Origin of the sequence: Streptomyces griseicoloratus (genome assembly GCF_014534645.1) — a bacterium.
In the GTDB taxonomy this organism is placed as follows: domain Bacteria; phylum Actinomycetota; class Actinomycetes; order Streptomycetales; family Streptomycetaceae; genus Streptomyces; species Streptomyces griseicoloratus.
This window is the reverse complement of record NZ_JACVQF010000241.1, coordinates 57,672-114,348: the sequence shown is the minus strand read 5'-3', so window position 1 is coordinate 114,348 and position 56,677 is coordinate 57,672. Positions and strand designations below refer to the sequence as shown.

51 protein-coding genes (2 of these 51 only partly in view) are annotated in these 56,677 nt (G+C 72.8%); 14 read left to right on the top strand and 37 right to left on the bottom strand.

What is annotated here, in order from left to right; all coding sequences use genetic code 11:
- Positions 1-652, bottom strand: partial view of a right-handed parallel beta-helix repeat-containing protein gene (locus H0H10_RS39295; protein WP_188186027.1) — the 5' portion only. 110 nt of this gene lie to the left of the window's left edge; only the first 652 of its 762 coding nucleotides appear in the window; its start codon is at positions 650-652; the stop codon falls past the left edge of the window.
- Positions 653-899: 247 nt separating this feature from the next.
- On the opposite strand from H0H10_RS39295, the gene H0H10_RS39290 reads away from it, so the two are divergent.
- Entirely contained in the window at positions 900-2,120 is a 1,221-nt protein-coding gene (locus tag H0H10_RS39290; protein WP_188186026.1) for a helix-turn-helix domain-containing protein, read from the top strand.
- Between the two features lie 488 nt (positions 2,121-2,608).
- Here H0H10_RS39290 and H0H10_RS39285 read toward each other — a convergent pair whose 3' ends face one another.
- The 4 genes from H0H10_RS39285 to H0H10_RS39270 all read right to left on the bottom strand — a co-directional run bounded on the left by H0H10_RS39285 (position 2,609) and on the right by H0H10_RS39270 (position 9,411).
- Entirely contained in the window at positions 2,609-6,952 is a 4,344-nt protein-coding gene (locus tag H0H10_RS39285) for a cation-translocating P-type ATPase (protein ID WP_188186025.1), read from the bottom strand.
- 9 nt (positions 6,953-6,961) lie between these two features.
- Positions 6,962-7,669, bottom strand: a complete 708-nt coding sequence (locus H0H10_RS40415) for a hypothetical protein (RefSeq protein ID WP_223181096.1) — start codon at positions 7,667-7,669, stop codon at positions 6,962-6,964.
- A 122-nt stretch (positions 7,670-7,791) separates the two neighbouring features.
- On the bottom strand, positions 7,792-8,382 hold the full coding sequence (locus H0H10_RS39275; protein WP_188186024.1) for a TetR/AcrR family transcriptional regulator: 591 nt from the start codon (positions 8,380-8,382) through the stop codon (positions 7,792-7,794).
- A gap of 24 nt (positions 8,383-8,406) precedes the next feature.
- Entirely contained in the window at positions 8,407-9,411 is a 1,005-nt protein-coding gene (locus H0H10_RS39270; protein ID WP_188186023.1) for an aldo/keto reductase, read from the bottom strand.
- Positions 9,412-9,574: 163 nt separating this feature from the next.
- Between H0H10_RS39270 and H0H10_RS39265 the strand changes: the two genes are divergently transcribed.
- Positions 9,575-10,627 carry a chitinase gene (locus H0H10_RS39265; RefSeq protein WP_188186022.1) on the top strand — a complete coding sequence of 351 codons (1,053 nt, stop codon included), beginning with the start codon at positions 9,575-9,577 and terminating at the stop codon, positions 10,625-10,627.
- Between the two features lie 70 nt (positions 10,628-10,697).
- On the opposite strand, the gene H0H10_RS39260 is transcribed toward H0H10_RS39265, so the two are convergent.
- A complete protein-coding gene (locus tag H0H10_RS39260; RefSeq protein WP_188186021.1) occupies positions 10,698-12,080 on the bottom strand; it encodes a glycine--tRNA ligase in 1,383 nt (460 codons plus the stop codon).
- A gap of 138 nt (positions 12,081-12,218) precedes the next feature.
- On the opposite strand from H0H10_RS39260, the gene H0H10_RS39255 reads away from it, so the two are divergent.
- From H0H10_RS39255 to H0H10_RS39240, 4 genes are all read left to right on the top strand, one after another.
- On the top strand, positions 12,219-13,202 hold the full coding sequence (locus tag H0H10_RS39255) for a zinc ABC transporter substrate-binding protein (protein ID WP_188186020.1): 984 nt from the start codon (positions 12,219-12,221) through the stop codon (positions 13,200-13,202).
- Between the two features lie 22 nt (positions 13,203-13,224).
- The gene (locus tag H0H10_RS39250) at positions 13,225-13,995 is read left to right on the top strand and encodes a metal ABC transporter ATP-binding protein (protein ID WP_188186069.1); all 771 of its coding nucleotides are present in this window, start codon (positions 13,225-13,227) and stop codon (positions 13,993-13,995) included.
- Positions 13,996-14,008: 13 nt separating this feature from the next.
- Positions 14,009-14,911 (top strand): metal ABC transporter permease, encoded by a 903-nt coding sequence (locus tag H0H10_RS39245; protein ID WP_188186019.1) that lies wholly within the window; start codon positions 14,009-14,011, stop codon positions 14,909-14,911.
- Positions 14,912-14,974: 63 nt separating this feature from the next.
- Positions 14,975-15,394, top strand: coding sequence for a Fur family transcriptional regulator (locus H0H10_RS39240; protein ID WP_188186018.1), 420 nt, complete (start codon positions 14,975-14,977; stop codon positions 15,392-15,394).
- Positions 15,395-15,442: 48 nt separating this feature from the next.
- On the opposite strand, the gene H0H10_RS39235 is transcribed toward H0H10_RS39240, so the two are convergent.
- The 4 genes from H0H10_RS39235 to H0H10_RS39220 are packed head-to-tail and all read right to left on the bottom strand — an operon-like array spanning position 15,443 to position 17,494.
- On the bottom strand, positions 15,443-16,276 hold the full coding sequence (locus H0H10_RS39235) for an isoprenyl transferase (protein ID WP_188186017.1): 834 nt from the start codon (positions 16,274-16,276) through the stop codon (positions 15,443-15,445).
- Positions 16,277-16,307: 31 nt separating this feature from the next.
- Positions 16,308-17,054, bottom strand: coding sequence for a DNA repair protein RecO (recO, locus tag H0H10_RS39230; protein WP_188186016.1), 747 nt, complete (start codon positions 17,052-17,054; stop codon positions 16,308-16,310).
- Between the two features lie 21 nt (positions 17,055-17,075).
- Positions 17,076-17,291: a hypothetical protein gene (locus H0H10_RS39225; protein WP_188186015.1), complete on the bottom strand. Its 216-nt coding sequence runs from the start codon at positions 17,289-17,291 to the stop codon at positions 17,076-17,078.
- Positions 17,288-17,494 carry a hypothetical protein gene (locus H0H10_RS39220; protein ID WP_188186014.1) on the bottom strand — a complete coding sequence of 69 codons (207 nt, stop codon included), beginning with the start codon at positions 17,492-17,494 and terminating at the stop codon, positions 17,288-17,290. Before H0H10_RS39220 ends, H0H10_RS39225 begins: the two co-directional genes overlap by 4 nt.
- A 382-nt stretch (positions 17,495-17,876) precedes the next feature.
- Between H0H10_RS39220 and H0H10_RS39215 the strand changes: the two genes are divergently transcribed.
- Positions 17,877-18,356 (top strand): cupin domain-containing protein, encoded by a 480-nt coding sequence (locus H0H10_RS39215; RefSeq protein ID WP_188186013.1) that lies wholly within the window; start codon positions 17,877-17,879, stop codon positions 18,354-18,356.
- Between the two features lie 103 nt (positions 18,357-18,459).
- The gene (locus H0H10_RS39210; protein WP_188186012.1) at positions 18,460-19,953 is read left to right on the top strand and encodes an alpha/beta hydrolase; all 1,494 of its coding nucleotides are present in this window, start codon (positions 18,460-18,462) and stop codon (positions 19,951-19,953) included.
- A 42-nt stretch (positions 19,954-19,995) separates the two neighbouring features.
- Here H0H10_RS39210 and H0H10_RS39205 read toward each other — a convergent pair whose 3' ends face one another.
- From H0H10_RS39205 to H0H10_RS39165, 9 genes are all read right to left on the bottom strand, one after another.
- Positions 19,996-20,658, bottom strand: coding sequence for a response regulator (locus H0H10_RS39205; RefSeq protein WP_188186011.1), 663 nt, complete (start codon positions 20,656-20,658; stop codon positions 19,996-19,998).
- Positions 20,655-21,923, bottom strand: a complete 1,269-nt coding sequence (locus tag H0H10_RS39200) for a sensor histidine kinase (protein ID WP_188186010.1) — start codon at positions 21,921-21,923, stop codon at positions 20,655-20,657. Before H0H10_RS39200 ends, H0H10_RS39205 begins: the two co-directional genes overlap by 4 nt.
- A 55-nt stretch (positions 21,924-21,978) precedes the next feature.
- The gene (locus H0H10_RS39195; RefSeq protein ID WP_188186009.1) at positions 21,979-24,066 is read right to left on the bottom strand and encodes an MMPL family transporter; all 2,088 of its coding nucleotides are present in this window, start codon (positions 24,064-24,066) and stop codon (positions 21,979-21,981) included.
- Positions 24,067-24,224: 158 nt separating this feature from the next.
- Complete coding sequence (locus H0H10_RS39190) at positions 24,225-25,409, bottom strand: hypothetical protein (RefSeq protein WP_188186008.1); 1,185 nt, start codon at positions 25,407-25,409, stop codon at positions 24,225-24,227.
- A gap of 180 nt (positions 25,410-25,589) precedes the next feature.
- Complete coding sequence (locus tag H0H10_RS39185; RefSeq protein WP_188186007.1) at positions 25,590-26,594, bottom strand: SCO2521 family protein; 1,005 nt, start codon at positions 26,592-26,594, stop codon at positions 25,590-25,592.
- Between the two features lies 1 nt (position 26,595).
- Positions 26,596-27,561: an SCO2522 family protein gene (locus H0H10_RS39180; protein WP_188186006.1), complete on the bottom strand. Its 966-nt coding sequence runs from the start codon at positions 27,559-27,561 to the stop codon at positions 26,596-26,598.
- Positions 27,558-28,475, bottom strand: coding sequence for an SCO2523 family variant P-loop protein (locus H0H10_RS39175; RefSeq protein WP_188186005.1), 918 nt, complete (start codon positions 28,473-28,475; stop codon positions 27,558-27,560). Before H0H10_RS39175 ends, H0H10_RS39180 begins: the two co-directional genes overlap by 4 nt.
- Positions 28,476-28,478: 3 nt before the next feature.
- Entirely contained in the window at positions 28,479-30,326 is a 1,848-nt protein-coding gene (locus H0H10_RS39170; protein WP_188186004.1) for an SCO2524 family protein, read from the bottom strand.
- A gap of 55 nt (positions 30,327-30,381) precedes the next feature.
- Positions 30,382-31,152 (bottom strand): SCO2525 family SAM-dependent methyltransferase, encoded by a 771-nt coding sequence (locus H0H10_RS39165; protein ID WP_188186068.1) that lies wholly within the window; start codon positions 31,150-31,152, stop codon positions 30,382-30,384.
- Between the two features lie 313 nt (positions 31,153-31,465).
- Between H0H10_RS39165 and H0H10_RS39160 the strand changes: the two genes are divergently transcribed.
- A complete protein-coding gene (locus H0H10_RS39160) occupies positions 31,466-32,017 on the top strand; it encodes a GNAT family N-acetyltransferase (protein ID WP_188186003.1) in 552 nt (183 codons plus the stop codon).
- A gap of 16 nt (positions 32,018-32,033) precedes the next feature.
- Here the strand turns inward: H0H10_RS39160 and H0H10_RS39155 are convergent, their stop codons facing one another.
- Together H0H10_RS39155 and leuA are read right to left on the bottom strand one after the other, a co-directional pair.
- Positions 32,034-32,729: a TerB family tellurite resistance protein gene (locus tag H0H10_RS39155; protein WP_188186002.1), complete on the bottom strand. Its 696-nt coding sequence runs from the start codon at positions 32,727-32,729 to the stop codon at positions 32,034-32,036.
- Between the two features lie 183 nt (positions 32,730-32,912).
- Positions 32,913-34,634, bottom strand: coding sequence for a 2-isopropylmalate synthase (gene leuA, locus H0H10_RS39150; protein ID WP_188186001.1), 1,722 nt, complete (start codon positions 34,632-34,634; stop codon positions 32,913-32,915).
- A gap of 337 nt (positions 34,635-34,971) precedes the next feature.
- Between leuA and H0H10_RS39145 the strand changes: the two genes are divergently transcribed.
- Genes H0H10_RS39145 through H0H10_RS39135 form a run of 3 tightly spaced genes read left to right on the top strand, consistent with a single transcriptional unit; the run spans position 34,972 to position 37,692 of the window.
- The gene (locus H0H10_RS39145; RefSeq protein ID WP_188186000.1) at positions 34,972-36,042 is read left to right on the top strand and encodes a M4 family metallopeptidase; all 1,071 of its coding nucleotides are present in this window, start codon (positions 34,972-34,974) and stop codon (positions 36,040-36,042) included.
- A gap of 21 nt (positions 36,043-36,063) precedes the next feature.
- A complete protein-coding gene (locus H0H10_RS39140) occupies positions 36,064-36,330 on the top strand; it encodes a protealysin inhibitor emfourin (protein ID WP_188185999.1) in 267 nt (88 codons plus the stop codon).
- Between the two features lie 57 nt (positions 36,331-36,387).
- On the top strand, positions 36,388-37,692 hold the full coding sequence (locus tag H0H10_RS39135) for a GH1 family beta-glucosidase (protein ID WP_188185998.1): 1,305 nt from the start codon (positions 36,388-36,390) through the stop codon (positions 37,690-37,692).
- A gap of 32 nt (positions 37,693-37,724) precedes the next feature.
- On the opposite strand, the gene era is transcribed toward H0H10_RS39135, so the two are convergent.
- The 10 genes from era to H0H10_RS39085 form a co-directional block, all read right to left on the bottom strand.
- Positions 37,725-38,678, bottom strand: a complete 954-nt coding sequence (era, locus tag H0H10_RS39130) for a GTPase Era (RefSeq protein ID WP_188185997.1) — start codon at positions 38,676-38,678, stop codon at positions 37,725-37,727.
- Between the two features lie 94 nt (positions 38,679-38,772).
- On the bottom strand, positions 38,773-39,126 hold the full coding sequence (locus H0H10_RS39125) for a cytidine deaminase-like protein (protein WP_188185996.1): 354 nt from the start codon (positions 39,124-39,126) through the stop codon (positions 38,773-38,775).
- 68 nt (positions 39,127-39,194) lie between these two features.
- Positions 39,195-39,554 (bottom strand): MmcQ/YjbR family DNA-binding protein, encoded by a 360-nt coding sequence (locus H0H10_RS39120; protein WP_188185995.1) that lies wholly within the window; start codon positions 39,552-39,554, stop codon positions 39,195-39,197.
- Positions 39,551-40,861 carry a hemolysin family protein gene (locus H0H10_RS39115; protein WP_188185994.1) on the bottom strand — a complete coding sequence of 437 codons (1,311 nt, stop codon included), beginning with the start codon at positions 40,859-40,861 and terminating at the stop codon, positions 39,551-39,553. Before H0H10_RS39115 ends, H0H10_RS39120 begins: the two co-directional genes overlap by 4 nt.
- A complete protein-coding gene (gene ybeY / locus H0H10_RS39110; protein WP_188185993.1) occupies positions 40,858-41,355 on the bottom strand; it encodes an rRNA maturation RNase YbeY in 498 nt (165 codons plus the stop codon). Before ybeY ends, H0H10_RS39115 begins: the two co-directional genes overlap by 4 nt.
- Positions 41,356-41,367: 12 nt before the next feature.
- A complete protein-coding gene (locus tag H0H10_RS39105; protein ID WP_188185992.1) occupies positions 41,368-42,447 on the bottom strand; it encodes a PhoH family protein in 1,080 nt (359 codons plus the stop codon).
- Between the two features lie 147 nt (positions 42,448-42,594).
- Positions 42,595-43,791, bottom strand: a complete 1,197-nt coding sequence (locus tag H0H10_RS39100) for a carbohydrate kinase family protein (RefSeq protein WP_373566969.1) — start codon at positions 43,789-43,791, stop codon at positions 42,595-42,597.
- Positions 43,792-43,885: 94 nt separating this feature from the next.
- On the bottom strand, positions 43,886-45,217 hold the full coding sequence (locus tag H0H10_RS39095; protein ID WP_373566970.1) for an MFS transporter: 1,332 nt from the start codon (positions 45,215-45,217) through the stop codon (positions 43,886-43,888).
- A gap of 120 nt (positions 45,218-45,337) precedes the next feature.
- The gene (locus H0H10_RS39090) at positions 45,338-46,633 is read right to left on the bottom strand and encodes a glucarate dehydratase family protein (RefSeq protein WP_188185990.1); all 1,296 of its coding nucleotides are present in this window, start codon (positions 46,631-46,633) and stop codon (positions 45,338-45,340) included.
- A complete protein-coding gene (locus H0H10_RS39085; protein ID WP_188186066.1) occupies positions 46,630-47,526 on the bottom strand; it encodes a 5-dehydro-4-deoxyglucarate dehydratase in 897 nt (298 codons plus the stop codon). Before H0H10_RS39085 ends, H0H10_RS39090 begins: the two co-directional genes overlap by 4 nt.
- Positions 47,527-47,698: 172 nt before the next feature.
- Here H0H10_RS39085 and H0H10_RS39080 point away from each other — a divergent pair, with 172 nt between their 5' ends.
- Both H0H10_RS39080 and H0H10_RS39075 read left to right on the top strand, forming a co-directional pair.
- Positions 47,699-48,493: an IclR family transcriptional regulator gene (locus H0H10_RS39080; protein WP_188185989.1), complete on the top strand. Its 795-nt coding sequence runs from the start codon at positions 47,699-47,701 to the stop codon at positions 48,491-48,493.
- A 175-nt stretch (positions 48,494-48,668) separates the two neighbouring features.
- Positions 48,669-50,048: an MFS transporter gene (locus H0H10_RS39075; RefSeq protein ID WP_188185988.1), complete on the top strand. Its 1,380-nt coding sequence runs from the start codon at positions 48,669-48,671 to the stop codon at positions 50,046-50,048.
- A 3-nt stretch (positions 50,049-50,051) separates the two neighbouring features.
- Here H0H10_RS39075 and H0H10_RS39070 read toward each other — a convergent pair whose 3' ends face one another.
- From H0H10_RS39070 to H0H10_RS39045, 6 genes are all read right to left on the bottom strand, one after another.
- Positions 50,052-51,053, bottom strand: a complete 1,002-nt coding sequence (locus H0H10_RS39070) for an adenosine deaminase (protein WP_188185987.1) — start codon at positions 51,051-51,053, stop codon at positions 50,052-50,054.
- A gap of 20 nt (positions 51,054-51,073) precedes the next feature.
- Positions 51,074-51,979: a ribonuclease Z gene (locus H0H10_RS39065; RefSeq protein ID WP_188185986.1), complete on the bottom strand. Its 906-nt coding sequence runs from the start codon at positions 51,977-51,979 to the stop codon at positions 51,074-51,076.
- Between the two features lie 6 nt (positions 51,980-51,985).
- Positions 51,986-52,339 (bottom strand): histidine triad nucleotide-binding protein, encoded by a 354-nt coding sequence (locus tag H0H10_RS39060; RefSeq protein WP_188185985.1) that lies wholly within the window; start codon positions 52,337-52,339, stop codon positions 51,986-51,988.
- Between the two features lie 54 nt (positions 52,340-52,393).
- Positions 52,394-55,600 carry a S41 family peptidase gene (locus tag H0H10_RS39055; protein ID WP_188185984.1) on the bottom strand — a complete coding sequence of 1,069 codons (3,207 nt, stop codon included), beginning with the start codon at positions 55,598-55,600 and terminating at the stop codon, positions 52,394-52,396.
- Positions 55,601-55,673: 73 nt separating this feature from the next.
- Positions 55,674-56,213, bottom strand: a complete 540-nt coding sequence (locus tag H0H10_RS39050; protein WP_188185983.1) for a hypothetical protein — start codon at positions 56,211-56,213, stop codon at positions 55,674-55,676.
- Positions 56,214-56,572: 359 nt separating this feature from the next.
- A protein-coding gene (locus H0H10_RS39045; protein WP_188185982.1) for a 16S rRNA (uracil(1498)-N(3))-methyltransferase crosses the window boundary here: on the bottom strand, positions 56,573-56,677 show its 3' end. Its footprint extends 639 nt past the window's final position; only the last 105 of its 744 coding nucleotides appear in the window; its start codon lies beyond the right edge, outside the window; it ends in the stop codon at positions 56,573-56,575.

The following is a 56,677-nucleotide window of genomic DNA, read 5'->3' as shown; positions in this document are numbered from 1 at the left end:
TGATCTTCTTTCCGCCGTAGCCGCCGGGGGCGTACTTGTTGTTCTTGAAGACGTTGTCGCGGCCGCAGGTCTCGCCCTTCTCCAGCCGGCCCCACTCGCTGAAGAGGGCGTAGGTGCCGGACTTGGTGAAGGTGTTGTCGCTCACGGTGTTGCGGCTGCTGGCGTTGCGGATGCGGACGGGGTCGCCGCTGATGGACGAGAACGTGTTGCCGGTGATGGTGCTGCCCGAGGTCCTGACCATGTAGACCCCGTGCATCTTGCCGCCGTTGCGGAGCCCGGAGAAGGTGTTGTTCCGGATCTTGATGCCGGAGGAGTTCTGCACGTGGACCCCGGCGAAGCCGGTGCTGCCGCTGAGGTTCTTGAAGGTGTTGCCCGAGACGGTGACGTTCGAGACGTTGCGCAGCAGGATGGCGTTGGCGTGGCCGGAGAACGTCCTGCCCTTGATGGTGAAGCCGCCGGGGCCGCCGTCGATGCAGAGCTGGTAGTCGCCCTTGGGGCACTTCACCTGGCCCGGGTACTTCGCGGCGGATGTGGCGGCCCAGCTCGGTTCCGCCAGGCCGGCCAGCACCAGCGCTCCCCCGAGGGCGCCGGTGAGCAACGCGTTCTGGGCGAGGCGGGTGCGGGTGCGGATGTGCGGGGCGTGCGTACGCATGTGGTGGCTCCTCTTCGGGGCGTCGGCGGTGTGCGGGGCGCGCGGCCGGTCCACCCCCGTGGGTCCGGCCGTCGCGCCGCCAACGAGACTGGGCCGCGGGGTCCTGTCCGGCAACGGTTTCGGCTGTCCGGGACAGGGGCGTTGATGTCCTGGCTGGTCAGCACTTGTCCGGGCGGTACGGCGGGGGCCTCGCGACGTGGCCGGGACGGGGGTTGTCGGCCGTGACGACCGGGATCACAATGACCGCATGACGATCAAGCGGGGCACCGGGGAGTTAGATCCAGGGGCCGCGCGCACCCCGGCCGAGTTCGTCGCTCTGCTGCGGCGGCTCAAGGAGCGCAGTGGGCTGACCTACCGTCAGCTGGAGCAGAAGGCCGCCGAGCGGGGTGACGTCCTCGCCCGCAGCACCGTCGCGGACGTCCTGCGGCGGGAGGCGCTGCCGCGCGCCGAACTCGTCACCGCGCTCGTCCGGGCCTGCGGGGCGGAGGGCGACGCGTCCCTGTGGCTGGCGGCCCGGGAACGGCTGGCCTCGGCATCGGACTCGGAACGCGAGGGCGCGGCGTCCGTGGGGCCTGCGGGGTCAGACGGCTCCGAGGGGCCTGACGGCTTCGAGGGGGCCGAGGGGTCCGCAGGGCCCGCGGGCTCCACCGGCCCTGCGGAAGCCACGGGGGCCGCGCACGCCGCGGAGTCCATGACTTCCGCCGGGTCGCCCGACGCCCGCAAGCCGTCCGGTCGGCACACCGACGACGCCGGCAGTCGCACCCGTACCGCCTCCCTCGCCGCCGTGGCCTCGCTCAGCACGGTTGCCCTGCTGGTCATCGGTGCCTTGGTGCTGTTCCCGGAGGACGGGAATCCCCCGGCCACCGGGGACACGGGCGACCGGGGGCCGACGGTGACGGCCGGCCGGTCGGGGGCGTCCGAGGCGGCGGGGGCATGGCAGACGCCGGAGGCCGCAACGAGCCCGGACGCCGGTCCCGCACGGCCGGGCCCCGCGCCCGGACTGTCGCGGATCCGGCCGGTCCGGGCGTCCGGCTTGTGCCTGACCGATGGTCAGGTGCGCGCCGAGAGCGGCGAGTCCAAGGTGGTCGCGGTGCAACGGCCGTGCGGCGAGGCCGTACCGCCGGAGACACACCTGCTGAAGGCGGACGACGGGACGTACCGCATCCAGTGGGACCACCCGGTGGAGGACACCGGCTGCCTCACCGTCCTGGACGACGGCGCCTTCCGGAACATGCTCGAACCCTGGAACAACTGCGCCGCTCCAGGCCGCTCCCAGCTCTTCCGCATCGAGCGGGCCGAGGGCGGGGACGGCTGGCGGCTGCGGCCGGAACAGCGGGACGGCATGTGCGTGGGCATCCGCGGGGACGCGGACGAGCTCGGGGCGGTGGCCGTCGTGGAGCCCTGCGCGAACACCAGGGCCTCCTCGGCCGTCTCGTCCCGGCAGGTGTTCCTGATCGGCCCGGGCTGACCGACCACCCGACGGGGTCGGCACCCCGGACACCGGCGCGGGCCACGGGAGACGGCCTCACCACCCCAGGGCCCGGGACGCGCGAGGCGTTCGCACACCGGGCAGGTGCCCGCCACGCGAGCCCGACGGCCGGGAGCAGACGGGCCACCGCCACCCATCGGCACGGGTGACCGGCCGCCCGTGGGGACGGGCGCCCCGGACACCGGCGGGCCGCAGGCGGTCTCAACGCGTCGAGGCACGCCTCCGTGCGCCTCCGGCGCGGTGGGTGTCAGGCGTCGCACGCCGGGCCGGGAGCCCGTCACCCGGGCCCCAGGATCACGGACCGGTCGGCCACCGCCGGTGAACGGCCCGAGTGAGCGGCGCCGGCGAGAACCGGCACCCGGGACACCGGCGCGGGCCGGGGGAGGCATTCTCGGGGCGTCGGGGCGCGCGTCCGGGCGGCCTCCGGCACGGTGCGCGCGAGGCGTTCGCGCGTTGGGTGGGAGCCGTCAGGAGGGGCCCAGGGTCGGGAGGCGGTCGGAGAGCGTGGGCCAGTGTTTGGTGATCGTTTCCTCCAGGCGGGGCAGGGCCCGCTGGCCCAGCAGGGCGAGGACGATCGCCACGGCGACGCCGGCCCAGGCGAGCGGGCCGAGCGGGGTGCAGCCGAAGAGCTGGCTGGCGCCCGGGGTCTGGACCAGGGCGACCAGCGCGGCCGCGGAGCCGAGCGACGTGACCTGCACCAGGGAGCTGCCCCGCCGGTCGGCCAGAGTCTGGGCGAGCTGGGTGCCGACCACCGCGCACAGGCCCATCGTCGTCGAGCGGCGGGCCCTGCCCGGGGTGAACCGGCCGAACAGCCAGGCCGCGGTGGCGCCCAGGCACGTGGTCAGCGCCCGGTGCCGGATCTGGCGGATCAGCGGCTCGCCGAGGACCGCAGTACCGAGCGGCGCGCCCGCGTCGGGGTCCTCCTCCTCGCCGTCCGTCTTCGGGGTCGACGTCACCGCCACCGCCATCGCGGGGAACAGGTCGGTGAAGAGGTTGACCAGCAGCATCTGACGGGTGGACAGCGGTGCGGCGCCGCCGAGGACGGTGCCGAGGAGGCCGAAGCCGACCTCGCCCGCGTTGCCGCCGATCAGGATGGCGATGGCGTCGGCGACGCTGTGCCACAGGGCCCGGCCCTCGCGCACCGCCTCGACGAGGACCAGCAGGTCGTCCCCGGTGACGACCAGGTCCGCGGCGTTGCGGGCGGCGGCCGAACCGCGGGCGTTGATGCCGACGCCGATGTCGGCCGCGCGGATGGCGGCGGCGTCGTTGGCGCCGTCGCCGACCATGCCGACGACCCGCCCGGCGTCCCGCAGCGACTCGACGACCTGGAGCTTCTGCTCGGGCGCCACCCGGGCCACGACATCGGCGTCGCGCAGCAGGCCGGAGCGGGCCGACCGGTCGGCGGCGGCGAGTTCGTCGCCGGTGACCACGGTCGCGTCCTCGGGCCAGCCCAGGTCCATGGCGATGGCACGGGCGGTTTGCGGATGGTCGCCGGTCAGCACCACCGGCCGTACGCCCGCCTCGCGCAGCCCGCGCACCAGCGCGGGGGACGTCTCGCGGGCCACGTCCGCGAGCGCCAGCAGACCGGTGAACTCCAGCTTGGCGGGCGGCTGTTCCAGGGCCTGCGCCGGATCCTCACCGTCCGTCAGGGGCCGCTGCGCCACCGCGATGATGCGCAGCCCGTCACGGGCGAGGGCGTGCGCCGCGTCGGCGGCGACGTCCGGCAGTCCGGCGCAGGCCGGCAGCACGGTCTCCGGCGCGCCCTTGACCACCAGCACGGGCGTGCCGTCCCCGTCCCTGCCGACGGCGGCGGCGTAGCCGCGGGACGTCTCGAAGGGCAGGCCCTCCTCCTGCCGCCACCCCGGGTCGTCCCCGGCGGCGTCCAGGACGGCCTCGTCGGTGGCGTGCGTGGGCCGGCCGGTGGCCTCGCCGTTCAGCCGGGGGCAGGCGCGGGCCGCGACCCGTACCGCCTCGGCCGCCTGAGGCGCGCCGAGCTTGTGGACCGTGCCGTCGGCGGCGGAGACCTTCACCAGCCGCAGCTTGTTCTCGGTGAGCGTGCCGGTCTTGTCGAAGCACATGGTGTCCATGCGGCCCAGCGCCTCCAGCGTGCGCGGGGTGCGCACGAGGACGCCGCGCCGGCCGAGCCGCCGGGCCGCCGCCAGCTGTGCCACCGTCGCCACCAGCGGCAGCCCTTCGGGCACCGCGGCCACCGCCACCGACACACCGCCGCTGACGGCCTGCCGGACGGGCGTCCCGCGCAGCAGCGACAGACCGGTCACCGCGGCGCCGCCCGCCAGGGTCAGCGGCAGCGCCTTGCGGGTCAGCTCCTGCAGCCGGGCCTGGACCCCGGCGGCGGCCGGGGTGCGGGCGGCGAGCGAGACGGCGCGGGCGGCCTCGGTGTGGTCGCCGATGTCCACGACGACCGCCTGGGCCCGCCCGGCGACGACGGTCGTGCCCTCGAAGACCATGCAGTGCCGCTCGGCCACGGGGGCGCGCGGCGCCGGGTCCACGGACTTGTCCACCGGCAGGGACTCGCCGGTCAGCGCGGACTCGTCGACCTCCAGGCCGTCCTCCCACAGCAGCCGGGCGTCGGCGGGCACGACGTCGTCCGCGTCGAGTTCGATGATGTCGCCGGGATGCAGCTTGGCGGCGTCCACGACGCGCAGCCCGGCCGCCGCGTCGTGCGACTCCTCCTCGGCGACCCGCGCCTTCTGCTTCTGCTGTGCGAGCAGCCCGGCCAGCGCCCGCTCGGCCCGCAGCCGCTGGAAGCCGCCGACGAGAGCGTTCAGGTCGAGGGCGCCGACGACGAGCAGGGCGTCCATGACCGAGCCGAGGATCGCCTCCGCCGCCGAGCCGACCGCGAGCACGGGCGTCAGCGGGTCGTCGAGTTCGCCGCGGACCGCCTGGCCGAGCTGCCAGGTCCACTTCAGCGGGGCGAGCGCGGGCTGCCGGCCCGCCCGGCCGGCCGCCGCCCGCAGCCGGGCCGTCAGCTGTTCGGTGGCGGACGGCTCCGGTTCCTTCTGCCGCTCCAGCCGTTCCCGTACGCCGGCCGGGTCCAGCGCGTGCCACGCCACCCGCGGCCGGGGCCGGGGGGCGCGGGCCGCCGCCACGCCGAGGGCGGCGCGGGTACCGGAGAGCAGGGACGCCGCCGCCGCGGCGTCCACCGGCGCGTGCCGCAGCCCCGGCAGCGCCGAGGGTCCGCCGCCCTTCCCCTCCCGCGCCTCGCCGATGGCCACCAGCAGCCCGGACAGCGCGGCCCCGGACCGGGCCAGCGTCTGGGACCGGTGGCCGACCCGGCGCGCCGCCGGCACCGCCCGCAGCACCCGCCACACGTCGGCCAGGCCGTGCGGGGCGAGCAGGTCCGCGCCCCACACCACCGGGCTGTCGGCGTCGGCGAGCGCCACGGCGACGTCACCGCCGAGCAGTCCTTCGAGCACCGTGCCGTCGTCGCCGGGCCGGGGCCGTACGACGGTGACGACGCCGCCCTCGGCACGCAGGTCGTCCACCACCTCCCGCAGCGGCCGCCCGGCGCTCACCACCTGGTCGGCGAGGCCGGTGAAGTCGGCCAGCGCCGGGTCCTGCACCATGACCACGCGCAGGCCCGCGCGCCGTGCCGCGTCCAGAACGTCCTCGGCCCACGGGTCGCCCCCCTCGGGGAGCCGCAGCGCGCTGGGGTGCAGGACGACGGTGGCGGCCATCTCCAGTTGCCGCAGCCGCTCCGGGTCCCGCACCAGTACGCCGGTGCGCGACAGGGCGCCGCTGAGGACGGCGTGGAAGGCGGCGGGGCCGTAGCGGGCCGCCTTGGGCGAGCCGGCGAGCACCGCCTCCGCGGCCTCGGCGACGTCGTGCTTGACGAGCAGGGTGGCCACCGCGCCCGCCACGCTGCCGGTCGAGGCGTGGGCGGCGTACGCCTGGGCCGGGGAGGAGCGCAGCGGCGGGCGCAGTGCGGGGTCGGCGGGCAGGCTGCCCCGGCCGGGGGCGCACAGCTGGTCGTGCACGACCTCGAAGGTGGCCGTCCGCGCCACCGCCTCCGCGAGCTGGCAGACACGCAGCGCCCCGTCGAGCACCAGCGAGGTCGGGCTCTGGCCGGCGCCGTGCACGGCGGCGTTGGCGGCGGCGAGGACGACGTCCATGCGGTGGATGCCGAGCCTGCCGCGCAGCCAGGACCGGAAGGTGGGGTTCTCGCGCAGCAGCGTCGCCACGGCGGTGACCAGGCGGGGCGAGGCCGGCAGTCGCAGGGCGGAACCGGTCAGGGCGGCGGCGATGCCGAGCACGTCGGCGCCGAGGGTCGCCGCCGCGGCGCGCACCGAGGCGGGGTCGCCGGGGTGGGTCAGTTCCTCGACCTGCTCGTCGGCCCGGGTCAGCCCGTGCCGCTCGGCGAGTGCGGTCGCCCGGTCCACGACCCGGTCGGTGACCTCGTCCTCGGTCGCGGTCACCACCAGCCGGGCCAGTCCGGGGTCCCAGTAGGCGAGCGCCACGTCCGGGTGTTCGGCCAGTGCCGCCGCCACCCTCCGTGCCACCCGCGCCGTGCCGCCCGCGCGCCGCACCTTGTCCGCCGCGGCCGGTACGAGCGCGAGGTGCGCCCGCCGGCCGGCCCGCCAGTCCCGGGTGCCGCCCGGCAGCGCGGCGCGGGCGACCCGTGCCGCCCGCGCCGCGAAGTCCGCGCTGCGCACTCCGGCCCGTGCCGTGCCCGCGACGGCACCGGCCGCCGCGCCGACCGCCGGCGCGGTGCCCCGCGCGAGCAGCCGGGGTCCGGCCAGGACCAGTGCGGCGGCGGCGCCCTGGGAACGCGTCAGAAGTCCGCCGGCCATCTCTGTCTCTCAGCCCGCCTTTCCCGAACGCGACGCGGAGGCCGTCTTCCGGCTCCTGCTCCCGGCCGAAGCGCTGGGCCGACCGGATGACGCCTTGGTTGCCGACTGGGTCTTGGTCCGGCCGGGGGACGCCTTGGCCGTGGACGCGGTCCTGGAGGACGTGGTCCTGGCGGCGGAGGCGGTCTTCTTCGCCGTGCTCTTCCGCGCGGTGCTCTTCGTGGCCGGGCCCTGGGCCGTGCTCTTGCGGGCCGGGCTCTTCCGGGCGGCCGCTTGCGTCCCGGCGCTCTTCTGCGCGGTGCTCTTGCGGGCCGTGCTCTTCTTGGCGGTGCTCTTCCGCGCGGGGCTCTCCTGCGCGGGGCTCTCCTGCGCGGCCTTCTCCGCCCCGGCCTTCTCCTCCTCGCCCGTGGCGGCGCGCTCCCCCTCGCCCACCGCCTGCGCGGTCCGGGCGGCCGTTGACTCCTGCGGCCGGGGCTGCGTCAGCCAGGCCACCGCCGCTCCGGTGAGCGCGATGGGCCATTCGACGAGCCCGGCGACGCCCAGCACGCCGGCCCCGGTGTACACGATCAGCCGTCGCCCTCGCGGCGACACGGCCCCGATCCTGTCCAGCGCACCCTCGGCGGTCCTGCCCACCGTCCCGGCGCCGGGCACCTTCCGCAGCACCGACGCGACCGTGCTCAACGGCCGCGGGAGCGTCTGCGCCGACTTCTGCTCAGCCATGACTGTCCTCGCCCTGTGCGAACTGTGGAAACCCTGGGAACATCACCTTCCGCATTAACTCGGGTTCCCGCACTTCGGGCGGTCATCCCGCCGATGTCGGCGGGGACCGTGACCGGCCTCGCCTAGGGCGCCCGCAGTCCCCGTACGAGGAGGTCGACGACGGCCGTGAACTCCTCTTCCACACCGGGCCGCTCCCACTCGTGCGCGTGGCACGGGTCGTGGAAGCGTCCCGTGGCGTGGAAGACCGCGCGGGCGGCGGCCTCGGGGTCGGGGGCGGCGAAGGTGCCGGCCTCGGCGCCGGCCCGGACGATCCGGGTGAGCTGGGCGGTCAGGTCGGCGAGGTGTTCGCCGACCACCGTGCCGTTCTCGTCGGTCAGCACCCGGTAGGTGGCGAACAGTTCGGGGTCCAGGCCGGCCTTGCGGCGCTTGGCCTCGAACAGGGTCCGCAGCCAGTCCCGCAGCCGGCCCTCCGGGTCGCGGTCGTCGGCGGCGATCCCGGACAGGGCCTCGGAGGTGCGGTCCAGCCACCGCTTGGTGACCGCCTCGCGCAGCGCCGCCTTGGTACGGAAGTGCCGGTAGACGCTGCCGTGGCTGACGCCGAGCGCGCGGGCCACGTCGACCACGGTGGCCTTGGCCGGGCCGTGGCGGCGCAGCACCTCCTCGGTCGCTTCGAGGATGCGCTCGGCGGTCAGGGTCTCGGAGGTCGGTGCCATGGCCTAGACCGTACCCGGCGCCCGTCAGCGCTCGACGTGGGCCATCTGCTCCGCCGGGTAGCGCTCGCCGGCGGCGGCGCCGGCCGGGACGGCCCGCTCGATCCCGGCGAGGTCGGCCTCGTCGAGGGTCACGTCGAGGGCGCCGAGTGCCTCGGTGAGCCGGTCGCGGCGGCGGGCGCCGACCAGCGGCACGATGTCCTCGCCGCGGGAGAGCACCCAGGCGATGGCGATCTGGGCCACGGTCACGCCCTTCTGCTCGGCGATCTTCCGCAGCGCCTCGACGAGGTCGAGGTTGTGCCGCAGGTTCTCGCCCTGGAAGCGCGGTGAGTGGGCGCGGAAGTCGTTCGCCGCGAGCTGCCGGTCGGGGGTGAAGTGGCCGGAGATCAGTCCACGGGACAGGACGCCGTACGCCGTGATGCCGATGCCCAGTTCGCGGGTGGCCGGCAGGATCTCGTCCTCGATGCCGCGGGAGATGAGGGAGTACTCGATCTGCAGGTCGGAGACGGGAGCGGTGGCGGCGGCCCTGCGGATGGTCTCCGCGCCGACCTCGCTGAGGCCGATGTGCCGTACGTAGCCCTTCTCGACGAGTTCGGCGATGGCGCCGACCGTCTCCTCGATCGGGACGTCCGGGTCGAGGCGGGCGATCCGGTAGACGTCGATGTGGTCGACGCCGAGGCGCTGCAGGGAGTACGCGGCGAAGTTCTTCACGGCGGCGGGGCGGCCGTCGTAGCCCGACCAGCCGCCGTCGGGGTCGCGCAGGGCGCCGAACTTGACGCTGACCAGGGCCTGTTCACGGCGGGCGGCGGGGGCGGTGCGCAGGGCCTCGCCGATCAGCATCTCGTTGTGGCCCATGCCGTAGAAGTCGCCGGTGTCGAGGAGGGTCACGCCCGCTTCGAGGGCGGCGTGGACGGTGGCGATCGACTCGGCGCGGTCCGCCTCGCCGTACAGCGCGGACATGCCCATGCAGCCGAGGCCGAGGGCGGAGATCTGGGGGCCGGTGGTTCCGAGGGTGCGTGTGTGCATCGTCATGCCACCACCCTGACATGACAGCTGACAGATTTCAATAACTGTCATCCATTCATCTGTCACCCATGTGCGCACACCCTTGACGAAAGGTCTGGACCAGAGGATTGTCATGCCTACGACACGCATCATGTCCGCGCCACCTCGACCCCACCGGGAGGCAAGCCGCATGATCCGCCGCGGAATCCGTCTGTCCGCCGCCGCGCTCGCGGCGGCCGTCATCGCCCCACTGGCGGCCACCACCGCATCGGCCGCCCCGGCCGCCGACACCTGCGCCGTGAAGTCGAAGCCGGCCGGCAAGGTCCTCCAGGGCTACTGGGAGAACTGGGACGGCGCCGCCAACGGGGTCCACCCGCCCTTCGGCTGGACCCCGGTCACCGACTCCCGCATCGCCGCCCACGGCTACAACGTGATCAACGCGGCCTTCCCCGTCATCCGCTCCGACGGCACGGCGCTGTGGGAGGACGGCATGGACACGGGCGTGAAGGTGGCCACCCCGGCGGAGATGTGCGCCGCCAAGGCGGCCGGGCAGACGATCCTGCTCTCCATCGGCGGGGCGACGGCCGGCATCGACCTCGGCTCCACCGCCGTCGCCGACCGCTTCGTCGAGACGATCGTGCCGATCCTGAAGAGGTACAACTTCGACGGCATCGACATCGACATCGAGACCGGCCTCATCGGCAGCGGCAACATCAACCAGCCGTCCACGTCCCAGGCCAACCTGATCCGCATCATCGACGGCATCCTGGCCCGCATGCCGTCGAACTTCGGCCTCACCATGGCCCCGGAGACCGCCTACGTCACCGGCGGCAGCGTCGTCTACGGTTCGATCTGGGGCGCGTACCTGCCGATCATCAAGAAGTACGCCGACAACGGCCGCCTGTGGTGGCTGAACATGCAGTACTACAACGGCAGCATGTACGGCTGTTCCGGCGACTCCTACGCGGCCGGCACGGTGCAGGGCTTCACCGCCCAGACGGACTGCCTGAACAAGGGGCTGGTCGTCCAGGGCACCACGATCCGGGTGCCGTACGACAAGCAGGTCCCGGGCCTGCCCGCACAGCCCGGCGCGGGCGGCGGCCACATGTCCCCGTCCCTGGTCGCCCAGGCCTGGAACCACTACCGGGGCGCCCTCAAGGGCCTGATGACCTGGTCCGTCAACTGGGACGGCTCGAGGAACTGGACCTTCGGCGACAACGTCAAGGCACTGCAAGGTCGCTGAAGGTCGCTGAAGAACGCCGTACGGCCGCCGGGTGGACCGGCGGCCGTACGGGGTTTACGAACGAGCGGCTTCAGCAGCCGATCAGGCGCGCGGCCAGGTAACCCTCGATCTGGTCGAGGGAGACGCGCTCCTGCTTCATCGAGTCGCGCTCACGCACGGTCACCGCGTTGTCGTCGAGCGTGTCGAAGTCGACGGTCACGCAGAACGGCGTACCGATCTCGTCCTGGCGGCGGTAGCGGCGGCCGATGGCGCCGGCGTCGTCGAACTCGATGTTCCAGTTCTGCCGCAGCGTCTGGGCGAGGCCCTTGGCCTTCGGGGACAGCTCGGGGTTGCGGGACAGCGGGAGCACCGCGACCTTCACCGGGGCCAGGCGGTGGTCGAGCCGCAGCACGGTCCGCTTCTCCATCTTGCCCTTGGCGTTGGGCGCCTCGTCCTCGACGTAGGCGTCGAGCAGGAAGGCGAGCATCGCCCGGCCGACACCGGCCGCCGGCTCGATGACGTACGGCGTCCAGCGCTCGCCGGCCTCCTGGTCGAAGTAGGAGAGGTCCTGGCCGGAGGCCTTGGCGTGGGCGGAGAGGTCGTAGTCGGTGCGGTTGGCGACGCCCTCCAGCTCGCCCCACTCGCTGCCGCCGAACTGGAAGCGGTACTCGATGTCGGCGGTGCGCTTGGAGTAGTGGGAGAGCTTCTCCTTCGGGTGCTCGTACCACCGCATGTTCTCTTCACGCAGGCCCAGGCCGGTGTACCAGTTCCAGCGCTGCTCCATCCAGTACTCCTGCCACTTCTCGTCCTCGCCCGGCTTGACGAAGAACTCCATCTCCATCTGCTCGAACTCGCGGGTGCGGAAGATGAAGTTGCCGGGCGTGATCTCGTTGCGGAAGGACTTGCCCATCTGGGCGATGCCGAACGGCGGCTTGCGGCGCGAAGTGGTCTGCACCTGGGCGAAGTTGGTGAAGATGCCCTGTGCGGTCTCGGGCCGCAGGTAGGCGATGGAGCCGCTGTCCTGGGTCGGGCCGAGGTGGGTGGAGAGCAGGCCGGAGAACTGCTTGGGCTCGGTGAAGGTGCCCTTGTTGCCGCAGTTGGGGCAGTTGAGGTCCGCGAGGCCGTTCTCGGGGGCGTGCCCCTTCTTCTCCTCGTAGGCCTCCTCCAGGTGGTCCGCGCGGAACCGCTTGTGGCAGGAGGTGCACTCCGTCAGCGGGTCCGTGAAGGTGGCGACGTGGCCGGAGGCCACCCACACCTCGGGGGCCAGGATCACGGACGAGTCGATACCGACGACGTCCTCGCGCGACGTCACCATGTAGCGCCACCACTGGCGCTTGAGGTTCTCCTTGAGCTCGACACCCAGCGGCCCGTAGTCCCAGGCGGCACGCTGACCGCCGTAGATCTCACTACAAGGGAAAACGAAGCCACGGCGCTTGCTCAGGCTGACGATGGTGTCGATCTTGTCGGCGGCCACGGTGCTCTCTTCATTACGACGACGGGCGACGAAGCGAGATGCTTCCAGCGAATGCTTCAGGTTACCGGCGCGGCCTGCCCCTCGACCAAATCGGGCCCTTGTTGACAACGGTTTCCAGATTTGTTGAAAATGAGTGTCATGAACGTACGACGACGACACATATCCGGCATAGCGGTCGCGGCGGCCACCGCCCTCGGCCTCGGGGCCCTCTCCGCCTGCTCCAGCGACAGCGCGGCGGCGGGCAACACCGACAAGTTCGACGTCGTCGCGTCGTTCTACCCCATGCAGTTCCTCGCCGAGCAGATCGGCGGCGAGCACGTCAACGTCACCACCCTCACCAAGCCCGGCCAGGAGCCGCACGACCTGGAGCTGAGCACCAAGCAGACCGCCGCACTCGGCGAGGCGGACGCGGTGCTGTACCTCAAGAGCCTCCAGCCCGCCGTCGACGAGGCCGTCTCCCAGTCCGGCGTCAAGACCAAGATCGACGCGGCCTCGCTGACCGCCCTGGAGGACCACGGCGACGTCGAGCACAGCCACGGGGGCGAGGACGCCCACGCCGGTGAGGAGCACGCCGAGGAGCACTCCGAGGAGGAGGAGCCCGCCCGCGACCCGCACCTCTGGCTCGACCCGGTGAAGTACTCCGAGGTCGCCGAGGGCGTCGCCAAGGCGTTCGAGAAGGCCGACCCGGACCACGCGGCGGACTACCGGAAGAACGCCGACGCGCTGGTCGCCAAGCTCGGTGACCTCGACAAGGCGTTCACGGACGGGCTGAAGAACACCGACACCAAGGTCTTCTTCACCAACCACGCCGCCTTCGGCTACCTCGCCGAGCGCTACGGCCTGACCCAGGAGGCCATCTCCGGCCTCGACCCGGAGAGCGAGCCCAGCCCCGCCCGGATCAAGGAGCTCCAGACGGAGGCGAAGGCCGACGGCGTCACCACCGTCTTCTACGAGACACTGGTGTCCGACAAGACCGCGAAGACCCTGGCCGAGGACGCGGGCCTGAAGACCGACGTGCTCGACCCGCTCGAGGGCATCACCGACAAGTCCGAGGGCGACGACTACATCCAGGTCATGGAGGCCAACCTCCAGGCGCTGAGGACGGCTCTCGGCGCCAAGTGAGCGGCAAGTGAGTACGGAGGACATCGTGAGCGAGCCCGTCATATCCATGCGCGGCGTCCGCGCCGAGCTGGGCTCGCGCCCCGTCCTGCGCGGCATCGACCTCACCGTGCACCGCGGTGAGGTCGTCGCGCTGCTCGGCGCGAACGGCTCAGGCAAGTCGACGGCCGTGCGCAGCATCATCGGCCAGGTGCCCGTCGCGGCCGGCGAGATCGAGCTGTTCGGCACGGAGCGGCGCCGCTTCCGGGACTGGGCGCGCGTGGGCTACGTCCCGCAGCGCACCACGGCCGCCGGCGGGGTGCCCGCGACGGTGACGGAAGTCGTCTCCTCCGGCCGGCTCGCCCGGGCCCGCTTCGGCATGCTGCGCAGGGCCGACCACGAGGCCGTACGGCGCGCGCTGGACCTCGTCGGCATGGCGGACCGGGCCAAGGACGCCGTGGGCGCGCTCTCCGGCGGCCAGCACCAGCGGGTGCTGATCGCCCGCGCCCTCGCCTCCGAACCCGAACTGCTGATCATGGACGAGCCGATGGCGGGCGTCGACCTGGCCAGCCAGGAGGTGCTCGCCGAGACCCTGCGCGAGCAGGTCGGGCAGGGCGCGTCCGTGCTGCTCGTACTGCACGAGCTGGGCCCCCTGGAACCCCTGATCGACCGGGCGGTCGTCCTGCGCGACGGCTGCGTGCTGCACGACGGCCCGCCCCCGAAGGCGGTCGGCCAGCACGCCCTGCCCGGCCACGACCACGTCCACCCGCACGCGGCTCACGAAGCCGAGCCGCTGCGCACGGGACTGCTGAGCTGAGAAGGCCACCACCATGGAAATCCTGAACTACGCCTTCATGCAGCGGGCCCTGCTCGCCGCCGTCCTGGTCGGCATCACCGCCCCCGCGATCGGCATCTACCTCGTCCAGCGCCGCCAGGCCCTCATGGGCGACGGCATCGGCCACGTGGCGATGACCGGAGTCGGCCTCGGCTTCCTGCTCTCCTGGTCCCCGGTGTGGATGGCGACCCTGGTCTCCGTCCTCGGCGCCGTCCTCATGGAGCTGATCCGCTGGTACGGCAAGACGCGCGGCGACATCGCGCTCGCCATGCTCTTCTACGGCGGCATGGCCGGCGGCGTGATGTTCATCAACCTCGCGCCGACCGGTTCCAACGCGAACCTCACCTCGTACCTCTTCGGATCGCTGTCGACGGTCTCGGAGTCGGACGTGACCGCGATCTGCGCACTGGCCGCGTTCGTGGTCCTGGTCACCCTCGGGCTGCGCCGGCAGCTGTTCGCGGTCAGCCAGGACGAGGAGTTCGCGCGGGTCACCGGACTGCCGGTGCGCGCCCTGAACCTGCTGACGGCCGTCACGGCCGCCGTGACGGTCACCGTGGCGATGCGCGTCGTCGGCCTGCTGCTGGTGTCCGCGCTGATGGTGGTCCCGGTGGCGGCCGCCCAGCAGCTCAGCCGCAGCTTCGCCGCCACCTTCGCGATCGCCGTCGCGATCGGCGTGACCGTGACGATCGGCGGCACGGTGACGTCCTACTACCAGGACGTGCCGCCCGGCGCCACGATCGTGCTGCTCACCATCGGCGCCTTCGTCCTGCTCACCGCGCTGGCGACCCCGCTGGCCAGGCGGCGCGCGCGGGCGGCGGCCGCGGCGCGGCCCGCCGCGGACCCCGCCGAGTGCACGATTCCGGCCAGCCGGGGGGCCGCGGACGAGGTCGGCGTCTGACCGCTGACGGACCGGGCTGGCACAATGGCCCCGGCAGGCAGAGCAGACGTGAGGAGGCAACCGGTGACCACCGCTGGACCGCCCGTGAAGGGCCGCGCCACCCGGCAGCGGGCCGCCGTGGCGGCGGCTCTGGAAGAGGTCGAGGAGTTCCGCAGCGCGCAGGAGCTCCACGACATGCTCAAGCACAAGGGCGACTCGGTCGGGCTCACCACGGTCTACCGCACGCTGCAGTCCCTCGCCGACGCCGGCGAGGTCGACGTCCTGCGCACCGCCGACGGCGAGTCCGTCTACCGCCGCTGCTCCAGCGGCGACCACCACCACCACCTCGTCTGCCGCTCCTGCGGCAAGGCGGTCGAGGTCGAGGGCCCGGCCGTGGAGAAGTGGGCCGAGGCCATCGCCGCGGAACACGGCTACGTCAACGTGGCGCACACGGTGGAGATCTTCGGCACCTGCGCGGACTGCGCGGAGGCCGACGGCCGGTAGGTCTGCCGTACAGGCCGAAGGCCCGGGGGCTCGCCCCCGGGCCTTCCGTCATTTCTGGCCGCCCTCCATGGCGAGCAGTTCCTCGTTCGGGATCGCCCCGCCGAACCGCCGGTCCCGCGAGGCGAACTCCAGGCACGCACGCCACAGGTCACGCCGGTCGAAGTCGGGCCACAGCACGTCCTGGAACACCATCTCGGCGTAGGCGCTCTGCCACAGCAGGTAGTTGGACGTGCGCTGCTCACCGCTGGGCCGCAGGAACAGGTCCACGTCCGGCATGTCCGGGTAGTAGAGGTACTTCGCGAAGGTCTTCTCGGTCACCTTCGACGGGTCGAGCCGGCCGGCCCGCACGTCCTCCGCGAGGGCCTGTGCGGCGTCGGCGATCTCGGCCCGGCCGCCGTAGTTCATGCAGAAGTAGAGCGTGAGCCGGTCGTTGTCCTTCGTCTGCTCCTGGGCGACCTGCAGCTCCTTGGCCACCGACTTCCACAGCTTGGGCATGCGGCCCACCCAGCGCACGCGGATGCCCAGCTCGTCGAGCTGGTCCCGGGTCTTGCGGATGAAGTCCCGGTTGAAGTTCATCAGGAAGCGCACCTCGTCCGGCGACCGCTTCCAGTTCTCGGTGGAGAAGGCGTACAGGGAGATGTTCTCCACGCCGATCTCGACCGCGCCCTGGAGGACGTCCAGCACCCGCTCGGCGCCCACCTTGTGCCCCTCGGTGCGCGGCAGGCCGCGCTCCTTGGCCCAGCGCCCGTTGCCGTCCATGACGATCGCCACATGCCGCGGGACCAGCTCACCGGGGAGCTTCGGGGGCCGCGCGCCGGACGGGTGCGGCTCCGGCGTCCTGTAGTCCCGGCGCTGCCGCCCCAGGAAACCGCGTACGGCCATGTGTCTCTCGTCTCCTCGGTGTTCTTTCGGTCTACTTCTCTACGTAGCGCAGGGAGCGAAGCCCGCGCTCCAGGTGCCAGTGCAGGTACGCGGACACCAGCCCGCTGCCCTCGCGGACGTACCGCGGCTCGGAGGCGTCCGCGGTCTCCCAGTCCCCCGCGAGCAGCGCGCCGAGCAGTTCCAGCGCCTGCGGCGAGGGTACGACGCTGCCGGGCACCCGGCAGTCGGCGCAGACGGAACCGCCCGACGCGACCGAGAAGAACCGGTTCGGTCCCGGCATGCCGCACTTCGCGCAGTCGCCGAAGGTCGGGGCGTAGCCGTTGACGGCGAGGGAGCGCAGCAGGAACGCGTCGAGGACGAGGCCCGGCGCGTGCTCGCCCCGGGCCAGCGTCCGCAGCCCCCCGACGAGCAGCAGGTACTGCTGCACGGCGGGCTCGCCCTCGTGGTCGGTGAACCGCTCGGCGGTCTCCAGCATGGCGGTGCCGGCGGTGTACCGCGCGTAGTCGGTGACGATCCCGCCGCCGTACGGCGCGATGGTCTCGCTCTGCGTGCACAGCGGCAGGCCGCGCCCGACCAGCTCGCTGCCCTTGGCGAAGAACTGCACGTCGACGTGGGAGAACGGCTCCAGCCGCGCCCCGAACTTGGACTTGGTGCGCCGCACGCCGCGCGCTACGGCGCGTACCCGCCCGTGACCGCGCGTGAGCAGGGTGATGATCCGGTCCGCCTCACCCAGCTTCTGGGTGCGCAGCACGATGCCGTCGTCGCGGAACAGACTCATGGCACCCATTGTCGCCCACGTTCAAGGCACCTCACCGCGGCTGCGGGCGTTGGCATACGCCGTCGCCGCGCTCAGCCGCTCGGCCGGGGTGGCATGACGCACGACACCCGGCTCGGCGTCCCACTCCCGTCCGCCCCCGAACGGCCTCAGCTGGACGTACGGACCCTCGTGCCCCATGACGATCCCCACCCTCCCGCAGCGGGTGTCCACGACGTACGAACCGATCGACGGCTTCACCGCAGCACCGCCGCGAGTCGCTGCGCGGTCGCGACGGAACACCGCCCCAGTTCCACCAGTGGGCAGGGCGTCTCCCGGGCGAGACTCACCGGGTCGAGCCCGAGCGACGGCAAAGCAATTCCGGCCTTGGCGAGCAACGCCCGCAATTCTTTCACCGTTTCCTCCGCTTCTTCGACGCAGACCGCCGAGTGCCGTTCCTCCACCCTGCTCCCCCTTCTTTTCGGGTTTCACTCTTCGCCTCTCCATGATGCCCTTCCCCGCCTACACTCGGCAGGAGTCCGTGCACTACAAGTCCAGGTCAGCGCGGGAAGGTTGGCCGTGGCCAATGGTTCACGAAATGCGCCGCGGGAGAGGGCGCACGGGTATTCATGCCCGGCGCCCGCAGAGCGCAGTTCGAGCGGGCCATTCGAAAACCCGGCAGGGAAATAGCGACCTCAGGTATGCGGATTACTCCGCGAAGGCGACAGGCGCGCGGTCACCGGGCCTACGTCCTCCGCCCCATCCCCTCTCGATCTTCCGCACGACGCCGGGGACGGCCCCGTGCGCGAGAATCGCCCCACCGACTCACACAAGGGGGCACCACCCATGTCGTATCCCGAGCCGCGCTACCTCGGCGAGAACGGTGAGATCAGCGCCGTGTTCCGAGGGGCCGGCACACCGCCCGACATCGTGTCGCCCGGGGGCACCGAGACCCACTACCTCGCGAGCCACGCCTCCACCGGAGGCGAGTTCGGGCTCTACAAGGTGGACATGGGCCCCAGGGCACCGGGCGCCAGGACGCACTTCCACCGGAGCATCTCCGAGTCCTTCTACGTCCTGTCCGGCGAGGTCCAGCTCTACGACGGTGACCGCTGGATCACCGGCCGCCAGGGCGACTTCCTCTACGTGCCGGTCGGCGGACTGCACGCCTTCAAGAACGACACCGACGACCCCGTGTCCATGCTGATGCTGTTCTCACCGGGTGCTCCGCGCGAGGAGTACTTCGAGCGTGTCGCCGAGTTCGCGCAGCGCGGCGGTGAGGAACTGCGGGAGTTCCAGGTGCGGCACGACAGCTTCTTCGTCTGACGGGTCAGGGGCGGCCCGGAGGGTCCTGCCTGGGGTAAACCCCAAGAGAAATGGGGCCGTTGCCCGGATGGGGAGGGCCGAGGGGTTCCGCGAGGCTCGTCGCATGACACAGCGCACGCGTATCCGCCGCAACACCGCCCTCGTCGGCGCCTTTGCCGTCCTGCTCGGCCTCGCCGTCCCCGTGACGGCCACCGCCTCCGCACCGCCCGGCCGCGACACACTCGCCTGGACGGCCTGCGAGAGCGCCGCCGCCGACCCCCGCCAGCAGTGCGCCACCGTCCGGGTGCCGATGGACTACGCCGACCCGGACGGCCCGCACATCGACATCGCCGTCTCCCGCATCCCCAGCGAGAAGCCCGCCGCCCGCAGGGGCACCCTGCTCCTCATCCCCGGCGGACCGGGCGGCTCCAGCCTCGACGACCCCTCGAAGAAGGGGCAGAAGCTCCCGCAGGAGGTGCGGGACGCCTACGACCTGGTCGGGTTCGCCCCGCGCGGGCTCGCGCCCTCCACCGCCGTCGACTGCGGACTGGAACACGGCGACCTGGCCACCTCCAGGCTCCGCCCCTGGCCCGCCCCGGACGGTTCGGTGGACGAGAACCTCGACACCGCCCGGCGCATGGCGGACGCCTGCGCCCGCAACGGCGGCGAACTGATCCGGCACCTGAGCACCGCCAACGAGGCCCGCGACATCGACCGCGTCCGGGCCGCGCTCGGTGAGCGCAGGCTCTCCGCCTGGGGCGTGTCGTACGGGACGTACGTCGGCGCGGTCTACAGCCAGTTGTTCCCGCACCGCACCGACCGCATCGTCCTCGACAGCAACGACGACCCCGACCCCGCCCGCGTCAGCCGGGCCTGGCTCGCCGGGCACGAGCAGGGCGTGGAGGACACCTTCCCCCACTTCGCCGCCTGGGCCTCCGCGCCCGGCAACCCGGACCGGGTGGCCCGGCGGGCCGCCGACGTGCGCCCGCTCTTCCTGCGCCTGGCCGCCCGGCTCGACCGCGAACCGATCCCCTGGCCCGGCGCCAACCCGGAGGAGCTCAACGGCAACGTGCTGCGCCAGACCATGCTGGACAGCCTCTACTCCCCCGGCCGCTACCCCGCCCTCGCCCGGCTGATGCGGGCCGCCCAGCAGGGGACGGTGCCGCCCGCGCCGGCCGCCCCGCCGGAGCCGGTGCTGCAGAACGTCGCCGCCGTCGGCGCCGGGACGCTGTGCAACGACGTCGCCTGGCCCCGCACGGGGGCCGCGTACGAGAAGGACGTCGCCGCGAGCCGCGCCAAGTACCCGCTCACGGCGGGCATGCCGCGCAACGCGATGCTGTGCGCGGCCTGGCCGTACCCTCCGCGCGAGGCTCCGGTGCGGATCACCGACCGCGGACCCTCCAACATCCTGCTCGTCCAGAACGAGCGGGACGTCGCCACCCCGCTCGCCGGCGCCCTGAAGCTCCGCCAGGCCCTCGGCCGACGCGCCGTCATGGTCACCGTCGACTCCACGGGCCACGACGCCTACCTCGCCAACGGCAACGCCTGCGGCGACCGTACGGTGTCCCGCTTCCTGGCCACCGGCGAGCGGCCGGACACGGACACGTACTGCCGCTAGCGGCCCCCTCCGGAGCGCCTGCCGCGGCCGGCGGTCCGGAGGTCATCCGCCGCCCGGTGTCACGAGGCCCGACTCGTACGCCACGATGACCAGTTGCGCCCGGTCCCGCGCCCCCAGCTTGCCCATGATCCGGCTGACGTGGGTCTTCGCCGTCAGGGGGCTCAGCCCCAGGGACTCGGCTATCTCCGTGTTGTTCAGGCCGCGGGCGACCAGGGCGAGCACCTCGCGTTCCCGGGCCGAGAGACAGTCCGGGCCGCCGGCCACCGGAGCGGCGGGGCTGCGCAGGAACCGCTCGATCAGCCGGGCCGTCGGACCGGGCGACAGCAGGGCCTCCCCCGCGGCCACCGTGCGGATGGCGTCGAGGAGTTCGGCGGGCCGGGTGTCCTTGACGAGGAAGCCGGAGGCGCCCGCCCGCAGCGCCTCCACGATGTTCTCGTCGGTGTCGTAGGTGGTGAGGACCAGCACCTTCACGCCCGCCAGGTCGTCGTCGGCGGCGATGAGCCGGGTGGCCTCGATGCCGTCCAGGTCCGGCATGCGCACGTCCATCACGACGAGGTCGGCGCGTGCGCTGCGGGCCAGCTCCACGGCCTGGCGGCCGGTGCCCGCCTCGCCGACCACCTCCATGTCGGGGGCCGAGGCGACGAGCAGGGCGAACGCGGCGCGGACGAGGTTCTGGTCGTCCGCGAGCAGCACTCGGATGGTCATCCGTTCCTCTCCGGCGTCCCGGTCGTGAGCGTCGGGGCGGCGGTCGGCAGGACGGCCGTCACGGCGAAGCCGCCCTCGTCACGCGGCCCGGCGTCGAGTGTGCCACCCACGCTGCGGGCTCGCTCCCGCATGCCGACGAGCCCGAAACCGGGGGTGGCGCCGGGGGCGGGCCGCCCGGTGCCGTCGTCGGTGACGGACAGGCGCAGGGCGCCCGGCTCGGTGCGGACCTCGACGCGGACGGACGGCTCCGGTCCCGCGTGCCGCACGGCGTTGGTCAGCGCCTCCTGCACGATGCGGTAGGCGGCGGCGCCGACCGCGGGCGGGACGGTGCCGGTGGGGACCGACAGCTCCACCCGTGCGCCGGTGACCCTGGCCGCCTCCGCCAGGTCGGCCAGCCCGTGCAGTCCGGGCAGCGGGCCGCGGGCGTCGGGCGCGTCGTGCTCCCGCAGGACCTCCAGGGTGGTGCGCAGCTCGCCGCGCGCGGTCCGGCAGGTCTCGGCGATGTCGTCGAGGGCCTTGGCGACGGCGGCCCGGTCCAGGCGCTCGGGGTCGGCGGCCAGGACGTGGGCGGCCACCGAGGTCTGCACGCCGATCAGCGTGATGCTGTGGGCGAGCAGGTCGTGCAGGTCCCGGGCGATGCGCAGGCGCTCCTCGGCGACCCGGCGCCGGGCCTCCTCCTCGCGGGTGCGCTCCGCGCGTTCGGCGCGCTCGACGATCCCGGCGACGTACTGGCGGTAGTAGCGGACGTCGACGCCGGCGAAGAGGACGGCTATCACCCATCCGGAGATGCGGATCAGCTCGACGGCCTGGTGGGTGTTGACGGTGAGCATGATGCTGACGGACACGGTGAGCACCGCGACGCCCGTCAGGACGGTGCGCAGGGGCCGGCCGGTGACGGCGAGCGTGTACAGCGCGACGTAGGAGGCCGCGCCGGTCGCCGCGTGGTTGTTGTCCAGGGCGTGGTACGGCCCGACCAGGGCGACCACGGCCATGAGGACCAGCAGCGGGTGGCGGCGTCGCCATACGAGCGGTACGTGGGTGGCGCACAGCAGCGTCCAGCCGAGGGCGTCCGGGCGGCGGCCCTCGTCGGTGGACAGCGCGAGGAAGACGGCCAGGGCGAGGAGGACCGCGGCGAGCACGGCGTCGTTGCGGGTGCCGTGCGGGGCGGTCTGCGGGTCGCGGTTGATCACGGCCATGATCCGCTCGCCGAGGCGGGGCCGGTCCGGTGCCGCCGTCGCCGGCGGCGCTGTCGTGGTCGGGTGCACGGGCCCATCCTGCGGGACGGGTGCGCCCCTCCGGGAGGGGAGGGGCGCGCTCCGGTCAGGCACCGACGGTCTGCCGTTCCGGGACCGGTGCCGGCTCCTCGGGCGCCCGGGACAGCGGGCCCGGCCACCACACCCGGCGCCGCAGGGCGACGCTCGCGCTGGTGACCAGGTAGGTGCGGACGAGGAAGGTGTCCAGCAGGACGCCGACGGCGATGACGAAGCCCAGTTCGACGAGCTGCACCATCGGCATGTTGGTGAGCACCGCGAAGGTGGCCGCGAGGACGAGCCCCGCGGAGGCGATGACCCCGCCCGTGGTGCGCAGCGCGGTGAGCGCGGCCTCGGCGGGTTCGGCGCCGGTCAGGGACTCCTCGCGCATGCGGTGCATGAGGAAGATGCCGTAGTCGACGCCCAGCGCCACCAGGAACACGAAGGACAGCAGCCCCAGTCCGGGATCCGTGCCCTCGAAGCCGAAGAGCGGCTCGAAGACGAGTCCGCCGATGCCGAGGGCGGCGCCCCACACGGCGACGACGGCGGCGACCAGGAGCAGCGGCGCGACCAGCGACCGCAGCAGGGCGACGAGGATGAGCAGCACGGACAGCAGCACGAGCGGTACGACGATCATCGTGTCGCGGGAGTTGGTGTCCTTCAGGTCGATCTGCTCGGCGCTGGCCCCGCCGACGTAGGAGCCGTCGAGGTTGTCGCGCAGGGCCTCGATGGTGGCGCTCTCCGCGGCGGACTGGGGCGGGGCGGCGGCGATGACCGTGATCTCGGTCCAGCCTCCGCTGCTGCGGCCCCGCTCGGCGCTCTCGACGCCGCGGGTGTCGCGGGCCTCGGCGAGGGCGGCGTCGGCGCGGTCGGTGGGGGCGATGACGCTGATGGGCTGGGTGCCGCGCTCCGGGTAGGCGGCGGCGAGGGTCTCCATGGCGGCGACCGCCTCGGGCTTGGAGGTGAAGGAGTCCTCCTGCTTCAGGTCGCCGGGCAGGTTCAGGCTGCCCAGGGCGAGGGCGCCGAGCAGGGCGGCGCCGCCCGCGAGGACGGTGAGGGGCCGGCGTCCGGCGGAGCCGCCCATGGCAGCGAACAGGGACCGGCGGGCCTTGGGGGTGCTGCCGTAGCGGGGTACGAGCGGCCAGAACACGCGGCGGCCCAGCAGGACGAGGATCGCGGGCAGCAGGGTCAGCATGGCGGCCAGGGCGCACAGCACGCCGACGGTGCCGAGCGGGCCCATGCCCCGGCTGGAGTTGAGGTCGGCGGCGAGCAGGCAGAGCAGTCCGGCGGCGACCGTCCCGGAGGAGGCGAGCACCGCCGGGCCGCAGCCGCGCAGCGCGGCGGCCATGGCGTCGTACGGCCGCTCGATGCGGCGCAGTTCCTCGCGGTAGCGGGAGACCAGCAGCAGCGCGTAGTCGGTGCCGGCGCCGAAGACGAGGATGGTCATGATGCCCGAGGACTGGCCGGACACGGATGTGCCGAACCACTGGTTGAGGCCGTAGGCGACGCCCATCGACAGGTAGTCGGCGATGCCGGCGACGGCGAGCGGCACGAGCCACAGGAACGGGCTGCGGTAGATGAGGATCAGCAGCAGGGCGACGACGCCGGCGGTGGTGTAGAGGAGCGGTCCGTCGAGGGAGTTGTAGACCTCGGAGGCGTCGGTGGCGAGCGCGCCCGCCCCGCCGACCTCGACGCTCAGCCCGTCACCGCCCTGCGCCACGTCCCGTACGGCGCCCACCAGTTCGTCGCGGGCCTCCTCGTCCTGGCCGGGCTCGGTGCTGGCGACCGGGTACATCAGGGTGGTGCCGTCCCGGGACGGTACGGCTTCGGGCCGGGCGGTGAGCGTGTGGGCACCGGCGATCTCGGCGATCTGGTCGGCGGCGGTGGCCCGGTCGGCGGCGGTCAGGCCGCCGTCGCGGTGGTAGACGACGACCAGCTCGGTGGCCTCGCCACCGGGCAGCCGGTCCTGGATCTTCGCGACCTGCGTGGAGTCGGCGCTCGCCGGCAGGTAGTCGACGGCCCGGTCGCGCTGCACGTCGGAGAGTTTCGACGCGAACGGCGAGGCGAGCGCGAGTACGGCGATCCACAGCCCGAGCACGAGCCACGGCACGGCCCGCCGTCGCCGTGAACGCGCCGAGTCTGTCCTTGCGGCCCCCATGTGACGGCCCCCTCCGGTCGGATGTCTGGGTCGGTCTCCAGACTCCCGGCGTCCGGGGGCGGTTTCGTCGGACGGGAGGGCGAGTTGGCGAGTACTGCCCGGGGCGGCCGCCGGGCGCCGTTACTCCCCGGGGAGTAACGGCGCCGTGCGCCGCTCGCTCAGGCCCGGTCGACCATCCAGGTGCCGTCCTCCTCGTCGTCGACCCGCACCTCCAGTTCGCGGACGCTCATGCCCGCGTCCCAGAGCTCCCGGAAGCGCTTCATCCGGTCCTGGACGTGGTCCTGCCGGGCGTTGAGCCGGGTGCGGACGTTGACGTCGCGCAGGTCCTGCTCGATCTCGAAGGACACCTCCTCGTCGTAGACGATGAAGTCGTTGGTGGTGCCGCGCTGGATGTGCGGCGGCAGTTCGGGCAGGACGGCCACGCGCACCTCGATGCGCAGCAGTTCCTGCTCCTCGCACAGCCGCAGCAGCCGGTCGTCGAGTTCCCGGGCGCTCTCCAGCAGGAACAGCCGGCGCACCGACACGCCCTGCTCCTCGATCGCCTCCTGCTGCGCCTGGAGGTAGCGGCTGGCGGGCTCGCTGTTCCAGAACTCCCGGTCGACGGAGGTGCTGGTGGCGCAGATCGACTGCTCGGCGGCGCGGGTCAGGGTGAGCATCCAGTCGTGGTTCTCGCCGGGGCACTCCGCGCTCAGGTTGGTCAGGTCGGTCAGCTGCCCGACGACCCGTTTCATCTCCAGCCGGACGAAGGTGAACAGGATCGGGGGTCCGGGTGCCAGGACCTCGGCGAAGCTCGTGGCCAGCTCGGGCACGCCGTCGAGGCGGACCCGGTCCAGCTGGGGGCGGACGGCGTCGTCCCGGTCGCCCTGGGCCGGGCGCGGCAGGTTCTCCAGGAGCTGCCTCATGTCCTCGGCGTGCCGGGCGAGAGCGGCCCTCAGCTCGTCGTCGTGCCGCCGCAGGCCGTCCCGTACGGCGGCCGCGGTCTCGGCCAGCGCGTTCTCCGTCCGCCGGGCCTGCTCCTCGCCCCGCCGGTCGAGGTCGAGCGCGTACTGGACGGTCACCGCCGCGCCGGCGCAGAGCAGCGCGGCCGCGAACTGCCGCAGCGCCCCGTCCTCCGGGCTCAGCAGCGCGCTCACGCCCCAGGAGAGGGCGCCGGCGACGAGGCCGACCAGCAGCCGGCGCACCCGGCGGGACAGACGCGGGCGCGCTCCGGGCGCGGGCGTCATGGGGGCCGTGGGGAGTCTGTCCGGCTCACCGGACGTCCGCGCCCCGCCGGCCGGGCCGGGGATCGCCGGACCGGGTGTGCGTGCCGTGTCCTCGGGCTGGGGTGACTGTGCCGTGCTCATCTCGCTTCTCCCCCCGTTGGGATGCGCGTCGGATCGGGGTGCGGGGATGTGCGCGGGGGCCCTGGTCAGGTCCGTCGGTGCGCGGGTCCTGATGGGCTCCCCGGGTCTTCACGGCCGGCCCGCCCGTCGAGTCGCCGCGTCCTCGTGGCGTCGCCCTCGCGGGCGTCTCGGGGCGTCCGGTCAGGGTGCGGGCTCCACCTCCCGGTACAGCGACGGGATCGCGTGCAGGGTGAGCTGGTCGCGGATGCGCTGCACCAGCGCCTGCCACTGCCGGGTGAAGCCGGGCCGTTCCTCCAGCGCCTCCCACAGCGGGGCCAGTTCCTTCGCCACCCGGGCCCGCGGCATCCACAGGTGCAGCAGGTGGTCGACGGCCGGCCGCAGCGCCGCGACGACGGCGGGCCGGTCGTCCGCCGGCGGCCCCACCCGGGCGGGCGGTGGCCCCGAGCCGAGCCGGATGCCGTCCAGCAGGCGGACCAGGGTGGTCAGCAGCCAGTCGTGCAGGGCCAGGTCGTCGCAGAGCCCGGCGACATCGGCGGGCGGTGTGCCCTCGGGCACCCGGAGCCGTACGGTGCGCAGCTCGTCCTCGGCGAGGGTGAACCGCTCGATCGACGGGCCCTGGTCCCCTTCCGCGGGCAGCGCCACCCAGCGCAGCCTGGTGGGGCGCGATCTCAGGGGCGGCCGCTGGTCGAGCAGGGGGTGGCGCAGCAGCCGGGTGAGCAGTCCGCCGGCGATCAGGCCGACGTCGAGTTCGCCGTGCCGCCCGCCGTCGAGGACGCCCTGGGCGACCGCCTCGTGGGGCAGCTTCCCGAACGGTTCGAGCAGGCCGGGCCGCACCAGGTAGTGGCCCCACGGCTGCCGCTGGTCGGGGCCGGACGCGGGGAGCCGGAAGTAGGCGGAGGTCTGCAGGATGCGGCCCTCGGTGAGGGCGGCCCGGGCGGCGACCGTGCCGACCGCGCGGACGTGTGCGCCGTTGGCGCTGGGCAGGGGGCAGTCGATGCCGGTGAGGGTGTCGGGCGAACGCGCGTAGAGGTTGGGGCGTTCGGAGAGCAGGACGCGTTCGTCGGCGCGCAGTCCGAGGAGCTGGGCGGCGGCCCGGACGTCCAGCGCCTGCCGGGCGGGCAGCAGGCAGGTGCGGATCTCGCCGCCGGCGAGCACGGCGCGCGGGGCGCTCTCGTGGGGTGCCATCTCAGGACCCCGCGTAGAAGACGTAGGACACACGGTCGGCCACGGAGTCCGGGACCGCCACGTCCTCGCGGGCGGACCGCTCGGCGACCTGGCGCAGCGCGCCCCGGTCGACCTCGGTCTGGTCGAGGATGACGCGCACGGCGTGCTCGACGGGCAGGAAGCGGTTGGGCAGCACCGAGCAGGTCCGGTAGGCGGCGAAGGGGTCCGCCCGGGGGTTGAGGCGGATCAGCGGGGGCAGTTCGTCCCAGTCGTCGGGGAATCCCCGGTCCGTGGGCGGCTGGGGGACGAAGACGGGCTCGCCCTCGTTGCGCAGCAGCCCGAGGCGGGCGAGCTGCCAGACCGCGGCGAGGAAGGGGCAGGACCAGGTGCGGTGCCCGTCGGGGTCGTCGCTCCACAGTTCGACGTCCAGGAAGACGGAGTGGCGGCGGGCCGCGGTCTCCGTGGGCGGCTGCCACACGGCGGCCTTCTTCATCGCCTGCGGGGCGCGCGCGACGGGGCTGCGCTCCCCGTTGGCCAGCCAGCCGGTCTGCGCGGCCGGCGGGCGCAGGCCGTAGCTGCCGGGCGGCGGCGACTCGACGATGCGGCCGGCCACCGCCTCGGCGACCGGTACCTTGCCGGCGACGGCGCAGCCGGACTCGCGGGCCAGGTAGTCGATGACGAGCCCGGCCCGGTCGGCCTCCGCCAGCAGCAGCGGGACGAGTTCGGCGGGGCTGGAGAAGCGGGTGAAGTAGTCGTCGATCAGGAAGCAGGTGCTGACGCGGGGGCGCTTGCCCCCGGCCCGTGCCGCCGCGGCGGCACGGGCGGCGTCCACCCAGGGGCGCACCTGCGCGAAGTGCTGCCGCAGGCGCTCGGGCCCGGCCTCGAAGTCCTCCATGTAGAGGTGGCCGAGCTCTATCGAGAGGTGGGCCAGCGGCACCGCCTGGGTGCGCGGGTCGGCGGCGGTCTCGCGGAACACTGCCTCCGTCACGGCTGCCCCCAGTACGAGTCGTCCGTCAGGCGTCGGGCGATCTCCTCCAGTGCCTCCAGCGTCTCCTTGTTGGCTATCTGGGTGGAGAGCACGTCCTCCTCCGTGATCAGCTGTTCGCGCCACTGCAGGATGGGCTCCAGGGGGACGACGCCGAGGACGACGCTGTCGCCGATGCGGTGTTCGGCGGCGAGCCGGCGCAGCGCCTCGTCGCAGGACTGCATCCAGGCGGCCTGGGCGGGTGAGCCCTGGGACCACAGCGGCGACTCGGGATCGGGCACGGCGGCCCGTACGAAGCGGATCGCGGCCCGCAGCGCCCCCTCGTCGTGCCCGCGCTCGACGCCGCCCCCGATGATGCCGTGCTCCTTGTGGACGAGCCCGGAGGCGGCGATGACGTGCTGCCGGGTCCAGCGGTGGAAGACCAGCCAGCGGAAGGGGACGTTGCGCATGCGGGGGTGGGCGGTGGCCGCCAGGACCATGTCCACGGCGTAGGAGCGGCCGGCGCTGAGGTCGACGACGATCAGGTCGAACTCGCCGTTCAGCCGAAGCAGGAGGTCGATGCACCGCTCCAGGGCGTCCTCGTCGGTGGCGAACTCGCCGCCGCCGGCGTCACCGGGGAACAGCACCAGCCGGCCGGACTGGTTCGGCCGGGCGCGCAGCAGGGGGTGTTCGGTCTGCCGCCAGACGTCGATCCTGGCGGGCTCCGCGATCTCGCCCTCCAGGTAGGAGTGCAGTCCGCGCTCCTCCGTGCCGCGCACCGCGCCGGGGACGTCGAAGACGGCGGCGGCCGTCGGCGAGCCGAAGTCGAAGTCGACGTACGCCACGTGATCGCCGGTGAGGGCGCGCTGGTACGCCAGGTTGGCGCTGGTCACCGAGCGGCCCGTGCCTCCTTTGTCGGAGGCGGCGAAAACGAGCACGGCTCACACCTCCTGGGCGGCGGCTCCCCTGGCCTGGGCCAGGGTGTCGAGTTCCTGAAGTACGGGCAGGGCCAGCGCGAAGGCGGTGGCGGGCCGGTCGTCGAGCAGGCTGCGGGCGTGGTCGAGGCGGTTCTCGATGCTGCGCATGGCCCGTCCCCGGCTGCCGTCGGCGCCGGTGGCGGACGCCTCCAGCTGTTCCTTGCCGAACAGGTGGGTGGCCTCGCTGAGCAGTTCCCGGGCGAGCTGGGCGAGCTCGGGGCTGCGGATGGGCTGCTGTTCGTACAGGTTGCGGGCGGCGACGAGGCATTCGGTGACGCGCTCGGTGATGCTCCAGGACAGGCGCGGACCGGTGGTGCGCGCGCCGGGGTAGACGGCTCGTACGTCGTCCCAGAGTTCGGCGCCCTCGCCCTCCTCGATCCGCCGGTCCCACAGGTGTTCGAACGCGCGCTCGGCCAGGCGCAGCAGCCGGTCCTGTGCACTGATGTTCCGGGAGAGTTCGGCCAGCTGGATGATCCGCTTGAGGAGCTGTGCGGAGAAGTCGGTCATCCGCCACTGCAGGAGCCCGCCGGAGCGCTCCGACCCGGCGAGCGGCATGGTGACTCCGGGGTTGTGCAGCCGGATCGCGGGGTCCTGCCGGGTCATCCGGCTGGTGACCCGGCCGCGGTCGGCGAGGCGCTCCATGATGGCGACGGTGCGGGTGAGGTCGTCGTCGGTGGCCTTCCGGCGGACCAGGTCGTGGACGAGGATGGCCGCGACGGTCAGGGAGAAGTACTCGGACTCCAGCCGCAGGCCGGTGGTCTGCCAGGGCAGGTCCTCCAGGGGCCAGCGGTCGGCGCCGAAGCGGGCGACGGCCGACCAGTACTGCTGGCTGAGCTCCCACCGCAGGCGCAGTGCCTCGGCGAGCTTCTGCTGGTCGGCGTCGAGCAGGCCGAGGGTGAGGGTGCGCTCGGAGAACAGGTCCTGGATGCCGTCCAGGGCGACCACGGTGAAGTACACGTAGGGCAGGCGGTCGGCAATGCCCTCGGGCTGGCCGGGGACCTGGACGTCGAGGTCGGTGATCCGCGGGGCGTCCTTCACCACGCCCCAGGCCCAGCCGCACTCGAAGAGCTGGCTCTCGTCCCGGATGCTCTCGTCGACCTGGATGCCGCGCGTAAGGCTTTCGATGATCGTGGCGCGCAGGGGGCGGAACCGGCGGGAGAACTGCTGGAGGACGGCCCGGTCGGACTGTCTGTTCTGCCCGATGACCTGGATCAGCCGCTTGCCCTGCTCGGACTCGGCGTCGAAGACGTTCACGGTGAAGGAGCGCAGGAGGCTGATCATCGCGGCGGTCAGCCGGGTGTTCGTGGCCTCTCTCAGCTCGGCGACCGCCCGGCGGACCTCGGGGCGCGTGGTGGTGCCCTCGTAGACCTTGAGGAAGCCGAGCGTGGCGAGGCAGAGCGTGACGGACATGGAGTAGGAGTCCACGACGCCCAGCTGGGCCTGTTCGTGCGTCAGTTCGCCTTTGGGGTCGTCCGGCTTGAAGTAGTGTCCGCCGGCGAAGGTGGGGCTGTCGTCCGGTCCGGTGTGGGTGCGCATGAACTGGGTCAGCGCGGTGATGAGGTTGGGCGGGATCTCCAGCCGGCTGCCGACGCCCTCCAGGACGCGCAGCACGTCCCGTTCGGTGGTGTCCGGCTGGTCGAGGCGGAAAGCGGGGACCTCGGTGGCGGGGTACAGCAGGCACAGCAGCCGCTCCGCGTCCGCGACGCTGCTCAGCCCGTCGGTCTCTCCCCAGACGAGCTTGCCGTCGTCGAACGAGTGACGGGCCACGGCCCGCCAGACGTCCAGCAGATGCTGGCGTGGCTTGATCTGCATCCCCGCACCCCTCGTACAGATCTCGTTGCCCTGTGTTCAGTGATGGTCCCCGTTCCTACGGGGTGGCAATCTCCGAATTCCGCCGCCCCAGGGCGAGGAGCATTCCCTCGTGTCCCGGCCGCACCATGTGGTGCAGATCGTGGATCTCCAGCTCGGCGGCGTACGGCTCCAGGCTTTCCCGCACCCGGTCCTCGTTCACCCGATAGGCCGGATACTGGTGTTCGCCGACGCGGTAGCCGACCGACTCCTTCATGAAGGCCGCGGCGAAGGGCGCCCCCTCGCCCAGCGCGTTCATGAAACAGCGCACGCCCCGCTGGAACTCCTCGGGGCACTCGGACATCGAATCGGCGACGAAGAACATCGTCCCGATGTCCCAGCGCCGCTGCCCGTCGAGGTCGAACAGGTTGGCGCGCTCGACCCGGACGATCTCGCTGACCCGGGCCCCGGGGTCGACGTCCCGGTAGGCCGGGGCCGCCCGGAGCACGTCCCAGAAGGGATCCCACGCCGCATCGAGCCCTCCGGGAGAGATCTGCCTCTCCAGGTACTCGACATTCGGGCGCGCGTATTCCAGAAGGAGGATCTTTTCGCACCAGGGCAGCATGGACAGCGCCGGATAGAGGTTCGCGCCCGCGCCGACGTCGACACCCCGCGCCGAATCCGGGACGGCCCCGGCGTAGCAGCGGCTGAAATGGTCCCGCATCAACCGCACGATCAGCAGATCGACTTCGAGCGGGGTCCGGTAATTGAGGTCGACGTACACCTCGGGATCGAACTTCGACCACGGTGCGTCGGCGTTGCGATCCATAGTCACCCTGCCGCTTTCCATTCGTTTCCCGACAAGAAGGAGTTCCGTGTGCGCGATCCCCGTGGACGTCGCCGAATGAAGCGGCAACACGGTTTCCCGCACGGTAAGCCACGTGGACACGGGCAGCCAGCGGAGAATCCGTCAGTCCGTATCCGCCGGGTGCACACCGGGCGCATCGTTGCACACCCGAACTCGCCCTTGCACGACGGGAGTTGGCAGCTCACTCTAGCCAGAAGCCGGCACCTGCCGCCACAACGGGCGCTTCCGCCCGTGAGGGTGAATCGCGCGAACACCGGAATTGACGCGCGGCCACGCGTCGTGACTGGGGGGATCAATGACCGCCGAACCGCTGGAACGCTCCCTGGACCGCCCCGAACAGCTCGCGGGACCGGCACCGTTCCCGTACCCGTTGCCGCTGGTCCTGCGGCCGGCCCGGGAGTCCGACCTGCCCGAGCTGCGGCGGCTGGACGAGGAGGTCTTCCAGGAGGTCGCCTACCCGGGCTTCCTGCTGCGCCAGCTCTACGACATATACGCCGAGCACTTCCTGGTCCTCGACGACGGCGAGGGCCGGCTGCGCGGCTACGTGCTGGCCGCCACCACGGCGCTCCGCCGGGACAGCTGGATCCTGGGCCTGTGCGTGACGCACGACCGCCGCCGGCACGGGCTGGGCCGGGAGCTGATGGTGGAGGTCCTGGCGCGGCTGCGCGACGCCGGGATCGAACAGGTCCGGCTCACCGTGGAGCCGTCCAACCGCGCCGCGATCCTGCTCTACCGGTCCCTGGGCTTCCTTCCCGAGGAACCCGACGGCGGGCTGCGCCGGGACTACTTCGGGCCCGGGATGGACCGCCAGGTGATGCGCCTGGAACTGGGCCGGGGCGCCGGCTGACCGCGGCCGCTGGCGGTCAGGACGGCGTGCGCGCCGCCGCGAGGAGCCGGGTCACGTCGTCGGAGCAGATGGTCAGGGCCGCTCCGACGGTGGCGAGGACGTCGCGCTCGGCGGGTGTGTAGGGGCCGTCGGCCAGTGCGATGCGGGCGCCCTGGAGCAGGATCGACTCGCGGCCGACGGCGGCGAGGTGCGGGGCCAGCGGGTCCAGCGCCTCGTGCAGCTCTATCGCCAGGCCGGGCACGCAGGGCTCCCCGCGGACCCGGCCGGTGTCCGCCTCCAGCGCCTCCACCAGCGCGCTCAGCTGGTCCTCGGTGCAGTCGTCGAAGCCGGCAGCGCGCACGGCGGCGGCCGCCGTCTCCAGGGACGTACGGGAGCAGGCGCCGCCCGCGGCCAGGACCGCGAGGGCGACGGTGTGGACGGCGTCGCGGAGCATCGCGGAGAAGCGGGTGGTGGTCGGGTGGTCGAGGACGTCGGTGCCGAAGTGCCCGCCGCAGGCCGCGCACTCGACGGTCGGCGCGGACTCGCCGCGCGGCAGCAGCGGCACGCCGAGGAGGGTGAGCCGGCGCCGGCCGGTGAGCCGCTGGTAGTTGCGGTCGCCGCCGCAGGCGGGGCAGAAGAACTCGCCGTCGCCGACGGCCGTCCATGCGGTGCGGGTGCCCAGGATGCGCGGCAGCCGGGCAGCTCGGCCGTTTCGTCCCCGTCCAGGCAGCACGTCGCACCTCCGTAACCCGCGGCAACATCGCCGCACTGGCGTGATGTTAGCCACATCGCCGACGCGGAGTCAGTACCCCGGAGGAGACCTTTCCGTGACCTGCGCGTGGAGATGGCCGGTATACGACGGGGCCCCGCCCGCCTGTTTCCGGCGAACGGGGCCTCGAACCACCGATTCGGCTGGTCAGCGAGCCGCCCGGTTGACGGCGGAGACGACGGCCTTCAGCGAGGCGCGCGTGGTGTTCGCGTCGATTCCGATGCCCCACAGGACCTTGTCGCCGATGGCGCACTCGATGTACGAGGCGGCCTGCGCGGAGGCGCCCTCGCTCATCGTGTGCTCCTGGTAGTCCAGCAGGCGTACGTCGATGCCGACGCCCTGCAGCGCGTGGAAGAACGCCGAGATCGGGCCGTTGCCGGTGCCGACCAGGGTGGTCTCCACGCCGTCGACGGTGGCGTCGACGGTGAGGGTGTCGACGCCGTCGCGGTCGGTCGTGGTCTGGCCGTTGGCGACCTGGATGCGGCCCCAGGGGTTCCCCGGGTTCGGCAGGTACTCGTCCTGGAAGACCGCCCAGATGTCGGCCGGGGTGATCTCGCCGCCCTCGGCGTCCGTCTTGGCCTGGATGATCTTGGAGAACTCGATCTGCATCCGGCGCGGCAGGTCCAGCTTGTGGTCGTTCTTCAGGACGTAGGCGATGCCGCCCTTGCCGGACTGGGAGTTGACGCGGATGACCGCCTCGTAGGAGCGGCCCACGTCCTTGGGGTCGATCGGCAGGTAGGGCACCGCCCACTCGATGTCGTCGACGGTGACGCCCTTGGCCTTCGCGTCGGCCTCCATGGCGTCGAAGCCCTTCTTGATGGCGTCCTGGTGGGAGCCGGAGAAGGACGTGTAGACCAGGTCGCCCACGTACGGGTGGCGCGGGTGGACCTCCATCTGGTTGCAGTACTCCCACGTACGACGGATCTCGTCGATGTCGGAGAAGTCGATCTGCGGGTCGACGCCCTGGGAGAACAGGTTCATGCCCAGGGTGACCAGGTCGACGTTGCCGGTGCGCTCGCCCTGCCCGAACAGGCAGCCCTCGACGCGGTCGGCGCCGGCCATCACGGCCAGCTCGGCCGCCGCGACCGCCGTGCCGCGGTCGTTGTGCGGGTGGACGGACAGGCAGACGTACTCGCGGCGGGAGAGGTTGCGGTGCATCCACTCGAAGCGGTCCGCGTGCGTGGAGGGGGTGGAGCGCTCCACGGTGGCCGGCAGGTTGAGGATGATCTCGCGGCCCGGGCCGGGCTGCCAGACGTCCATGACGGCCTCGCAGACCTCCAGGGCGAAGTCCAGCTCGGTGTCGGTGAAGATCTCGGGGCTGTACTGGTAGCCGAACTCCGTCTCCGGGTCCAGCAGCTTCTCGGCGTACTCCATCACCAGGCGGGTGCCGTCCACGGCGATCTGCTTGATGTCGTCCTTGGACCCGCGGAAGACCACCCGGCGGAAGACCGGGGCGGTGGCGTTGTACAGGTGGACCGTGGCCCGCTTGGCGCCCTTCAGGGATTCCACCGTGCGCTCGATCAGGTCCTCGCGGGCCTGGGTCAGCACGGAGATCGTGACGTCGTCCGGGATCGCGTCCGGGTCCTCGATGATGGAGCGCACGAAGTCGTAGTCGGTCTGGCCGGAGGCCGGGAAGCCGACCTCGATCTCCTTGTAGCCCATCTTGACCAGCAGATCGAACATCGCGCGCTTGCGGGCGGGCGACATGGGGTCGATCAGGGCCTGGTTGCCGTCGCGCAGGTCGGTGGAGAGCCAGCGGGGGGCCTTGGTGATCCGCTGGTCGGGCCAGGTGCGGTCGGGGATGTCGACCTGCTCGTAGCCGCGGTACTTGGTGATCGGCATGGGGCTGGGCTGCTGGCGGTTGGCCATGATCGCGTTGGCTCCTCGTGATGTCCGCGGGGTCCGCGTGTCCGGAAGGACGGCCGACGACGCAACGCGAAGCTCCGCGGGGAGGGGGTCGGCCTCGACTACAGGCCCTCGCCGCGGCAGCTAAGGAGAAGCAGCCCGAAACGCATGGTGCTCCGCAGCCTAGCCGAGCCCCGCCGGGTGCGCGGATCCGTATCAGTATGCGGGACCGGAGCGGGAATCGGGACAAAAAGTGCCGTATACCACTTCGGGAGTGACTCCGCGTCCCCATGTCCTCACATTTCACCAATCATGGTTGCGGGTGGTGACAGTCGGGTCACAGAGTGCAAGGGTGCCGGGCATGACCACCAACGGGGGCTTCGAGCCCGTCTTCTGCACCATCGTCCCGCCGCACGTCCTCGACCGGCTCTCGCAGGCCGACGACCCCGTGCTGGCCGGCCCCGCGCGCCGGACGCTGCAGCGCGACGCCTTCGAGCGCACCCAGCGCCGTCTGACCACCGTCATCGGCGCCCCCGCCGTGGCCCTGCCCGCCGGTGCCGAGCCCGGGCAGCCGCACCGCACCGTCTACGACGCCCGGCACGGCACCGACCTGCCCGGCACGAAGGTGCGCGGCGAGGGCGACGCGCCCGGCAAGGACGCCACCGTCAACCGCGCCTACGCGGGCCTCGGCGCCACCTTCGAGCTGCTCCTCAAGGCGTACGGGCGCGATTCCATCGACGGCGCCGGGATGCCGCTGGACGCGACCGTGCACTACGACCGCGACTACAACAACGCCTTCTGGAACGGCGAGCAGATGGTCTTCGGCGACGGGGACGGCGAGATCTTCCTCGACTTCACGATCCCCGTCGACGTCATCGGCCACGAACTCGCCCACGGCGTCACCCAGCACACCGCCAACCTGACCTACTTCGGCCAGTCCGGCGCGCTCAACGAGTCGGTGTCGGACGTCTTCGGCTCCCTCATCAAGCAGTACACGCTCGGCCAGACCGCCACCGAGGCCGACTGGCTGATCGGCGCCGGACTGCTCGCCCCGCGCGTGACGGGGGTGGCGCTGCGCTCGATGAAGGCGCCGGGCACGGCGTACGACGACGACGTCCTCGGCAAGGACCCGCAGCCCGCGACGATGGACGACTACGTCCGCACCGGCCGCGACAACGGCGGTGTCCACATCAACTCCGGCATCCCCAACCGCGCCTTCCACCTGTTCGCCGTGCGGCTCGGCGGCCATGCCTGGGAGCGGGCGGGCCAGATCTGGTACGACGTGCTGACCGGCGGCGAGCTGGAGCAGGACGCGCAGTTCACGGACTTCGCCACACTGACGGTGAAGGCCGCCCGGGAGCGCTACGGCGACGGCGAGGAGCTGGAGGCCGTGCGCAAGGCGTGGGAGCAGGTCGGGGTGCGCACGCTGTAGTTCCGTACTAGACACGGTTCCATGCGGATTCAGGTGAGGCGCACAGGAGGCTTCGCGGGCATCGAACGCCACGCGGAGGTGGACACCGCCGGCCGCCCCGACGCGCCGGAGTGGCACGCCCTGGCCGAGCGGGCGGTCGCCGACGGCCGGGAGACGCCGCCGATCGGGGTGCCGGACGGGTTCAGCTACCAGATCACCGTGGACGGGAAGACGGTGTACGCCAGTGATCCCCGGCTGACGGACGAGCAGCGCAAACTGATCTCGCGCGTGCTGAAGGAAGGGGCGTGACGGTGCGGTGACGCACGGGCGTTGACTTCGGTTACCGGGGGTACGGATGATCCGCGCATGGCGACCAACCCGATTCCCCGGTTCCCGGACGGCTTCCTGTGGGGCGTGTCGACCTCGGCGCACCAGATCGAGGGCGCGGCGACCGAGCGCGGGAGGTCGGTGTGGGACGCCTTCACGGACCTGCCGGGACGGGTCAGGGACGGCTCCACGGCGGCGGTGGCCTGCGACCACTACCACCGCTACCGCGAGGACGTGGCGCTCATGGCGGACCTGGGCGTGGACGCGTACCGCTTCTCGGTCTCCTGGCCGCGGGTGGACTCCCCCGGCGGCCTGGACTTCTACGACCGTCTGGTGGACGAGCTGTGCGCGGCGGGCGTACGGCCGGTGCCGACCCTCTTCCACTGGGACCTGCCGGTGGACCTGGACTGGCTGGAGCGGGACACGGCGTCCCGGTTCGCCGCGTACGTGTCGGTGGTCGCGGACCGGCTCGGGGACCGCGTGGGCACGTGGATCACGCTGAACGAACCCGCCGAGCACACCCTGCTCGGCCACGCCCTCGGCGCCCACGCCCCCGGCAAGGAGCTGCTCTTCGACGCCCTGCCGGTGGCCCACCACCAGCTGCTGGCGCACGGCCTGGCGGTGCGGGCGCTGCGCGCGTCCGGCGCCACGGACATCGGGATCGCCAATTCCCACGCCCCGGTCCGGCCGGCGTCGGACGAGCCCGCCGACCGGGAGGCGGCGGACTTCTACGACGTCCTGCTGAACCGGCTGTTCGCGGACCCGCTGCTGCTGGGCCGGTACCCGGAGGGCATCGGCGAGCTGATGCCCGGGGACGTGGCAGCGGACCTGGAGATCATCGCCGAGCCGCTGGACTGGTACGGCATGAACTACTACGCGCCGGCCCGGGTGGGCGCCCCGCAGGGCGCCGGGACCGAGTTCGGCGGTCTGACGCTCCCCGCCGGGCTGCCCTTCTCCGTGCGGGAGATCGAGGGCCGACCGGTGACGGACTTCGGCTGGCCCGTCGTCCCGGAAGGGCTGACGGAACTGCTCACCGGCTTCCGCGCCCGCTACCGCGACCGGCTCCCACCGGTCATGATCACCGAGAACGGCTGCTCCTACGACGGCCTCGACGACCAGGACCGCATCGCCTACCTGGACGGGCACGTACGGGCCCTGCACGAGGCGCTGGCCGCCGGGGTCGACGTACGCGGCTACTTCGTGTGGTCGCTGCTGGACAACTTCGAGTGGGCGGAGGGCTACGCACGCCGGTTCGGCCTGGTCCACGTGGACTTCACCACGCAGAAGCGCACGCCGAAGGCGTCATACGCCTGGTACCGGAACGTCCTGCGCGCCCAGAGGTGACGAGCCCCCTCCGAACGGGAGGGCCCCTCAGCTCAGAACCCCAGCCGGCGCAGCTGCTTCGGGTCCCGCTGCCAGTCCTTCGCCACCTTCACGTGCAGGTCGAGGAAGACGGGTGTGCCCAGCAGTGCCTCGATCTGCTTGCGGGACTTGATGCCGACCTCCTTCAGGCGCTTGCCCTTGGGGCCGATGATGATGCCCTTCTGGCTGGGGCGTTCGATGAAGACGTTGGCGTGGATGTCGAGGAGCGGCTTGTCGGCGGGGCGGTCCTCGCGGGGCAGCATCTCCTCCACGACCACCGCGATGGAGTGCGGCAGCTCGTCGCGGACGCCCTCCAGCGCGGCCTCCCGGATCAGCTCGGCGACCATCACCTGCTCGGGCTCGTCGGTCAGGTCGCCCTCGGGGTAGAGCGCGGGGCCCTCCGGCAGCAACGGGATCAGCAGGTCCGCGAGCAGGTCCACCTGCTTGCCGGCGGTGGCCGACACCGGGACGATCTCCGCCCAGGTGATCCCCAGCTCCTCCCCCAGCCGGTCGATCGCGATCAGCTGCTCGGCCAGGGTCTTGGAGTCCACCAGGTCGGTCTTGGTGACGACGGCGATCTTGGGGGTCTTCTTGATCGCGGCCAGTTCCTTGGCGATGAACCGGTCGCCCGGCCCGATCTTCTCGTTGGCCGGCAGGCAGAAGCCGATGACGTCGACCTCGGCCCACGTCGTGCGCACCACGTCGTTCAGCCGCTCGCCCAGCAGCGTGCGCGGCTTGTGCAGCCCCGGGGTGTCCACCAGGATCAGCTGGGCCTCGGGGCGGTGCACGATGCCCCGCACGGTGTGCCGGGTCGTCTGCGGCCGGTTCGAGGTGATCGCCACCTTCTGCCCGACCAGAGCGTTCGTGAGGGTGGACTTGCCCGCGTTGGGGCGGCCCACGAAGCAGGCGAAGCCGGCCCGGTGGACAGCCTCGGCCGGCTTTTCGGATGACTGGGTACGAACGCTCATGGCGCCCATTCTCCCTGATCGCCGGAGCACCGCCGTACCATCCGGCCGCCCACGACCGGGGAGTGGGCGACCGGACGCACCGGAACGGCCCGCGTCAGCCCGCCGGCACCGTCTCGCGGACGGTCCCGTCCGGAGCGGCCACCAGCACCGGGGTCCCGGCGCCGCCCAGGTCCCGGACCGCCGCCAGGTCCTCGGCCGACGCAGACGCCGACTCGGTCACCACGGCCGCCGCCTCCAGCGACTTCGCGCCGGACGCCACCGCCATCGCCACCGCCGTCTGCAGGGCGCTGAGCCGGAGCGAGTCCAGGGCGACGGTCCCGGCGACATACGTACGGCCGGTCTCGTCCCGTACGGCCGCCCCCTCGGGCACGCCGTTGCGGGCCCGCGCGGAACGGGCCAGGGTGACGATCTTGCGGTCCTCGGGGTCGAGCGCGCTGCTGTCGGTCATGTGCCGAGCATACGTAGCCGCGGACCGGACCTCCCGCGACGGGGTGCACGGCCACGCGCCGGGCCGGCTCAGGGGCGGTCGAGGCGGAGGCGGTCGGCTCGGGGCAGTCCGGCGACGACCAGGTCGTAGGAGTCCTCGACCAGTTCCCGGACCAGGCGGTCCGGGAGGCCGCCGTCGGCGGTGACCGTGTTCCAGTGGCGCTTGTTCATGTGCCAGCCGGGCACGATCAGGCCCTCGTGCTCGGTGCGCAGCCGGACGGCGTCGTCCGGGTCGCACTTGAGGTTGACCGTGAGCGGGCGCGCGTCCAGGTTCACCAGGGCGAACATCTTGCCCTGCACCTTGAACACCGAGGTCTCCGGGTTGAAGGGGAAGTCCTCCACGGCCGCGTTGAAGGACAGGCAGAGGGCGCGCAGCTCCCGAGGGGTCATTCCGCCTTCTTCTCCCCGTCCTCCGCGGCGGCGGCCGCGGCGACCGGCTCCGCCAGCACCGTCACGATCTTGTTCCGCCGGCCGGCCGCGGCCTCGGCGGTCAGCCGCAGTTCGCGGCCGTCGGGCAGCTCGACGACGGACGTGGCGCCGGCGATCGGCACCCGGCCGAGCGCCTTGGCCAGCAGGCCGCCGACGGTCTCCACGTCCTCGTCGTCGAACGCCTCGAGCCCGTACAGCTCGCCGAGGTCGCCGATGTCGAGGCGGGCGGTGACCCGGTAGCGGTCCTCGCCGAGGTCCTGGACCGGCGGCAGCTCGCGGTCGTACTCGTCGGTGATCTCGCCGACGATCTCCTCCAGGATGTCCTCGATGGTGACGATGCCGGCGGTGCCGCCGTACTCGTCGATGACGACGGCGACGTGGTTGCGTTCCTTCTGCATCTCGCGCAGCAGGTCACCGGCGTTCTTGGTGTCCGGCACGAAGAACGCCGGCCGCATCGCCGTGGACACCAGCTCGCTCTCCGCGTCCCGGCTGATGTGCGTCTTGCGGGCCAGGTCCTTCAGGTACACGATCCCGACGACGTCGTCCTCGCTGTCGCCGGTGACCGGGATCCGGGAGAAGCCGGAGCGCAGGGCGAGGGTGAGGGCCTGGCGGATGGTCTTGTAGCGCTCGATGACCACGAGGTCGGTGCGCGGGACCATGACCTCGCGTACGAGCGTGTCGCCCAGCTCGAACACCGAGTGCACCATGCGGCGCTCCTCGGCCTCGATCAGGGACTCCTTCTCGGCGAGGTCGACCAGCGCGCGCAGCTCCGCCTCGGAGGCGAAGGGGCCGCGGCGGAAGCCCTTGCCGGGCGTGAGCGCGTTGCCGATGAGGATGAGCAGCGACGGGATCGGGCCCATGATCCTCGCCAGCGGCACCAGGACGTACGCCGCCGCCGTCGCCGTGTTCAGCGGGTGCTGGCGGCCGATGGTGCGCGGGGAGACCCCGACGGCGACGTAGGAGACGAGGACCATGACCGCGATGGCGATCACCAGGGCCTCGCCGGTGCTGTCGAACTGCCTGAGGCAGGCGTAGGTGACCAGCGCGGCGGCCGCCATCTCGCAGGCGACGCGGACCAGCAGCGCCACGTTGAGGTAGCGGGTGGGGTCGGCGGCGACCTTGGCGAGCTTGGCGCTGCCCCGCCGCCCGGACCGTACGGCCTCCTCGGCGCGGAAGCTGGAGACCCGCGCCAGGCCCGCCTCCGCCGAGGCGGCGAGCCAGGCGACGACCACCAGGGCGACCGCGCCGGCGACGAGTGCCGGGCTCATGAGACGGTCGGAGCCGGGGACGGGCCGGTCAGGCCCTTCTCCGCACGCCAGCCGTCCACGATGGCCGCCTGCAGGCCGAACATCTCGGCCTTCTCGTCGGGCTCCTCGTGGTCGTAGCCGAGCAGGTGCAGCACACCGTGGACGGTGAGCAGCTGGAGCTCCTCGTCCATGGTGTGCCGCGTCTCCGCCTCGGCGCCCTGCTTCGCGGCCACCTCCGGGCACAGCACGATGTCGCCGAGCAGGCCCTGCGGCGGCTCGTCGTCGTCCTTCGACGGCGGACGCAGCTCGTCCATCGGGAAGGACATGACATCCGTGGGTCCGGGCAGGTCCATCCACTGGATGTGGAGCTGCTCCATGGCGTCGGCGTCCACGACGATCACCGAGAGCTCGGAGAGCGGGTGGATGCGCATCCGCGCGAGCGCGTAGCGGGCGATGTCGAGGATCGCCTGCTCGTCGACCTCGGTGCCGGACTCGTTGTTGACGTCGATCGACATGGTGCTGCTGGTCTACTTCCCCTTGGAGCGCTTGGCGCCGGACGGCTTGCCGTGAGGCTTGTGGCCGCCGTTCTCGGTGCCGTGCTTGCTGTCGTACAGCTCGTACGCGTCGACGATACGGCCCACCAGCTTGTGCCGTACGACGTCGTGGGACGACAGCCGGGAGAAGTGGACGTCCTCGACGCCCTCCAGGATCTCCTGCACCTGCCGCAGACCGGACTTGGTCCCGCCGGGCAGGTCGACCTGTGTGACGTCACCCGTGATCACGATCTTCGAGTCGAAGCCGAGGCGGGTGAGGAACATCTTCATCTGCTCGGGGCTGGTGTTCTGGGCCTCGTCCAGGATGATGAAGGCGTCGTTGAGCGTCCGGCCGCGCATGTACGCGAGCGGGGCCACCTCGATCGTCCCCGCCGCCATCAGCCGCGGGATCGAGTCCGGGTCGATCATGTCGTGCAGCGCGTCGTACAGCGGGCGCAGGTACGGGTCGATCTTCTCGTACAGCGTGCCGGGCAGGAAGCCGAGGCGCTCGCCGGCCTCGACCGCCGGGCGGGTCAGGATGATGCGGTTGACCTGCTTGGACTGCAGGGCCTGCACCGCCTTGGCCATCGCCAGGTACGTCTTGCCGGTGCCGGCGGGGCCGATGCCGAAGACGACGGTGTGCTTGTCGATCGCGTCGACGTACCGCTTCTGGTTCAGCGTCTTGGGCCGGATCGTGCGGCCGCGCGAGGACAGGATGTTCTGCGTGAGCACCTGGGCCGGGGTCTCCTGGCCGTCGCTCTCCCCGTTCTCGCTCGCCTTCAGCATGGCGATCGAGCGTTCCACTGCGTCCTCCGTCATCGGCTGCCCGGTGCGGAGCACCAGCATCATCTCGTCGAGCACACGCTGAATGAGGGCGACCTCCGCCGGGTCGCCGGTGGCACTGATCTCGTTCCCGCGGACGTGGATGTCCGTCGCGGGGAAGGCCTTCTCGATCACGCGCAGAAGGGAGTCGCCGGAACCCAGCACGGTCACCATGGGGTGCTGGGCGGGGACGGTGATCTGTGCTCTCGCCTGCCCCTGCGCGGGGGTGTGGGCTGTGGGTGTCTGAGTCATGGGCCGGCGCTTAAGGCCTGCGGTTCCTCCTCGTCACGGCCGCACGGCTGAGGGCGGCCTCGCGATTCCCAGGGTACGACGGTGGGCTGACAAGGCCGTAGGGCTTTTCGGCAGTGCGTTCGCCCCGGTGACCGGTGGTCACTCCGCTCAGGCCGGCCGGCGGAAGCCGATCGTCGGCACCGCCCGCCTGAGCGGCCAGGGCCTGACCAGTCCGTCCGGGACCAGGTCCGCCAGGAACGCGTACCGGCGCAGGGCCGCCGGGTCCTGGCCCTCGACGGACTGGACCCGGCGCCACCATGCGGCGATCTCGGACCAGCCGGGCGCCGAGAGCGAGCCGCCGAACTCCTGGACGGAGAGGGCGGCGGTCAGCCCGGCGAAGGCGAGGCGGTCGGCGATCGGCCAGCCGGCCAGGGTGCCGGTGACGAACCCGGCGACGAAGACGTCCCCGGCGCCGGTCGGGTCCAGGGCCTCTACGGCGATGGCCGGGACCTCGGCGCTCTCTCCGCTGCGCCGGTCCACCGCGTACGCGCCCTCCGCGCCGAGGGTGACCACCGCGAGCGGCACGTGCTCGGTCAGGGCGTGGGCGGCGGCGCGCGGGCAGTCGGTGCCGGTGTAGCGCATGGCCTCCTCGGCGTTCGGCAGGAACGCCTCGCAGTGCGCCAGGTCGGGCAGGCCGGCCAGGTCCCAGGCGCCGGTGTCGTCCCAGCCGACGTCGGCGAAGACGCGGGTGCCGTTCGCCGCGGCCTGGGCGATCCAGGGCGCCCGGCTGCCGGGCGTGAGGGAGGCGATGGCGGCGCGGGCGCGGGGCGGGCAGTCGGGTGCCGGCTCCTCGGGGGGCGGCTCGTGGCCGTGGGAGACCATCGTGCGCTCGCCCTCGTACGCCATCGAGACCGTCACCGGCGAGTGCCAGCCGGGAACGGTGCGCGACGGGGTCAGGTCGATGCCCTCGCCCTGGGCGAGGGCATCCCAGCAGTAGTCGCCGTAGTGGTCGTCGCCGAAGGCCGCGGCGAGGGAGGTGCGCAGGCCGAGGCGGGCCAGCGCGGTCGCCATGTTCGCCACGCCGCCCGGGCTCGACCCCATCCCCCGTGCCCAGGACTCGGTCCCGCGCACCGGGGCGGAGTCGAGCCCGGTGAAGACGATGTCGAGGAAGACGGTGCCCGTCAGATACACGTCCCAGGGCGGGTCCTCGGGTGTGCGCAGGCCGGCCAGGGGATCGACCTGGGGGTGGCGGTGCGATCCGTCGCGCTGGGCGACCTCGCGGTGTGTTCCCTCGTGGTGTTCGCGATGCGCTCCCCCCGCGACCGAGGCGGCGGCGGACGCGGTGGACACGGTGGACGCTGTCACGTGCGCTCCCTGACGTGGTGCGGATCAGGCCAGTGTGCACCACGCCACCGCTGTCCCGGCGGTGTTCGAACCGACGGTGTCCGGGCCGGTGGTGTCAGGCCGCCGCCGGTCCGGGACGGGCGGTCCGCGCCGCGCCCGGGGTGGCCTCGGGTGCCGTGGCCGCCGGGGTCTTCGCGGGGCGCGTGCGGTCCCGGTCGTTGCGTCCGCCGCCGCGTACCAGCAGCACGCTCAGCGCGGCCAGGAAGCCGACGACGGTGAGGCCGACGAGGCCGCCCTTGGTCGAGCCGGTGGTGTCCTCGATGATCCCGAAGGCGGTGGGGGCGACGAACCCGCCGAGGTTGCCGATGGAGTTGATCAGCGCGATGCCGGGGGCGGCCGCCCGGGCGTCGAGGTAGCTCTGCGGGATCGTCCAGAAGACCGGGGAGGCCGGTTTGAAGCCCATCGCGGCCAGGCACAGGGCCCCCAGGCCCACCCAGGGCGAGACGAACACGGCCAGCAGGGTGCCGCAGCCGCCGAGGAGGAGCAGGGCGATCAGCACGGGCCGCCGCTTGCCGATGCGGTCCGAGATCCGTCCGCTGACGTAGACGGCGGCGATCGCGCACAGCCACGGCACCGCCGTGAGGAACCCGACCTGGAGGTCACTGAGCCCGCCGATGTCGTCGACGATCGACGGCAGCCAGAACGTCACGGCGTACAGGGCCACGTTGATCGCGAAGTAGATCCACAGGAACAGCAGCATCTGCGGGTCGGCGAGCAGCTTCCAGCGCGAGACGCGGGCGGTGCCGCGCCGGTCCTCGCGATCGCGCTGCTCGGCGTCGATGACCGCGACGAGGCCGGTCTTCTCCTCGTCGGTGAGCCACTTGGCGGTCTCGATCCCCGAGTCGAGGAACCGGTAGACGACGAAGCCGAGGACCACGGAGAAGATGCCCTCGATGAAGAACATCCACTGCCAGCCGGCGTGGCCCCAGATGCCGTGCATCTCCATCAGGGCTCCGGAGATGGGGCCGACGATGACGGTCGCGGTGCCGGAGCCCATGAGGAAGATCGAGGTGGCCCGGCCCCGGTGGCTGTCGGGCAGCCAGCGGCTGAAGTAGTAGATGACGGCCGGGAAGAAGCCGGCCTCGGCGACGCCGAGCAGGAAGCGCAGGGCGTAGAACATCTCCGCGCTGTTGACGAAGGCCATCGCGGTGGCGACGACACCCCAGCTGATCATGATGCGGGTGAGCCACACCTTGGCCCCGAACCGCTCCATCAGCATGTTGGAGGGGACCTCGAAGATGGCGTACGCGATGAAGAAGATGCCCGCGCCGAGCCCGAAGGCGGCGGCGGACAGGCCGACGTCGGCGCGGAGTTCGTCCTGGGCGAAGCCGAGGTTGACGCGGTCCATGTAGTTCGCGACGAACATCACGAAGAACAGGGGGACCACGCGGCGGAAGATCTTGCGGATGGCCGACCGGACGGCGGGTGGGTGCTGCACTTCGGGAACGGGGGGCACTGCGGACACGAGCGGCTCCGATCGTGGCAGGGGGAGGAGGTTCCGGGAGGGTCACCAGCGGGGGACGGAGGGGGTGACCCACGCGGGGTCGGCCACGCGCATCGCGGCGGCGTCGTCGCGGTCCCGGAGCGTGCCGTCGTCGTCGAGCCAGCGCCGGTGGAGGAAGGCCAGCCTGTCGCGGTCGAGTTCGACACCGAGGCCGGGTGCGTCAAAGACGGCGACCTTGCCGCCGTCGAAGGTCAGCCGCTCGGTGAGCACGTCCTCCGACTGCCAGGGGTAGTGGGAGTCGCAGGCGTGGTGGAGGTTCGGGACGGTCGACGCCACGTGGGTCATGGCGGCGAGGCTGATGCCCAGGTGGGTGTTGGAGTGCATGGACACCCCGACGCCGAAGGTGCGGCAGACGGCGGCGAGCTGCTGGGTGTTGCGCAGCCCGCCCCAGTAGTGGTGGTCGGAGAGGACGACCTGCACGGCGTTCTTGGTGAACGCCTCCTTGATCTCGGCGAACGTGGTCACGCACATGTTGGTGGCGAGCGGCACGCCGGTCCTCGCGGCGACCTCGGCCATGGCGGGGGTGCCGAGCGCGGGGTCCTCCAGGTACTCCAGGACATCGCCCAGTTCCTCGGCGACCTTCAGGGACGTCGCGACGGACCAGGCGCCGTTGGGGTCCAGGCGCAGGGGGTGTCCGGGGAAGGCGGCGGCGAGGGCCCTGACCGCGGCGATCTCCTCCTCGGGCGGGAAGACGCCGCCCTTGAGCTTGAAGGAGGTGAAGCCGTACCGCTCGGTGAAGACGCGGGCCTGCTCGACGACGCCGGCCGGGTCGACGGCGGCGCCCCAGTCGTCCTTCTCGCAGGGCACGCCCTCGGGGTGGTCGGCCCACTTGTAGAAGAGGTAGGCGCTGTACTCGACGGCGTCGCGCACCTTGCCGCCCAGCAGCGCGTGCACGGGCAGGCCGAGCGCCTTGCCGAGGGCGTCGAGGCAGGCGACCTCGAAGCCGGAGACGACGGACAGGCGCAGTTTGTCGGCGGTCTGGACGCCGCGCAGGCCGCCGACGTCGACCTGGCCCAAGACGCGGGAGGAGTCGACGGCCACCTCGTCGGCGGTGGTGAACAGGCCGTTGAGGTCACTGACCTGCCGTCCCACGAGCTTGTCGGCGAAGGGGCGGGCGAGTTCCAGGTACTTGGTGTCGCCGTACGTCTCGCCGACTCCGGTGATCCCGTCGGCGGTCACCACCTCGATGACCAGGCGCGGGGTGTACGGCTGGTGGACGCCCTGGGTGTTCAGCAGGGGCGGGTCGGCGACCAGGATCGGCGTCAGCCGTACCTCGGTGATGGTCAGGTCGCGGGTCACAGGGCGGCTCCTACGAGGTCGAGTCCGGTGGTGAGCAGGGTCTTCAGGTCGGCCAGGTCGGCGGCCGAGGGGTCGGCGAGCGGGGCGCGCACGGGGCCGACGGGGCGTCCACGCAGCCGGGCGGCGGCCTTCACGAGGGACACGGCGTAGCCGGGGACGCGGTCGCGCAGTTCGACGAAGGGGACGTAGAAGTCGCGCAGCAGCTTGCCGGCCGTGCCGGTGTCGCCGGCCTGCAGGGCGGTGAAGAAGGCGTTCGCGATCTCGGGGGCGAAGGCGTGCACGGCGGAGGAGTAGGCGGGGACGCCGACGGCCGCGTAGGCGCGGGCCTGGATCTCGGCGGTGGCGGCGCCGTTGAAGAACAGGAAGTCCTCGGGGGCGGCGAGGACGAGCCGCTGGAGGCGGTCCAGGTCGCTGTGGCCGTCCTTGAGGCCGATCACGCCGGGGATGCGGGCGATGCGCCGGAGGGATGCGGCGGTGTAGGAGACCTGGCCGCGCTGGTAGGCGACGAGCGGGAGCCGGGTGCCGGCGGCGATCCGCTCCAGCTGGGCGACCAGTCCGTCCTGCGGGGCGGCGGTGAGGTAGTGCGGCATGACCAGCAGGGCGTCGGCGCCGGCGTCCTCGGCGATCCGCGCGAAGCGGAGGGCCTGGGCCCAGCCGTAGCCGGTGCCGGCGACGACGGGCACGCGGCCGGCCGTCTCCTCGACGGCGATGGTGACGACCTGCCGGTACTCGTCCTCGTCGAGGGAGAAGAACTCGCCGGTGCCGCAGGCGGGGAAGAGGGCGCCGGGTTCGGCGGCGAGCCGTTCGGCGACGTAGGCGCGGTAGCCGTCGGGGTCGAGGGACCCGTCGGCGCGGAAGCTGGTCAGCGGGAAGGAGAGCACCTTCTCCGCCATCCCCTCCCGCAGCCGTCGGGCCACCGCGGCCGCTGTTCCGGTGCCGGTGCCGGTATCGAGACTCACCCTTGACTCATCTCCCCATGTAGATGCCGTCCACGTATGGAGATGGAGATTAGATATGCGAACATGACCCGTCAATGGGCCGGCGGCATCCGATTACGATCGGCACATGTCGGAGACAGGGGGCGCGAGCGGCGGCGTCCGTGAGGTGAAGTCCGCGGCGCGCACGGTCGAGTTGCTGGAGGTGCTGGCCGCGCGCGGGGACCGCCCGGCGCGGCTGCAGGAGCTGGCGGACGAGCTGGGCGTGCCGCGCAGCTCGATGTACGCGCTGCTCCAGACCCTGATCTCGCGCGGCTGGGTCCGCACCGACGTCACCGGCTCGCTGTACGGCATCGGCATCCACGCCCTGCTCACCGGCACCAGCTACCTGGACTCCGACCCCCGGGTGCGGGTGGTGCGGCCGTACCTCGACGAGGCCTCCGAGGCGCTGGGCGAGACGATCCACCTGGGGCGGCTGGACGGACGCGACGTGGCCTATCTGGCGACGCGGGAGTCGCACGAGTACCTGCGCACGATCAGCAGGGTGGGACGCCGGCTGCCCGCCCACGTGGGCGCGCTGGGCAAGGCGCTGCTGGCGGAGCGGCCGGACGCCGAGCTGCCCGAGGGGCCGTACGAGGCGCTGACGCCCAACACGCACACCAGCCGGGAGTCCCTGGCGGCCGACCTCGCGGAGATCCGGGCCCGCGGCTACTCCGTGGACCGGGAGGAGGGCGTGCCGGGGATCGTCGGCTTCGGGTTCGCGCTGCGGTACGACACACCCGCGCAGGACGCGGTCAGCTGCTCGGTGCCGGTGGCCCGGCTGACACCCGCTCACGAGGAGCGGATCGTCGCGGTGATGCGGGAGATCCGGGCGAAGGTGGAGGCGATGGTTCCGGCCGGCGGCGGGTCGGTCCACTGGCGTTAGCCGCCACTTCTACCCGGTCTCCACAACGGCAAACACACAAGTGACTCACATCACACCCCCTGCCCTCCCTCACCGCTCCCGCGCTTGATACAAATTGCCCGCGCGTTCCTGTCCGTCGACGGTCGTCGCCCCCTCCCCCTCCGAACCGCTCCTCACGCATGCCCCGGGAACGCCCGTGTTCGCCCCCCGCACCGCCCCCTGGCCCCTCGTCGCCCTCTTCACGGCCGGGTACCTCGCCCCGTATCTGCTGCCCACGACCGTCGGCAGGCTCGCCGACGGGCTTGCGCTGACCGCCACTCAGGCGGGCGCCGTCGGCAGCGCGCTGCTGCTGAGTTCGGCGTCGGCCGGCTTCGCGCTGGCCTCCCGGGTGGAGCGGATCGGGGCGCGGCGGCTCGCCCGGTCCGGGCTCGCCCTGGCCGCCCTCGGCTACGGCACCGCCTCGCTCACCACCACCGTCTGGGCCGTCGTCGCCGGCGCGGTCGTCGGCGGCTTCGGGTCGGGGACGACCACCACGGTCGCCGCCACCCGGATCGCCGCCATGGGGGTCCCCCCGCGCGAGGGTGTTCGAGCGTGGGGGAGCGACCCGCACCGGGCGTCCACGCTGGGGCTGCTGAGCGTGTCCGGGCTGGCCGCCGCCGTGTATCTGACGGTTCCGCACCTCGGCCGGGGGCACGGTCTGCCGCTGGCCGCGATCGCGCTGACCGCGCTCGCCGTGTGGCCCGTGACCGGCCGGCTCCCCGGCGGCACGGCCGCCCCGGCGGCCGGCCACGAGGAGTCCGCCCCGCTCCCCCACCGCCGCTCGGGGCTGGTCCTGGCCGGTGCCATGATGTGCTGGTCGCTCGCCCAGAACTCGCTGTGGGGCGTCAGCGGCCGGATCGGACTGACGCAGGCCCACCTCGGCGAGGCCGCCCTCGGCGTGGTCTTCGCCGCCGCCCTGGGCGCGGGCCTGCTGGGCGTGCTGGCGGCCGGGGCCATCGGGCCGCGGCTGGGGCGTGCGGTGCCCATCGGGGCGGGCACGGTGCTCATCGCCGGGTGCATCGCGCTGAGCGCGTCGGCGACCGGGCCGGTGACCTTCGCGACCGGCGAGATCGCCTGGAACACGCTGTACCCGGTCGTGCTGTCGTACCTGATCGGCCTCGCCGCTTCGCTCGACCCGCGCGGCCGCTGGGCGGTGCTCGCCGGGTCGGCGTCCTCGCTGGGCACGGCCGCCGGCCCGCTGACCGGCAGCGTGCTGTCGGCCGGTGCCGGATTCCCGGTCATGGGCGCGGTCCTCGGTGCCGGGCTGCTCCTGGTCGCCGTGCCGATGACCGCCGTCGCCCTGCACACCGGCGGGCGCCCGCTGCTGCCCGGCGCGGTCCGCCGCCGCGGCGGCACCCCGGCCGCCGTGGTCGCCGCCTCCACCGGCACGCCCAGCGGCACGGTGCCCGAGGTCGGCGCCCCGGAGCAGCCCGTGGTGGAGATCGAGGTGGACGCCCCGGCCGTGCCCGTGCAGCGCGCCTACGGCACGGCGGGACCCCGGCAGGCGGCGGCCGCACCGGGGTCCGGGACGGGCTGATCCCTACGCCCGGCGCGGGAAGACGTACGCCTCCACCTCGGCGAGGTACCGCGCCCGCCGCTCCTCGTCGTCCTCCAGGAACGAGGCGAGGAAGGAGTTGCGGGCGAGTTCGCGCAGCCGCTCCTCGGTCAGCCCGAGGGCCTCGCGCACGGCGTCGAAGTTGTCGCCGGCGTAGCCGCCGAAGTAGGCCGGGTCGTCGGAGTTGACCGTGCAGAGCAGGCCGGCGTCGAGCATGGCGGGCAGCGGGTGGTCGGCGAGGGTGTCGACCGTGCGCAGCCGGACGTTGGACAGCGGGCACAGGGTCAGCGGGACGCGTTCGCGCACCAGCCGCTCGACCAGTGCCGGGTCCTCCACGCAGCGCAGGCCGTGGTCGATCCGCTCGACGCCGAGGACGTCCAGGGCCTCGGTGACGTACTCCGGCGGCCCCTCCTCGCCCGCGTGCGCCACCCGGCGCAGCCCGAGGGCGGCGGCGGCCTCGTACACCTCGCGGAACTTCACCGGCGGGTGCCCGACCTCGGCCGAGTCCAGGCCGACGCCGGTGATGCGGTCGAGGTACGGCTTGGCCGCGTCCAGGGTCCGAAGGGCCGACTCGGCGGACTCGTCGCGCAGGAAGCACATGATCAGCCGGGTGGAGACGCCGTGTGCCGCCTCGCTGCTGCCGAGCGCCCGCCACAGCCCCTCCACGACCGTGCCCATGTCGACGCCCCGGGCGAGGTGGGCCTGCGGGTCGAAGAAGATCTCCGCGTGCCGCACGCCCTGCGCGGCGGCGCGGGCCAGGTAGGCGTTGGCGAGGTCCTCGAAGTCCCGCTCGGTGCGCAGGACGGCCATGAGCTCGTAGTACAGGTTCAGGAAGGACTGCAGGTCCGCGAACCGGTACGCCTCGCGCAGCTCGTCCGTGTCCGCGTACGGCAGGGACACGCCGTTGCGGGCGGCCAGCTCGAAGGCCAGCTCGGGCTCAAGAGTGCCTTCGATGTGGAGGTGCAGTTCAGCTTTGGGCAGGGGCATCAGAGAATCGTACGGCCGTTTCACCGACGTTTCGGAACCGGAACTCTCTGTAGGTCATGGGCTACGGTCAGCTCGCCCTCGTAGCCGGCCGCCCGGGCCTGCCGCTCGAACTCCTCCGGGTCCGAGTAGCGCTGGCTGAAGTGGGTCAGGACCAGGTGCCGGACGCCCGCGTCCCGGGCCGCCCGCGCGGCCTGCCCGGCCGTCAGGTGGCCGTGCTCGACGGCCAGCTCCTCGTCCTCGTCCAGGAACGTCGACTCGATGACGAGCAGGTCGCAGCCGTCGGCGAGGGCGTGCACCCCCTCGCACAGCCGGGTGTCCATGACGAACGCGAACCGCTGGCCGCGGCGCACCTCGCTGACGTCCTCCAGGCGGACGCCGCCGAGCGAGCCCTCCCGCTGGAGCCGGCCCACGTCCGGGCCCTTGATCCCGTGCGCGGCCAGGCGGTCGGGCAGCATGCGGCGGCCGTCGGGCTCGATCAGGCGGTAGCCGTAGGACTCGACGGGGTGGGAGAGCCTGTGCGCCTGGAGCGTGTAGGCGGGCGTGACCGCCAGGGTCCCGTCCGCGTCGACCGGCGCCTCGGTGATGCCGACCGTCTCGCGGTAGGCCGTGGCGTACCGCAGGCGGTCGAAGAAGCGCCGGCCGGAGCGCGGGTAGTGGGCGGTGATCTCGTGCGGCACCCCGTCGAGGTTGATGCGCTGGATGACGCCCGCGAGGCCGAGGCTGTGGTCGCCGTGGAAGTGGGTGACGCAGATGCGGTTCAGGTCGTGGGCGGCGACCCCGGCGCGCAGCATCTGGCGCTGCGTGCCCTCGCCGGGGTCGAAGAGGATGCCCTCGCCGTCCCAGCGCAGCAGGTAACCGTTGTGGTTGCGGTGCCGGGTCGGGACCTGGCTGGCGGTGCCGAGGACCACCAGTTCGCGTACAGACACGGCTGTTTATCCGGGGGGCCATTCGAGGCCGCGGCCACCGAGGACGTGGGCGTGGGTGTGCCAGACGGTCTGGCCGGCGCCGCTGCCGGTGTTGAAGACGATGCGGTAGCTCTCCAGCTTCTCCTCGTCGGCGACGGCCCGGGTCTCGCGCAGGACGTCCGCGGCGAGCTCCGGGGCACCGGCGGCGAGCGTGGCCGCGTCCCGGTAGTGCGCCTTGGGGATCACCAGGACGTGGGTGGGCGCCTGCGGGTTTATGTCGCGGAAGGCGACGGTCGTCTCCGTCTCACGGACGATCGTCGCCGGGATCGTCCCCGCGACGATCTTGCAGAACAGGCAGTCGTCCTGCGGCTCCCCTGCCATGGGGCCTCCTCATGCTGGTGATCTTCTACCGGGGCATCGTAGCGACTGGGCACCTCAGTCCGAGGCGGGCAGGCTGGGCGGCGTCTTCGCCGGGGTCTCCTCCAGGGCGGCCAGGGCGATGCGGATCGCCTCGTCCAGTTGGGGGTCCCGGCCGGCGGCGTGGTCCTGGGGGCGCTGCGGGACCTCGACGTCCGGGTCGACGCCGTGGTTCTCCACGCCCCAGCCGTAGCCCTCCAGCCAGAAGGCGTACTTGGGCTGGGTGATCAGCGTCCCGTCGACCAGCCGGTAGCGGCTGTCGATGCCGATGACGCCGCCCCAGGTGCGGGTGCCGACGACCGGGCCGATGCCGAGTGCCTTGATCGCGGCGTTGACGATGTCGCCGTCGGAGCCGGAGAACTCGTTGGCGACGGCGACGACCGGGCCGCGGGGCGCGTCCTGCGGGTAGCTCGTGGGCCGCATGCCGCGCGGCAGGTCCCAGCCGACGATCCGCCGGGCCAGCTTCTCCACGACCAGCTGGGAGGTGTGCCCGCCGCGGTTCTCGCGGACGTCGACGACCAGGCCCTCCCGGGTGACCTCGACGCGCAGGTCGCGGTGGAGCTGGGCCCAGCCGGAGCCGACCATGTCGGGCACGTGGAGGTAGCCGAGCCGGCCGCCGGACTTCTCCTGGACGTAGGCCCTGCGGTCGGCGACCCAGGCGTGGTAGCGCAGGGGTTCCTCGTCGGCGAGCGGGACGACCACGGCGTGCCGCGGCTCTCCGCCGCCGGCCGGGGAGACGGTCAGCTCGACGGGCTTTCCGGCCGTGCCGACCAGCAGCGGGCCGGGCCCGGTGACCGGGTCGACGGGCTGTCCGGCGACCGCCACGATCGCGTCCCCGGCGCGCACGGCGACGCCGGGCGCGGCGAGCGGGGAACGGGCGTCGGGGTCGGAGGTCTCCGAGGGCAGGACGCGGTCGATGCGCCAGCTGCCGTCCTCGTGGCGCGAGATGTCGGCGCCGAGCAGGCCCTGCGGTGCGCCGCCGCCGTGGCCGCCGCGCGGGGTGACGTAGGCGTGCGAGGTGCCGAGTTCGCCGTGCACCTCCCACAGCAGGTCGACCAGGTCGTCGTGGGTGGCGAGGCGGTCGAGGACGGGCCGGTAGCGGTCGAGGACGCCGGTCCAGTCGACGCCGTTCATGTCGGGCCGCCAGAAGTTGTCCCGCATGATGCGGCCGGTCTCGTCGTACATCTGCCGCCACTCGGCGGCCGGGTCGACGGTCTGCCGCACCCGGCTCAGGTCGACGGTGATGTTGGTGTCGCTGTCCTCGTCGCCGGAGGCCCGCCGGTCGCTGGGCACGACCTTGAGCCGTCCGTCGGTCCACAGCAGGACCCGCTTGCCGTCGCCGCTGACCTCGAAGTGGTCGGCGTCGCCGGCGAGGTGCTCGACGCGCTGCTGGGCGAGGTCGTAGCGCTCCAGCTCGGTGTGCGGGTCCGGGTCCTCGGGGGTGGCCCGGGAGGCACCGAGGACGCCGGTGACCGGGTGGCGCAGCCACAGCACGCCGTCCTTGGCGGCGCGCAGCCGGGAGTAGCGGGCGGCCTCGACCGGGAAGGGCACGATGCGGTCGGCGAGGCCCTCCAGGTCGATGCGGGTGGTGGGGGTGCCCTCGCTGTCGGGGGTCTCCTCGCGCTCGGAGCTCTCGAAGGGCCGGCCGTGGCGCTGCGGGCCGAACGGCGACGGGGTGGTCGCGGCCAGCGTGATCAGGTACGGGCGGGCGGCGTCGACGAAGGCGAGGTCGAAGACGTGCTCGTCGTAGACCGGGTCGAAGGACCGGGTCGACAGGAAGGCGAGGTGCTTGCCGTCGAGGGTGAACGCCGGGGAGTAGTCCTTGAAGCGCAGCGGGGTCGCCTCGGTGACGGACAGGTCGGTGGTGTTGGCGAGCTTGAGCTGGCGCAGCGGGTCCGGGCCGGGGTGCGACCAGGCGAGCCAGGTGGAGTCGGGCGAGAAGACCAGCCCGGAGGCGTCGCCGTCCTCGCTGCGGTCGAGCTCGCGCACCTCGCCGGTCTCGCGCTCGACGAGCAGGACCCGCCCGTCGTGGGAGGCGACGGCGGCGCGGCTGCCGTCGGGGGCCATGGCGAGCGACAGGACCCGGCCGAGCTGTCCGGCGGCGAGGCGGCGCGGGGTGGCGCCGGGCGCGAGCCCGGTGGCGGGCGCGAACTCCAGGGCGTCGTCGCCCTCGGCGTCCGTCACCCACACGACCCATTCCTCGCCGTCGGCGCGGAAGGTGCGCGGCAGCCGGGTCCGTACGCCGGGCTGCGCGGCGAGCGCGCGGGCCGGTCCGGAGCGGTGGGTGACCCAGTGCACACCGCCGCGTACGGCGACGGCGCTGCCGCGCGCGGTGTGGTCGGGGGACGCCGAGCCGAACCAGCGGGCGGCGTTGACCGGGTACGGCTGGAGGTCCACGCGCGGCCCGCCGAGCCGGATGTCCAGCCGGCGGGGCTCGGCCCCGTCCAGGTCGTCCAGGACCCAGAGTTCACCGGCGCAGGAGTAGACGACGCGGGTGCCGTCGGTGGCGGCGTGCCGGGCGTAGAAGCCGTCGAGGGGGGTGTGCCGGCGCAGGTCGGATCCGTCGGCGAGGGAGGAGTAGAGCGCGCCGGTGCCCTCGTGGTCGGAGAGGAACGCGATCCGGTCCCCGACCCAGAAGGGGTACTCGATGTTGCCGTCGAGGTCTTCGTGCAGCCGGACGAACTCGCCGTCGCCCTCGCGGTCGATCCACAGCTTGCCCGCCGTGCCGCCCCGGTACCGCTTCCACCAGGCGGCCTCGCGGCCCATCGGCGCGGACAGCAGCACGGTGTGCGGCCCGTACGCGACGTCGCCGACGGGCCCGTGGGGCAGGGTGGCGGCGGGTCCGCCGTCGAGCGGGACGGCCCGCGCCCAGGTGCGGCGCAGGCTGGCCTGCCCGTACGCGCTGACGGCGAGGACCCGCCCCTCGGGCGTCCAGCCGCGCACCTGTGTCTTGGGGTTGCCCCAGTGCGTGAGGCGCCTCGCGGGACCGCCGTCGACGGGCGCGACGTGCACCTCGGGGGCGCTGTCGCGGGTGGACGTCCAGGCGACGGTGGTGCCGTCGGGCGAGATGCGCGGGTGGTTCACCGGCACGTTGTCGGCGCTGACCCGCCAGGCCCGGCCGCCGTCGAGCGGGGCGAGCCACACGTCGTCCTCGGCGGTGAAGGCGACCAACTCGCCGTGTGGGTGCGGGAACCGGAGGTATGCGGGCGCTGCGGGCTGTGTCACCCCCTCACCCTATGCAGGGGCGGCGCCCGCCGACAGAGGTTTGGATCACTTACCGGCCACCGCCCACCGGGCGCTACTTGCCCTGCACGGGCCGGCAGTCGGGATAGGCGTCGCACCAGACGGTCCTGGTGACGGTCACCGTGACGGTGGGTCCGGGCTGTCCGCGGGTGGGGCCGCTCCCGGGCGGCGCGGTGGTGGCGTCGCAGTCACCGAGCCCCTGGACGCGGAACCGCTCCTTGCCGTCCACCTTCGCGGTCAGGTCACCGCGTACGCAGGCGCCGTCGACCACGCGGGTCACCTTGCCGTCGACGGTGATCTCCTTCCCGTCGTCGGTCCTGCCCCGGCAGTCGACGGAGGCGACGGTGTCCTCGTCCGCCGAGGCGGTCGTGCCGTCGTCGCCGAAGGACGCGGTGCAGGTGAGCCACCGCACGGCCGCCTCGCGCCGGTCGAGTTCCCGCGTCACGGTCTGATCGGTCGTGTACGCCACCGACGCGGAGCTCATCCCGGCCGGGTCACAGGCGGCCAGACCGCCGACGGCGACGACCGTGCTCGCGGCCACCAGGACCGGTCGCGGTACGCGTGGCCGACGCCAAATCCTCCTCAATACCCCCATGGACGGCAGACTGCCACCGGCAAGGGCCTCGCGGTAGGGCGCATACGGCCACTCCTCACCACCCCGGGCGCGACGGCAGGAACGGGGCCGTGACGGTGTCCGGCGCGACGCCCCCACGCTGTACGGCGACGGCGTCCGCGTCCGGTTCGTCTTCCGCCTGGGCTGGGCGGCCGCGGCAACCTGCTCAACCTGCCCGAGCCCGGGGTCGTACGGGCGTTGGCCGACGAGGCCGGGCGGCGCGGGCTGCCGCCCGTGGCCGGGGGCCGTCCCGTGGAGCCGGCCGGCTGGGAGCTCTTCCCGGCGTTGGTGTCGATGCGGCCGTGGTGTCGATGCGGGAGCGGCCGGCCGTCGACGGGCCGTCAGGACCAGCGGCCGGTGCGGGCCAGCAGGACCGCCGTGGCCGCCGTACCGGCGGTGGAGGTGCGCAGGACACTGCGCCCCAGGCGGTAGGGCTTCGCGCCCGC

What these genes read in the sequence shown, in the direction of transcription:
- H0H10_RS39290 (WP_188186026.1), top strand. Translation starts at nt 900, where the DNA reads ATGACGATCAAGCGGGGCACCGGGGAGTTAGATCCAGGGGCCGCGCGC.
- H0H10_RS39285 (WP_188186025.1), bottom strand. Translation starts at nt 6,952, where the DNA reads ATGGCCGGCGGACTTCTGACGCGTTCCCAGGGCGCCGCCGCCGCACTG.
- H0H10_RS40415 (WP_223181096.1), bottom strand. Translation starts at nt 7,669, where the DNA reads ATGGCTGAGCAGAAGTCGGCGCAGACGCTCCCGCGGCCGTTGAGCACG.
- H0H10_RS39275 (WP_188186024.1), bottom strand. Translation starts at nt 8,382, where the DNA reads ATGGCACCGACCTCCGAGACCCTGACCGCCGAGCGCATCCTCGAAGCG.
- H0H10_RS39270 (WP_188186023.1), bottom strand. Translation starts at nt 9,411, where the DNA reads ATGACGATGCACACACGCACCCTCGGAACCACCGGCCCCCAGATCTCC.
- H0H10_RS39265 (WP_188186022.1), top strand. Translation starts at nt 9,575, where the DNA reads ATGATCCGCCGCGGAATCCGTCTGTCCGCCGCCGCGCTCGCGGCGGCC.
- H0H10_RS39255 (WP_188186020.1), top strand. Translation starts at nt 12,219, where the DNA reads ATGAACGTACGACGACGACACATATCCGGCATAGCGGTCGCGGCGGCC.
- H0H10_RS39245 (WP_188186019.1), top strand. Translation starts at nt 14,009, where the DNA reads ATGGAAATCCTGAACTACGCCTTCATGCAGCGGGCCCTGCTCGCCGCC.
- H0H10_RS39235 (WP_188186017.1), bottom strand. Translation starts at nt 16,276, where the DNA reads ATGGCCGTACGCGGTTTCCTGGGGCGGCAGCGCCGGGACTACAGGACG.
- recO (WP_188186016.1), bottom strand. Translation starts at nt 17,054, where the DNA reads ATGAGTCTGTTCCGCGACGACGGCATCGTGCTGCGCACCCAGAAGCTG.
- H0H10_RS39215 (WP_188186013.1), top strand. Translation starts at nt 17,877, where the DNA reads ATGTCGTATCCCGAGCCGCGCTACCTCGGCGAGAACGGTGAGATCAGC.
- H0H10_RS39210 (WP_188186012.1), top strand. Translation starts at nt 18,460, where the DNA reads ATGACACAGCGCACGCGTATCCGCCGCAACACCGCCCTCGTCGGCGCC.
- H0H10_RS39205 (WP_188186011.1), bottom strand. Translation starts at nt 20,658, where the DNA reads ATGACCATCCGAGTGCTGCTCGCGGACGACCAGAACCTCGTCCGCGCC.
- H0H10_RS39195 (WP_188186009.1), bottom strand. Translation starts at nt 24,066, where the DNA reads ATGGGGGCCGCAAGGACAGACTCGGCGCGTTCACGGCGACGGCGGGCC.
- H0H10_RS39190 (WP_188186008.1), bottom strand. Translation starts at nt 25,409, where the DNA reads ATGAGCACGGCACAGTCACCCCAGCCCGAGGACACGGCACGCACACCC.
- H0H10_RS39185 (WP_188186007.1), bottom strand. Translation starts at nt 26,594, where the DNA reads ATGGCACCCCACGAGAGCGCCCCGCGCGCCGTGCTCGCCGGCGGCGAG.
- H0H10_RS39170 (WP_188186004.1), bottom strand. Translation starts at nt 30,326, where the DNA reads ATGCAGATCAAGCCACGCCAGCATCTGCTGGACGTCTGGCGGGCCGTG.
- H0H10_RS39165 (WP_188186068.1), bottom strand. Translation starts at nt 31,152, where the DNA reads ATGGAAAGCGGCAGGGTGACTATGGATCGCAACGCCGACGCACCGTGG.
- H0H10_RS39160 (WP_188186003.1), top strand. Translation starts at nt 31,466, where the DNA reads ATGACCGCCGAACCGCTGGAACGCTCCCTGGACCGCCCCGAACAGCTC.
- leuA (WP_188186001.1), bottom strand. Translation starts at nt 34,634, where the DNA reads ATGGCCAACCGCCAGCAGCCCAGCCCCATGCCGATCACCAAGTACCGC.
- H0H10_RS39145 (WP_188186000.1), top strand. Translation starts at nt 34,972, where the DNA reads ATGACCACCAACGGGGGCTTCGAGCCCGTCTTCTGCACCATCGTCCCG.
- H0H10_RS39140 (WP_188185999.1), top strand. Translation starts at nt 36,064, where the DNA reads ATGCGGATTCAGGTGAGGCGCACAGGAGGCTTCGCGGGCATCGAACGC.
- H0H10_RS39135 (WP_188185998.1), top strand. Translation starts at nt 36,388, where the DNA reads ATGGCGACCAACCCGATTCCCCGGTTCCCGGACGGCTTCCTGTGGGGC.
- era (WP_188185997.1), bottom strand. Translation starts at nt 38,678, where the DNA reads ATGAGCGTTCGTACCCAGTCATCCGAAAAGCCGGCCGAGGCTGTCCAC.
- H0H10_RS39125 (WP_188185996.1), bottom strand. Translation starts at nt 39,126, where the DNA reads ATGACCGACAGCAGCGCGCTCGACCCCGAGGACCGCAAGATCGTCACC.
- H0H10_RS39120 (WP_188185995.1), bottom strand. Translation starts at nt 39,554, where the DNA reads ATGACCCCTCGGGAGCTGCGCGCCCTCTGCCTGTCCTTCAACGCGGCC.
- H0H10_RS39115 (WP_188185994.1), bottom strand. Translation starts at nt 40,861, where the DNA reads ATGAGCCCGGCACTCGTCGCCGGCGCGGTCGCCCTGGTGGTCGTCGCC.
- ybeY (WP_188185993.1), bottom strand. Translation starts at nt 41,355, where the DNA reads ATGTCGATCGACGTCAACAACGAGTCCGGCACCGAGGTCGACGAGCAG.
- H0H10_RS39105 (WP_188185992.1), bottom strand. Translation starts at nt 42,447, where the DNA reads ATGACTCAGACACCCACAGCCCACACCCCCGCGCAGGGGCAGGCGAGA.
- H0H10_RS39085 (WP_188186066.1), bottom strand. Translation starts at nt 47,526, where the DNA reads ATGGCGGAGAAGGTGCTCTCCTTCCCGCTGACCAGCTTCCGCGCCGAC.
- H0H10_RS39080 (WP_188185989.1), top strand. Translation starts at nt 47,699, where the DNA reads ATGTCGGAGACAGGGGGCGCGAGCGGCGGCGTCCGTGAGGTGAAGTCC.
- H0H10_RS39070 (WP_188185987.1), bottom strand. Translation starts at nt 51,053, where the DNA reads ATGCCCCTGCCCAAAGCTGAACTGCACCTCCACATCGAAGGCACTCTT.
- H0H10_RS39060 (WP_188185985.1), bottom strand. Translation starts at nt 52,339, where the DNA reads ATGGCAGGGGAGCCGCAGGACGACTGCCTGTTCTGCAAGATCGTCGCG.
- H0H10_RS39050 (WP_188185983.1), bottom strand. Translation starts at nt 56,213, where the DNA reads ATGGGGGTATTGAGGAGGATTTGGCGTCGGCCACGCGTACCGCGACCG.